This window comes from Neobacillus sp. BP17, assembly GCF_059579525.1.
In genome coordinates this window covers 3,821,334-3,879,004 of record NZ_CM184198.1, presented here as the reverse complement: position 1 = coordinate 3,879,004, position 57,671 = coordinate 3,821,334, and the positions used below count along the sequence as shown (strand labels likewise).

Genomic DNA, 57,671 nt, shown 5'->3' with positions numbered 1-57,671 from the left:
CAATTTATAAACAAGAAGGACCTGCAGTTGCAAAATGGAAGGCAATGGAAATTGTTTCGCCTAAAATTCCTGACCTATTGCACACGATAAAGAATACCATTTCCAATGATACCGAGCTGATTATCCATTGTTGGCGAGGTGGGATGAGAAGTAAAGCAGTGGTCACGTTTCTCGAGTTTGCAGGTATTTATGCTAGTAGGCTAGTAGGTGGATATAAAGAGTACCGCCACTATATTCTTGAACAGTTACCAACAATGCTTCCCCGAAAAGCTGTTGTCCTTCATGGACTAACAGGGGTTGGGAAAACAGAGGTCTTAAAAATCTTAAAAAAAAGAGGCTATCCAATTTTAGATCTTGAAGAGATGGCAGGGCATCGCGGTTCGATATTCGGAACAATTGGCCTGGGGGATGGTCATAATCAAAAAACATTTGACTCCTTACTATACAAAGGGCTTACCGAAATAAAGGGTGCAGAATACTTTCTCGTGGAAGCAGAAAGCAAAAGAATCGGAAAAGCAGTCCAAACCGAGGAACTAATGGATAAAAAAATGAGAGGTATTAATATCAACCTAAATACCTCGATTGAACAAAGGGTAGCACATCTTGTGGCGGAATATGTACATCCTTATCAGAATGAGCCATGGTATTTTGATAAGATTTCTGATGGGATTGAAAAAGTGTTAAGACGTATTAAAGCGATTGACATCAGAAATTCACTTATCCAAGCGTTATCTGATCGTAATTATCCTGATATGATTCGCAATTTACTTGAACACTATTATGATCCAAGGTATGACCATGCGAAACAAGAGTATAAAGGGGAATTCATTGAGATTTTTGCTGATAATCCAGTGGAGGCAGCGGAAAAGATTGCAGGAGTACTTAAAGAATTATCCTTTTATCCTAATGCGTTTACAAGTAATGAGGTGAAAATGAAAAACCGCTGAATCCTTTCAGCGGTTTTTTCGTGTTAACGATTTTTAAATGGTTTTAGGCCGCGGCGTTTGATTTCATCTTTTAAAATCTTAATCCATTCTTTTTCCTTGTCAGACTTTAATGCATCCCGATACGAAACAACTAATTGCTCATTACTCATAATTTTCATACTTATGAATGCCTCCTCAAGAAAATGGATTGAATATTCAGTTTTTATAATTGTAATGGTTTTTTGACCATTTGAGAACCCAAAATTAATAAAATTTTTAAATAGTTCACAATTTCTTAATGCATTGATTTTGTTGCGCACCACCAGCCATTTTGATTATACTAGGAGTGGGACAAAGAACGAAAGGAAGGGTGCAGCAATGATTCATCTATCATGGCGTGATCGTGAAACTATCAAAAAAATAAAATGCGTTCATACGGATGCCAAAAAATATCTTGTCAATAATGCTTTAACGGCTGGGAAAGTCTATGATGTAAAAAATGAGACTGAAGAATTTTATTACATTGTTGATAATACAGGAAAAGTAGGCGGCTTTTACAAGGAATATTTTCAAGATGCATAAAAGGAGGACTGTGGAGCAAAGCCCGCAGTCTTTTCTTATGAAAAAGGGGGAGAATGATTAATGGATAAATTATGGAGCGATCTATTTTCGTTACAAGGGGAAACGGTAAAATTAATTCCTGTCAGTATGGATCATTTAGACGGTTTGTGGGAAGCAGCGGAACCAGATGAAATCTGGACGTATATGGCGACAAAAATTCGCTCAAAAGAGGATATGGAACGAATGATAGACGCTGCCATAAAGGCACGTGAACATGGAACAGATTATACCTTTACGGTTGTAGACAACAATGAACATATCATTGGGAGCACACGATTCTTAGATATACTCCCAAACCATAATAGTGCGGAAATTGGCTCGACGTGGTATCACCCGAATGTATGGCGGACCAAAGTAAATACTGAATGTAAATTTCTTTTATTAAGACATGCATTTGATGTTTGGAACCTTACTCGTGTTCAATTAAAAACGGATTCTCGAAATATAAGATCCCAAAAGGCGATTGCAAGAATCGGTGCCGTGAGAGAAGGAGTATTACGGAAAGATCGGATTATATCAGATGGATATGTAAGGGATACAGTATTTTTTAGTATCCTTCATGATGAATGGGAAGACATAAGCACCCAATTAAAAGGCAGGTTGCAAAGGTAAGAAAACTGTCAAATTAATGGCAAATAACTACCCAAAAAAAGAAGCATCCAAGGACGCTTCTTTTTCAATCTGACTATTTTTGTTTGACTTGAACTTTTGGTGTCTTATTGGTTTGATAAAGACTTTTACTAATCATTGTTTGAATAATCAGGAACGTACCACCGACTACCCAATAAAGAGGAAGGGCTGCGGGTGCGTTAAATGAAAACATAACAATCATTAATGGGGAGAGTAAACCCATATATTTCATTTGGTCTGCCTGGGCGGAAGGCATATTTGACTGAGAAACTTTAAATTGGAAGTAGTAAATAACCCCGGCAATAATCGTAATAATGATGTCAGGATTTCCTAGGCTGAACCATAAAAACTCATGAGTTTTTATCTCTTCTGAACCACGAATCGCATAATAGAAACCAGTTAGAATAGGCATTTGGATTAGCAATGGAAGACAGCCCATATTTAATGGATTAACCCCATGCTTTTTATAAAGTCCCATCATTTCTGCTTGAAGTTCCTGCTTTTTCTTTGGATCCTTTTCGGTTTTCATTTTAGACTGAATGACATCCATTTCAGGCTTTAACACATCCATTTTTTCCTTCATCGCCATTTGATTTTTATACTGCCTTAACATAAGCGGCATTAGGGCAAGCCTTATAATCAGAGTAACAAGAATTATGGACAAACCATAATTTCCATTAAAAAGTTCCGCTAAATAATGGATAAAATTTGAAAAAGGTTCGACAAAGTAAGTATGGAAAAATCCACTATTGTTGTTTCCACTTTTTGTTTGGGACGAACATGCAGATAATAATAAAGTCGTTAAAGCTAACATTGTTACAAAAATAATAGAAGATCGTTTGTTTTTCATATTTCCTCCTAGAATGGTTTATTAATTTTTATGGACAAAAAAGGGAGGAAACAGGTTCTTCAGAATCATCCTGTGAATATTCTTTTCTACGAAAATATATAACAATTCTTTTCAGAATAAAGCTGCCATTTAAACAACTTTTCTTAAGATAAAGTACCAATGGGTGAATAATATTTGTCCTTGCTGGATCAGATAAGGAACCAACAAAAGAATATTCCACACTCCATGCCCATAATAACTTTAAAGCAATTCCTAAAAAAATACTTACATAAAGAGCGTTAAGGGCATTTATATCTGAACTGTCGATAAGCAATTGAAACAAATATTATCACCTCACTTAAATGTCAATGATATGAGTATATAGGAGATAAGGTAAAGAATCAATTTAATACTTGCCAAAATGCCAGATTATGAAGATATTTACTTATTGGCCAATAGGATAAGTATTAAAGTTTCCAAATTATGCACAGTATCTAAAAACACTGATTCAAACCGAATCAGTGTTTTTGGATTGGTGCATTCCAGTGTGCAGTTATTTTTTTATAGGCAAACTCCACATTTTCCTCTGTGGGCGGCTCAATAGAATGGAGTTGATATTCATGTCCGAGTGCTTCCCACTTATAAACACCGAGTTTGTGGTAGGGAAGAATTTCAATCTTTTGGACGTTATTAAGTGTCCCAATAAATTCACCAAGTTTTGTTAAATCATCAGGATCATCTGTTATCGTTGGAACGAGCACGTGGCGAACCCAGATAGGAACATGATGATTGGATAAGAATGTTGCGAATTCAAGAATATGGTCATTAGCCATTCCTGTTAATTGAATATGTTTTTTCCGGTTAATATGTTTCAGATCCAATAGGATTAAATCAGTATACTGGAGCAATTCCTCTAATTGGTCAACAAAAAGCTTTGAATGAGAGAAGCAGCCACCGGAAGAGTCAATGGTCGTATGAATCCCTTTCTTTTTACATTCCTTAAATAATTCTGTTAAGAAAGGGATTTGCAGCAAGGGTTCACCACCGCTCACTGTAATTCCACCACTAGAAGACTGAATAAAAGGCAGATAGGACATAAGATCATCCATGATATCGGAAACAGTCATTTCTTTGCCGCTGCCAATTTCCCACGTATCAGCATTATGGCAAAACTGGCACCGCAATAGGCAGCCTTGTGTAAAAATAACATAGCGGATACCTGGTCCGTCGACTGTACCTAATGTTTCGATTGAATGAATATTTCCGTTCATGATGATGATCCCCCTTAGTTTTCCAGGACCCCCGATTAAAGGGCCCTGAATGGTTAACAATATAATTAATTAATGAAGTTCTATGAATCCAGCTCCAGCGCCTAGGGGCTCGGGGTCATAAGCCAATCCGTCAAGAAGGTTAAAGAGCAACCTTCTCGCCGGCTCGTCTTATGCCTGTCGCCCCTGGACAAGGCGCTTCCGCTTTTTAAAGTGACTCATGGAATGTTCGATTAATAACGTCTAACTGTTGTTCTTTTGTTAATTTAATGAAGTTAACTGCATATCCAGAAACACGGATTGTTAATTGTGGGTAAAGCTCTGGGTGTTCCATTGCATCAATTAATGTTTCGCGATTAAAGACGTTAACGTTTAAGTGATGACCTGATTTAATAGCATATCCATCTAGGATTGATACAAGGTTACGGGTTTGGCTTTCTTCCTCTTTACCTAATGCTTTAGGCACGATTGAGAAGGTATTTGAAATTCCATCCATCGCATAGTTGTATGGAAGCTTCGCAACTGAAGATAGTGAAGCTAGTGTTCCTTTTGTGTCACGGCCGTGCATCGGGTTAGCACCTGGTGCAAATGGTTCTCCCATACGACGTCCATCAGGTGTATTACCGGTTTTCTTTCCGTAGACTACGTTAGATGTAATCGTTAAGATAGATAGTGTGTGAACAGAATCACGGTAAGTTTGGTGCTTACGAAGCTTTTTCATAAAGGTTTTAAGCACTTCTACAGCAATCGCATCGACTCGGTCATCGTTGTTTCCGTATTTAGGGAAGTCCCCAGTTGTTTCGAAATCAACCGCAAGACCATTTTCATCACGGATTACCTTGACTTCACCGTATTTAATCGCACTTAGTGAATCAGCGACAACGGAAAGACCAGCGATACCTGTTGCCATCGTACGAAGAATCTTAGTGTCGTGTAAGGCCATTTCAATTCTTTCATAACTGTATTTATCATGCATATAGTGAATGACATTTAAGGTGTTGATATAAAGACCAGCAAGCCATTCCATCACAAGATCGAATTTTTGCATGACTTCTTCATAGTTTAATACTTCGGATGTAATTGGCTGATATTGTGGTCCCACTTGAATTTTTAATTTTTCATCTACCCCGCCGTTAATAGCGTATAGGAGTGCTTTTGCAAGGTTAGCACGGGCACCAAAGAACTGCATTTGCTTACCAATTTCCATTGCTGAAACACAGCAAGCAATTCCGTAGTCATCCCCATATTCTGGGCGCATAATATCGTCGTTTTCATATTGAATCGAGCTAGTTTTGATGGACATTTTCGCACAATATTTCTTAAAGTTTTCGGGTAACTGCGGTGACCATAAAACTGTTAAGTTTGGTTCTGGTGCAGCACCTAAGTTGTCTAATGTATGCAGGAAGCGGAATGAGTTTTTCGTTACTAGGGAACGACCATCATTTGCCATACCGCCGATTGATTCTGTTACCCATGTAGGGTCTCCACTGAATAATTCATTATAATCTGGTGTGCGGGCAAATTTTACAAGACGAAGCTTCATAATAAAGTGGTCGACTATTTCTTGTACTTCTTCTTCGGTTACTGTTCCGTTTTTTAAATCTCTTTCTACGTAAATATCTAGAAATGTTGACACGCGGCCAAGGCTCATCGCGGCACCGTTTTGTTCCTTAATCGCTGCTAAGTACCCAAAGTACACAAATTGGAATGCTTCAGCCGTATTTTTAGCTGGTTGACTAATATCAAATCCATAGCTGTTTGCCATTTCCTTTAGTTCTTTTAAAGCACGAATTTGTTCAGCAAGTTCTTCACGAAGGCGCATATTATCTTCAGTCATTACTTTGCTAGTGTTCCTTTGGTCCTTTTGCTTTTCTTGGATTAAGAAATCAACACCGTAGAGAGCAACGCGGCGATAATCCCCAATAATGCGGCCGCGGCCATAAGCATCAGGAAGACCGGTAATAATTGCAGCTTTACGAGCAAGCATCATTTCATCTGTGTAGGCATCGAAAACACCTTGATTGTGAGTTTTACGGAACTCAGTAAAGATTTTTTCAATTTCAGGGTTTAATTGGTACCCATAAGCTTCACAAGCTGCTTTTGCCATACGGATCCCACCAAATGGCTGCATGGAACGATTAAACGGTTTATCGGTTTGTACACCAACAATTTTTTCAAGGTCTTCGTTAAGGTAACCAGGTCCATGGGAAGTTATTGTTGATACGGTTTCAGTGTCCATATCCAATACGCCGCCCTTTTCGCGCTCTTGTTTGGTTAATTCCATTACCTGTGCCCAAAGTTTAGTGGTAGCTTCTGTAGGACCTGCTAAAAATGAATCATCTCCTTCGAAAGGAGAAAAATTATTAAGGATAAAATCGCGAACGTTAACTTCTTTTGACCAAGCACCTTTTGTAAATCCAGTCCATTGTTCCATTAGTAATCACCTCATATTTTTTATAAAACAATATAACAGTTTGGTTGTTTCTTCTATAAATCGAGTATAACAGGTTTTTTGTGAAAAAAGGCACGTATATTAGTAACAATTGTTAACGTTTTGTGAAGTCTTATTTAAAGGGGATAATTAGTAATGTCTTCAGATTGTTAATATAGTTTTATAGAATCAATTTCCAAACTGTACTATAATTATTTTTGTAAATTTCAAAACTGTTATATATGAAGAAATTTATAAAAACAAGGTGTTAACATTAAAAAAGATTGAAACAGCAGTTCTTTTATCATGAAAAAAAACAGGAGAAGAATCCCCTGTTTTTAATCCACTACTATATAAGCAATCATTGGACCATTATGTGAGCGATCGGAATGGACTTCACAAATTAACCGATACGTACCTTCTTTTTCAAATTGTAAGGGAACAATTGTTTCTTCGCCCTTTTTGACGGTCCCTTTTATTTTAGTTCCTTCTATATAAAAGGGGTGCTCTTCACCGTTGATTCCGCTAATAAATAACCTTACTTTTTCACCTTTCTCTAAAAATACTGTCCCGGGATCCCATCGATAAGCCTCCATTTCTTTTCCATTTTTCATTTTCGTACTGAATTCTGCAGTAACCATGTGAATTTCACGGATATCTTTCGATTGCTGATTAAAAACAGTTATATCCCCGGCTTTTAACATGAACCAGGCTGACAGGGAGAAAAGTACAACCCCTATTGCAACAAAGAATAGAAGTGTTTCCTTTTTAAAGACTAAAAATTTCATTTCGTACCCCCTCATAAATTTGTCCTACTTTATACTTATGCTAAGTGGGGGAGAAAACTTGTCTATTATTTTGTGAGATTTGAGTTGTTTTGGTTAACACTTATACCTTCAAACATGGTTGAACATAAATAAAAATGTCTAGAATAAGAAGTAACACCCTATAGAGTGAGATAATTTTTCTTTGTTTTTCTATTAGAAAAGTTTATAGTAAAAACAGGAAATGTGTTTCTATGTAAATTAGATGTTGCTAATTAATTCGCAAATAATTAGGTGGTTAGCTTGTTGGGGATTAGAAAAGAAAGAATATTAAAGGCGCTAAAATTTATTTTTCCGTTGTTACTGTTAATCTTTGCAATTATCGAAATCAAAAAATTTACTCAAAACATAAATATGGACTTACTTAAGGAAGAACTAAGTCAACTTGATATGGGGCGCCTTCTATTTATAATATTTATCACTTTCATAGCTGTCTTACCCATGTTGCTTTACGATGTGGTTCTAGTACGAATATTAAAATTAAAAGTTCCAATCAGAGATTTATTAGAGCAATCATTTATTGCTAATTCGTTTTCAAATTTAATTGGCTTTGGTGGAATAATCGGGGCAATGTTACGGACGTATTTCTTTCATAAGCACGAACCGGACAAGCGCAAACTTTTAGGGGTTATTGCATCCGTATCATTATTTTATTTAACTGGTATTTCAGTGCTATCATGGATCGTCACAAACAATTTTCGTAACTTTCCGTTGTTTGTTGACACAAAATGGCTCTATTTTGCAGTGGTGGGAGTTGGTTTATATTTACCACTATTTTTATTTATACATATCTTAAAATCAAGAAAAGGAAGTCCATCTCTAGTTAGTGCCAATAGTACCTTGAAGCTAATTATGATATCCATTATCGAATGGTTTGCAGTATTTTTAGCCATTTGGATTTTATGCCGGACTCTAGGAATTTCTATCTCTGCAGCAAATCTTTTTCCTGTTTATATTGTAGCTGCATGTGCCGGTATTATTAGTATGATCCCCGGCGGCTTAGGTTCTTTTGATTTGGTATTTATTTGGGGGATGCAAGATTTACATTTCTCTGAAGAAAAGGTACTTGTATTATTATTATTTTATCGGGTTGGCTATTACTTTCTCCCATTTTTTATTAGCCTAGTTTTCTTTATTAAGCTTTATTGGAAAAAATGGAATCAAACTTGGAATGATCTTCCTAAAGCCGTGGTACAAAGATTAAGTCATGTCATTTTAACCATGCTGGTTTTCCTTTCTGGTCTAATCCTGCTGTTATCAGCTAGTGTGCCTGGAATTATGTCCCGGTTAAAGGTTGCACAAGAACTTTTATCCTTTCCAATTATTAATGTTTCGCACCAATTATCTGTTGCCGCTGGATTTTTACTATTAGGTTTATCTCGGGGAATTGAGTATAGTGTTAAGCGAGCGTACGAGCTAACGATGTTCGCTTTAATACTGGCCGCATTGTTCTCTATCTTTAAAGGAATTGATTATGAAGAAGCGATCTTTTTAATTATTGTCGCTTTGTTGCTCCGGATGTCAAAGGGTCAATTTTATCGAGAGAGTTATGTGTTAACTTGGGGTAAAACGATTTTTGATATAATGATTATTCTTGTAATTACTTCAATGTATCTCGTGATTGGTTATCTGAATTTACCGATTTCTAAAATAGAAATACCACCCAAACTTTTACCCTATGTAATAGTTGATTATCACGATTTATTTATGAGTGCGGCAATTGGGCTTGTTATCGCACTATTCATTCTTATGTTTGGATATTTAATCAGTTTGCCGAAAAGTTGGATTTTAGAGCGATCTGTAAACCGTGAAAAAGATATTGTTGACCATTTATCGAAGTATCAAGGGAAGGTGTTATCGCATTTAATCTTTTTACATGATAAATTCATATTTTGGAACAGTAAAAAGAATGTATTAATTTCCTTTCAGCAATTTGCAGACAAGCTGGTCATTCTTGGAGATCCCATAGGGGAAAAAGACGAAATATCAAATGCAATAGAGGAATTTCAGGAAATTGCTGATTTACATGGCTATACGCCTGTTTTTTATCAAGTTAGTGATGATATGCTTCCTTATCTGCATGGGCATGGTTTTGCTTTTTTTAAGTTAGGTGAAGAGGCATTTGTAGATTTGAAATACTTTTCTTTATCAGGATCCAAAATGAAAGGGTTGCGTGCATTACGAAATAAATTGGTTCGTGCTGATTATTCATACGAGATTATAACCCCTCCACATTCAATAGACCTTTTAGAAGAATTAAGAGAGATATCTAATGAATGGCTGCAAGGAAGAGAGGAAAAAGGTTTTTCACTAGGTTTCTTTTCTGAGGATTATTTAAATAAGGCACCAATTGCGATTGTAAGAAATGAACAAAAGCAGATTCTTGGTTTTATGAGCATTATGCATGTATATGATGATTATCAAACGATTTCTGTTGATTTAATGAGGTTTAAACCAGAAGCCGCATCAGGTGCAATTGATTTTCTTTTTTTGTGTTTATTTGATTGGGCAAAAGAACAAGGGTATGCTCGTTTCAATATGGGCATGGCACCATTGGCAAATGTAGGACTTTCAAGATTCTCATTTTTAAGCGAGAAAATTGCTGCACAAATTTTCCTGCATGGCCATTTTTTTTACCACTTCCAAGGTCTGCGTAAATTTAAAGAAAAATATACAAACATTTGGGAACCCAAATACTTGGCATACCGGAGAAAATCATCATTACCGATGATCATGGCGCAAATTACTATGCTTATATCAAAAAAAAGAAACTAGTCCAATTTTCGGTTGGTATGATACCAGCCGATTTTTCTATTTCTGTAATTGACTTCCCAATAGATATCCTAATTTAATCTATTATTTTGCAATACAATCTGTTAAGATTTAATAGGAAATAATGTAAAAGTTGGGTGTTATTTAATGAAAAAATTTGTATCCGTTATCTTTGTAATCCTTCTTGTTTGTTCGAACCATTTAAGCCCGATAGCTGCTAATAATGGACAACCTAACCTAAAAAGTAAAGGGGCTATACTTTTAGATTCTGATACGGGTGCCGTTCTGTATGCAAAAAATGCAGATAAAAAGATGTACCCTGCGAGTTTAACGAAAATAGCTACAGCCATTTATGCGATTGAAAAGGGCAATTTGAATAGCATGGTTACGGTTAGTGCCAATGCTGTGAGGCAAGATGGAACAAGGGTTTATTTAGAAGAAGGGGAAAAGATCACTTTAAAGCAATTGATCCAAGGAATGTTAGTTAATTCAGGTAATGATGCAGCTGTAGCCATTGCAGAACACATAGATGGAAATGTCGAACAGTTTGCAGTGCATTTGAATACCTATTTAAAAACAACTATAGGTGTTAACCACACCCATTTTATCAATCCCAATGGTTTGTTTGATAAGAACCATTATACCACTGCAAGGGATATGGGGATTATAACTAATTATGCGATCAAGAATCCTGTTTTTGCAGAAATCTTTGGAACGAAAGTACTTAAGTGGAACGGGAAATCATGGAAAACGAATATCCTGACCCACCATAAAATGCTGAAAGGGGAGTTTGCCTACTCAGGAGTAACTGGAGGGAAAACAGGATATACAGTTAAAGCAAAACAAACACTGGCTACCACGGCAGCTAATCCGAAAATAAGGCTGACTGTTGTGGTTCTAAACTCTGAACTGCCAAGAGATAAATATGATGATACGGCCAGCTTGTTTAATTATGGATTTAAAAACTTTCAACATGCAACACTATTGCAAAGTGATATTTATAAATTAGACAATAAAGAATACTTCCCGGAAAAAAATACCTTAATTACAGAACCCACCAAAGGAAGTACAAGGGTATTAAATAATCAGGGAGTACTTGCTATTAAAAGTAATATTAATGGACAAGTAGTTCAGTTCGTTCCACTTAAATTCAAAGAACCAGTTCCTGTTAAGGTTGAAGTGAAAAATGAAACATCCTCTAAAAAGAAACAAAAAGAAAAGCAGTTATCCAATATTAATCTCATATATGGTGTAATAATTATTGCATTAATAGGGATTATAATTGGTTTTAAAAATAAACTTACTAGGAAATTTTAGAAAAATGAAAAAGCTATGATAAGTGAGGCCTTATCATGGCTTATTTTTGTGTAATATTGTTGCGAATAGCATTATAGCAAATAGAATTATACATAAAAGGTGAAAACAAAAAAGACTAAAGTATATCCTTTAGTCTTTGAGATTTGGATAAATTATTGTAGTCTGCTTTCAACTTGTTGACATACTTCGTCAGCGGATAGTCCGTTTGCGTCGATAACAGAACCCTTTGTACTGGTATCCTGCATACCCATTACATTGGAATCTAGTCCTGTAACAACACAACAATCGCAATTCTGGGCGTCCGACTCCTGCTTTAATTCAACTACATCATGTCCCTTTTCACGCAGAACTTGTTGAACTTGTGTAAGAGATTGTTCTACACCAATTTTTGCCATACAAAACACCTCCTCTTCTAGTTTATCTTGCCTCAGTTTATCTGAATTATTCGGAATAACTAGCATTAATCCTCCAAAAACTAATAGGGGAGGTGTACAAATATGGGAAAACGTAAAAAGGATCCATCAACGATAGGCTTGGCTTCCTCTCAAGTGGAAGGACAAGGAACAACAACAACTGAGACAGGTTCTAGAACAGAACCTTCATCAAGAAGAAAACAAAAGAGAAGCTAATGAAAAAGGGTCACCTCAATCGAGGTGACCCTTTTATCCCTATTTATACATTTCAGCTACTTGTTTTTGAATTTCATCATTTTCTAAATATTCATCATAGCTCATTTGTTTATCCATTAAGCCATTTGGAGTTAATTCAAAAATTCGATTAGCAATTGTTTGAATAAACTGATGGTCATGAGAAGCGAAGAGCAATGAACCCTTAAAATTAATTAATCCGTTATTCAATGCTGTGATTGATTCTAAGTCTAAATGGTTGGTTGGTTCATCTAATAAAAGAACATTTGCGCCGTTTAACATCATTTTAGAAAGCATGCATCGAACCTTTTCTCCTCCGGAAAGGACACTTGCCTTTTTAAGCACCTCTTCACCAGAGAAAAGCATTCTACCTAAAAATCCACGTAAAAAGCTTTCACTGTCATCTTTAGGTGAGAATTGACGGAGCCAATCCACGAGATTTAAGTCGCTATTTTCAAAGTACTCAGAGTTATCCTTAGGGAAATAAGCTTGTGAAGTGGTAATTCCCCATTTAAAGGTACCACTGTCTGCTTCCATTTCCCCCATTAGAATTTTAAAAAGGGTTGTTTTTGCAAGTTCGTTTGTACCAACAAGAGCAATTTTATCCCCCTTATTTACAAAGAAACTGATATTATCAAGGACCTTAACCCCATCAATGGTTTTTGTTAATCCTTCGACATGTAATAAATCATTTCCGATTTCGCGGTCTGGTGTAAAGCCAACAAACGGGTACCGGCGCGAGGAAGGCCTGATATCATCGAGAGTGATTTTGTCCAGTAACTTTTTCCTTGAAGTTGCTTGTTTAGATTTAGATGCATTTGCACTAAATCGTGCGATGAAAGCTTGCAATTCTTTAATCTTTTCTTCTTTCTTCTTGTTAGCGTCGGAAGTTAACTTGGATGCTAATTGGCTTGATTCATACCAAAAATCGTAGTTACCCACGTAGATTTGAATTTTACCAAAGTCAAGATCAGCGATATGTGTACATACCTTATTTAAAAAATGACGATCATGGGAAACAACAATTACAGTATTTTCAAAGTTAATTAAGAATTCCTCAAGCCATTGGATTGCTTTAATGTCTAAGTGGTTTGTTGGTTCATCCAGTAGTAAAACGTCAGGTCTGCCGAATAAAGCCTGTGCAAGCAACACCTTCACTTTTTCAGAACCTGTCAATTCCGCCATTGTTTTATAATGAAGATCTTCACCAATACCAAGACCTTTTAAAAGGATGGCCGCTTCAGGTTCAGCTTCCCAGCCGTTTAATTCGGCGAATTCGCCTTCAAGTTCAGCGGCCTTCATACCGTCTTCATCTGTAAAGTTTTCCTTCATATAGATTGCGTCTTTTTCTTGCATGACTTCATACAGGCGCGTATGACCCATGATAACCGTCTTTAAGACCTCATACTCTTCATATTCGAAATGGTTTTGTTTTAACACAGCCATCCGTTCGTTAGGTCCGAGCTGAACAGTTCCTGATTGTGCTTCAATTTCACCAGATAGAATTTTTAAAAAGGTTGATTTTCCTGCACCATTGGCACCGATTAGTCCGTAGCAGTTCCCAGGTGTAAATTTAATATTTACATCTTCAAATAATTTTCGGTCTCCATATCGTAAACCTACGTTACTTACAGTAATCATATTTAAAACATCCTCCAAAACAAAATATCTACTGATTATACCATTAAAACAGAAGAAGAGCGAATTCTTTTCGTCAATAAAAAGTTTATAAGAAAAATTTTCTAAAAAAGTTTATCCGATTTCACACTTTATTCATATTTTTGTTGTAGAATTGGGTATAGAAGCAAGTAAAAGAAGGTGTGAGATGGATGACAAAAAATCAACTAACTGAACTTGTTAACAAGTTAAAAAAGGCTGGTATTAAAGCGAGCTTAACCAAACCAAAATCCAATTACCTCTTGTCACTGCAGAAAATAAAAAATTACCCTTCTTCTGTGAATTAAATAACAAACATAAGCAAGGGACAAAATCTAGAAATTAAAAAGCGATTAATCCAAACGGACTAATCGCTTTTTTGTTACTCTAATTCATCCATGACTTGATCGTAGACTTCTTGTTTGTCAAAGTCTTCTCCCATTGGAAACTTGTTAATAAATTTATTGTTCTCATCAATTAAAAAAGTAAAGGTGGAGTGCACGAATTGGCCGTTTCCAGGATCTTTAAACTGAAACTGCATGGCATCGGTCACTTTTTTGATCTCTGCGCGGTCTTTTTTAATGTTCTGTTTATCTCCTGTTAAGAATAACCAATCCTCATTATTTTCAATTTCAAATCCTTGCATATAATCGGCTAATATCTGTGGTGTATCTCGATAGGGATCGATAGTAATTGTCAAAAACTCAATATCCTTCCCAAAAACGCCAACCTTCTGAAAATCTTTTTTCAAGGCAATCATCTTTTGTGTTGTAGTTGGACAAATGTCAGGGCAATGGGTATAGATAAACTCTACAAGTTTTAGTTTGGTTTTATCCTTACCAAAATTATAAGAATCACCATTTTGGTTTATCAATGTAACCTCTGCAGGTATTTTAGCATTTGCATCACGTACGAGAAAGAAAGAAATTCCTGCTGCAATTCCGATAAGCACAGCAAGACTGCAAATTAAATAAATCTTTTTCATAAATATCCCTCCTACTTTTAAGATAAAGAAGTTAGCAGAAAAAAGATATGGATAATTTGTGAACAAACCCAAGGACCTGAGAAACTATATCATTTCATCCTTCTCTAAGGAGCAATGGATCTTTATTTGCATAATCTATAAAATGAAGCAAATACTAAATTGACAAGTGTTGCCAGTTATTGTATTCTTTATAAGAATTAAATTTTTCTAAAAACTTAGTGTTTAAAGGAGTATGTTTTATGTTAGGTGTCGTTCTTAACTAATCCAATCAATTGGATATGTTCATTCCTAGCTCCTCGTTCAATTTTTTCTTGAATGGAGGCTTATTTACGTATGTTTAGGAATGGAGTTAAGAACAATGGGCATCATTAGCATACATCTTCACCAATGTAGCTGTGTACCTCCGTGTAGACAGTTTTTATTTTGGGTAAATATTTTGTATGTAATATGAGTGAATGAGTTTTTTCATGTGGCCGCAATGACATTGTTCATTGCGGCTATTTTTATTTCAGTTTAACTAGGCTGTTGGTTTCCGCTTCAATCAACAAAGTGCCATTATCAACAATGATTAACATAGTCAATTATTTAGGAGGTAAAAAAGTGAATCAACATACTTTTACTACATTGGAATTTCAGCAAATCAAAGAGACTATTGCAAGTTTTGCCTTAACGCAAGAAGGGAAGGAAAAAATTGAGTGCATGACACCATCGACAAATTTAAAGCAAATTGAAGCATGGCTGGATGAAGTGTCTGAGGCTGTAGAGATTTTAAAAAAGAGTGCTAGTGTTCCTGTTCATGGTTTGGATGGGATGGATGCCTTGTTAAAAAATATGAATAAAGGAGTTGCACTAAGGGTTGACCAGTTGGCAAGGCTTTATGATTTTTTGGATTGTTGTAGAAAGATGCGCAAGTTTATGAAGGATAAAGAATATTATGCCCCAAGAGTATCATCCTACGTGAATGGAATTGATGAATTGCCGGAGCTTGCGAGTGAGATTATTCGCTGTATTCGAAATGGCCGCGTTGATGATTATGCTAGTAAAGAGTTATTAAAATTGAGGAAACAAATAGCGATTCAAGAGGAAAGGCTAAAAGAAAAAACACTTCAGTTGATTCGTTCCAATAAATATAAAAATTATTTACAGGAGAATGTTGTCAGTCAGCGAAATGGCCGCTATGTGATCCCTATTAAAAAAGAATATCGGAACAAAATAAAGGGAGTTGTCTTAGATACTTCTGCTTCTGGTTCAACTCTTTTTATGGAACCTGAAGAGGTTACGATGTTACAAGATCAATTAAATTGGTTATTCGGAGATGAAGAGGTCGAAGTTCAAAGGGTTTTAAATTATTTAACGGGATTGGTTGAAGAAAAAGAGCAGCAAATTCGTATGGCGATTGAAACGATGGTTCATTACGATGTTTTATTTGGAAAAGCAAAGTATGGCCGTTCAATTAATGGATCAAAGGTAAGTATAAACGAATCTGGTGAGTTGAAATTAATTTCTGCAAAACACCCGCTTTTAGGGGAAAAAGCTGTTCCTCTTTCCTTTACTTTAAGTAATGAACAACATGCATTAGTCATTACCGGACCAAATACAGGAGGGAAAACTGTAACGATAAAAACGGTGGGTCTCTTAACTTTAATGGTCCAATCCGGTCTTTTTATTCCGGCAGCACCAGAAAGTAGTCTGAATATATTTGAGAGTATTCTAGTCGATATTGGGGATGGGCAAAGTATTACTGAAAATTTAAGTACGTTTAGCTCACGGATGGTTAATATTATTGAAATTTTAAAAGAAACCCAGCATCGCACCTTGGTTTTATTAGATGAATTAGGTTCGGGCACTGATCCTGGTGAAGGAATGGGGCTCGCTACAGCGATTTTAGAAACCCTGTATGAAAAGGGGGCGACTATTCTGGCAACAACCCATTATAGTGAAATCAAAGTTCTTGCTGAAACACATCCTGGATTTATTAATGGATCAATGGAGTTTGATCTAACCACTTTAAGTCCGACATACCGCTTACACATCGGGAAAGGAGGAGAGAGTCAGGCCTTTGCAATCGCATTAAAACTGGGAATGCATCCGAGAATTCTTGAGAGGGCTCATACCATCACTTATAAAGAAGAAAAGCAATTTACAACTGATATTACAGATGCATGGAAGCTAAAGGAATTGGAAAAACAGGTAATTATTAATAAAAATAAGGACGTAAAGAAAAGAACGAAAATGGAGGTGAAAATCCCGCTCTTCCAACAGGGAGACAATGTAAAAATTTCACCTGCCAATGAGTTTGGGATTATCTATTCAGGTCCGGACCCTCTCGGAAATTACGTTGTACAAATAAAAGGGGAAAAGCAAGCAATCAACCACAAAAGAATCACTTTATATATCGCAGCAAAAGAGCTATACCCTGATGATTACGATTTTGATATTATTTTTCAATCCAAAGAAAACCGGAAAAAAGATAAACTGCTCTCAAAAGGACATCAGGAAAATATATCAATCGAACATAGAGAAGGAAATCATTAGGAAAAAAATCAAACCCTCAAGCCCAATTGCTTGAGGGTTAGTCATCCTCTATTCCTTTTTAATATCAAGATATCTTTCCGCAAGTAATCTCTTTACTTCATTATAACTCAAACCAGATTGGAGGTTTAACCGCTTTACTTCGTCAATATCGGTTCCTACTGTTGTATATCTTTTTTGATTGGTCATCTTTTTCACATCTCCTAAAGAATTCTGGAAATGAAAAGCCGCTTTTTTGTGCATACTAATAAAAAAGGAGGCGGTTCCCATTTTTTACGGTAAAAGAGCTAAAGAAGAAGAAGTTGAAACGATCTTAGTTAATACTGAGATCTATTCATGCATAGCCGAAGCCTGCATAGGGTGGATGAGAAAGGACTTCGTTGCAGATGATTTACTATGCCCAATGTGTGGCAATGAAATGCTTCAAGAAATGAGAGAACTTCCGCAAATTTAAGAAATCACTATTCACTAAAGACTGTCAAGGATGATTGACAGTCTTTTCTTCTCTTTCTACAGATTTTCATTTTGCTGTTGAATTTCATCACCGCTAATCAAGGTGTTTGCTTCTTCCAGGTTTCTAAGTTCATCTACAGAATCCCCCGAAACTGTTTTCGTATTATTGATAACAGTCTCTTTTATTGCGTTTCTATTTCGATAACTCTGGGAATCAGTCTTTATAGCCATGCATATCATCTCCTTATGTAAAGGTTTTGCATGAAGAAAAGGGATTATGCCTTCCTAAATCTCACCTAAAAGGTAAAAATTAATCATTACATGAAATTTGAAATAACAAAAAAACTCTCCAAAGTGGAGAGCTTTTCAAGCTATTCTTCTTTTTTTGCTAAACATTTTTCGCATTCCATGAAATAGCTTTCTGCTTGTTCCTCCATGTGCTGACCACATTCTGAACATTGCTTCTTTGGTAAAGTACGGAAAAACTCAACTGGACTGATTAACATAATAAAACTCCTCCTTTATTGATACAGTTTATTTATTTCGTTCTTGTTATAGTACAGTATAGACTAAATTTATTAAAATGTGTAGACTTTTTTTTGAAAAATCAGCCTTTTTTTTAAAAAAATCTTTTATCACATAAATGTTCATTCATCCATTTACTCATTCATGGATTGGAGATGTGTAGGTTAAAATAATAGGAAATTGAAGGTTCATGTGAATTTTGTACTTCCATAACAATTCTCATTCCATTACAATCATAGTAGAAAAGCTATAGATATGGAGGGATGCTCGTAAATGAATGCAGTGGTAGGGACTTTTCAACCGTATTTCATCATAATTGCCATTGGTTTAACCATCATGGCATCTTTTACAGCATTAGATATTTTTACTTTAATAAAGTCTACAGAAAAAAATCAGCCACATCTGTTCCTAGGTGGCACATTTTCAATAGGTATCGGGATTTGGATCATGAATTTTATTGGACTTATTTCCGAAGATACAAACAGGTTTGCCAGTTATCATATTCCACTAACGATTTTGTCAATAATCATCGGGTTAGCATTCACAGGCATGGCCTTCCTATCATTATTAGGAAAACGAATGATGTTTTATCATTTGATCTTAGGAAGTTTATTTCTAACGATGGCCGTAGTTGCAACCCATCTAATCGGTTTATATGCCATGAATGTTGTTATAAAATATCACGTAATATTGCTTCTTTTTTCAGGGCTTTTAATCTTTGCTTCTTTTTTATTCTCATTATGGATTATTTCTTCTTCGAAAAGTTTTACTCGAAATAACCAGGTTTGGTTAAAACCAATTAGTGCGATTATTATGTCGTTAGCTATTATTGAAGGTCATTTTCTATTGACTCGAGCTTTGAACACGTCAATAAGTGATAGGCTGAATGGGTCAAGTGCAGATAGTCCCTTTTTTATTTATTTGGTATTATTCTTGACTATTCTCATTATTGGAGGGCTAATTGCATCAAGTACATTAATTAGTAAACAACTTGTAACATCCGATGCAAACCTAAAGGACATTAAAGCTGCTCTCGATGCCTCGACCATTGTTGCAATAACAGACCCTCATGGAACGATTATCTTTGTAAATGATAAGTTTGAAGAGATTTCCAAGTATACAAAAGAAGAAATTCTGGGTCAGAATCACCGGATCTTAAATTCTGGTTACCATTCTAAAGAATTTTTTAAAGATTTATGGTCCACGATTCGGTCAGGAAAGATTTGGCGTGGAGAAATCCGTAATAAAGCCAAGGATGGGTCTTTTTATTGGGTTGATACCACGATTGTGCCTTTTTTGAATAAAAAAGGGAAACCTGTCCAATATGTTGCAATTCGCTCGGATATTTCGGACAGAAAAAGGGCTGAAGGCCATCTGAAAGAAACCGTTAAAGAGAATGTTGATATAAAATTTGCACTTGACCAATCCTCGATTGTTGCATTTACGGATGCAAAAGGAGTTATCACCAGTGTTAATGAAAAATTCTGTGAGATTTCGAAATACAAGCGGGAAGAAATAATTGGCAGAGACCATAATATTTTAAATTCAGGTTTCCATTCAAAAGAATTTTTCAAAGATCTTTGGAAGACCATTGGTTCTGGAGGAGTATGGAAGGGTGAAATAAGAAATAAAGCAAAGGATGGTACTTATTATTGGGTGGACACAACGATTGTGCCCTTTTTAAATGATCAAGGAAAGCCATATCAATATCTTGCCATCCGAAATGACATAACCGAACGGAAGAAATCTGAGGAAATCCTCCATCGGCAGGATAAATTGGCTGCGGTTGGTCAATTAGCTGCGGGTGTTGCCCACGAAATTCGTAATCCACTCACTTCAATGAAGGGATACGCGGAATTTTTACAGCTGGATGAAAAGGACCCCGAGCGAATTGAGTTTTTAAGCATTATTCTCGATGAAATTGAACGAGTTAATACTATAGTTGAGGACTTTATGGTATTAGCAAAGCCAAAAGCAGTGGAATTAGAAGAAAAGAATGTAGTTCCTGTAATTAAGAATGTTGTCTCATTGCTTGAATTTGAAGCAAGAAAGAAAAATGTCGGTTTAACATTTGATTGCAATCAGGAAATTATTCAAATTGAATGTGATGAGAATCGTTTAAAACAGGTATTTTTAAATTTCATCAAAAATGGAATTGAAGCTATGCCAGACGGCGGGGAACTACATGTAAAAACAATCATCCACGATAATAATGTTCAAATTTCTATTCAAGATACAGGTGTGGGCATTTCTAAGGAGAAATTAAAGAAACTTGGCGAGCCGTTTTATACAACGAAGAAGAACGGGAACGGTTTAGGATTAATGGTGAGCTTCAAAATCATTGAAAGTCATAATGGGAAGGTCTTTGTAGAAAGCGAACCTAATAAAGGGACCACCTTTAATATCTTACTGCCTGCCAAAACTGCTTAAAAAACGGGAGAACGATTCTCTCGTTTTTTTATTACTCAATTTTTCAAAAAATAGACACATATATTGCGAAAAAAGAATCTACAATTAAAATATATAGATTATTATTATTATATAGTTACAATGCTTTTTATAGAGGAGTGAACATGTTGGGAGATTCTAATTTAGTCAAAGCGATCTGCGGATATTGTGGAACGGGATGTGGCCTAGTCCTTGAAGTTCAAGACAACCGAATCATGAAAATTCGTGGTGATAAGGATGCACCTGTCAACAAAGGACAAACATGTGTAAAAGGTGCATTTGCCTATGAATATGTCCATGCTAAGAATAGATTAACAACCCCATTAATTCGTAAAGCTGGTAAGTTGGTTGAAACGACGTGGGATGAAGCCTATCAATACATTGCCACTAAATTATTAAGCATCAAAACATCATGGGGACCAAATGCAATATCTATGTTTGCTTGTGCACGGAGTACAAATGAATCCAATTATATAACACAAAAATTCATGAGAACGGTCATCCAGAGTAATAATATTGATGGCTGCAATCGAACCTGACACGCTCCTAGCGTTGCCGGTCTGGCAACTGTTTTTGGAAGCGGTTTCCCAACAAATACTCTGGAAGATTTTGAGCGGGCAGAGGTGCTGCTTTTAATGGGGTCGAATACAACAGAGGCACATCCAATTATCGCTAATCGCATTAAAAAGGCGGCAAAAGCCGGCCTGAAAATAATCGTTATTGATCCAAGAAGGATAGATATGGTGAAAGTTGCGCACCGTCATCTGCAAATTAATGTCGGTACAGATATTGCACTGATCAATGCATTTATTCGAATTATCCTGAAAGAAGGCTTATATAATCCTGAGTTTATTAAACAATTTACGGTCGACTTTGAGAAACTTGAAAAACAAGTTGAACCATATACTCCTGAATTTGCTGCAAGCATTACTGGTTTGCAATCAGAAGATATTGTCGCTACAGCTAGGGAGTATGCTTCAGCAAGCTGTTCAATGATAGCATATACACTTGGTATTACAGAGCATCACTGTGGTGTTAATAATGTATTTGATATCGCCAATCTTGCTTTATTAACCGGAAATATTGGAAAACCAGGAACTGGAATTATGCCATTAAGGGGCCAGAACAATGTCCAAGGTGCTGGGGATATGGGATGCCTGCCAAACCAATTAGCTGGAGCAATGAGTTTAGCAAATGACGAATTCCGTAGCCGATATGAAAAAGAATGGAGAGTCGAATTAAATCCGCAAGCAGGCGATACACAAACGCGTACATTTGACCGCTTAGAAATGGGTGAACTAAAGGCACTATATATTATTGGTGAAAATCCTCTACTTGCCGATGTTCATATGAACCATACGAAAAAATTGCTTGAGAAATTAGATTTGTTAGTTGTTCAAGATATTTTCATGACCGAAACAGCCAAAATGGCAGATGTTGTTTTACCAGCTCGTTCATGGGGAGAAGTAGACGGTACTTATACCAACACAGATCGAAGAATTCAAAGGGTTCGCAAAGCAATTGAGGCACATCCAAATGTGAAAGAGGATTGGGAAATCCTTTGTGAATTATCCACAATTATGGGTTATCCGATAACCTATAAAAATAGTGAAGAGATTTGGGATGAAGTAAGGAAACTTGCTTGGGAGATGTATGGTGGTATCTCTTACGAGAGGCTCGAAAAAGAGTATAGCATCCACTATCCATGTCCGGACGAAAGTCATCCTGGAACTTTTATCATGCATGAGAGGTTCCATCAGCATGAAGTGCCAACGAAAAAATCACCATTTGTTCCGGTAGATTACACAGCTCCGTTAGAGTTACCAGATCATGACTATCCATTTACACTAACGACAGGCCGTCGCTATGAATCTTATAATACCCATTCTCAGACTCGTCATTATGCTTCGGGTGTAAAGGTGAAACAAACGGAAGAGACCCTAGATATCTCTCCTTCTGATGCAGCAGCTCTAGGAATTATTGATGGAGAAGTGGTCAGGGTTCGTTCACGAAGAGGGGAACTTGAGGTAAAGGCAAAGGTTACAGAACAGGTGGTACCAGGCTTAGTCTTTATGAGTTTTCACTGGAGTGAGACACCAACAAATGTATTAACATTAAATGAATACGACCCTATTTCAGGAACCGCCGAATACAAAGCATGCGCAGTTGCAATTGAAAAAATCTAAATAAACTATTGTAGACGCAGTTTTGTAACTGCGTCTTTATTATATAAAAAACAAGCCGGGATTACCCGACTTGCTGTGTAAGAGCTTTAGCTGCAGTTGCTTTCCTTTGATAAAAATACCAGTTAAGCACAAAGGATATAACATAAAAACCGATAAAGAAGTAAAAAGCAGTAACTGGTGTGCCAGTAGCGTTAACTGACCATCCGAATAACTTTGGTATAAAGAATGATCCATAAGCTGCAAATGCTGCTGAAAAGCCAATAACTGGTGCGGCTTCTTTCGGAATAAACAGGTTAGGAATCATTTGGAACGTTGAACCTGAACCAATTCCAGAAGCAATGAAAAGTACTAAGAAAGCTACTAAGAATCCAGCAAACTGTTTGCCATTTAGGAAGTAAATAACCCCCGCTGCGCCAATTCCCATGATAACTAAAACATATGAGGTCACCTTTGCACCACCGAGTTTGTCAGCCAACCAGCCGCCTACAGGTCTTGCCGCCGCTGCTACTAAGGCTCCAAGGAAGGCAAGTGAAATATGCTCAGGAAATTGTGATCTTAAAAGGAGCGGGAAAGCCGCTGAATAGCCAATGAATGAACCAAATGTTGCTATATAAAGAGCTGTCATTATCCAAGTGTGTTTACGTTTTACGATGACAAATTGATCCGCTACAGATTGTTTTGCACCAGGAACATTATCCATTTTAAACATAGCTAGTATTGTTAAAATTACAATTGGAATAACCCAGATAAATGCTGCATTTTGTAACCAAACTTTCTCACCATTTGCTAACACTTGATTGCTGCCGACTAGTGCAAAAGTTCCTGAAGTAACAATTAACGGTGTAACAAATTGAACAACAGATACCCCCATGTTACCTAAACCACCATTAATACCAAGTGCTGTTCCTTTTTCTTTCTTGGGAAAGAAAAAGCTAATATTCGCTGAAGAGGATGAGAAATTTCCACCGCCAAGACCACAAAGAGCTGCTAGTAACAACATGATTGAAAATGGTGTCTCCGGATTCTGAACTGCAAAACCGATTCCAATCGCAGGAATGGCTAAGACAGCTGTTGAAATCACAGTCCAGTTCTTACCACCAATTGAGCCAACAGCGAATGTATAAACAAAACGAAGTGTTGCACCAACCAAACCAGGCACAGCTGCAAGTGTAAAGAGTTGTTCTTCAGTAAAATGGAAGCCAATGTCGTTAAGCCTAACAGCAACCACGGACCAAATTTGCCAGACAATAAATGCGATCATCAATGATGGTACGGAAATCCATAAATTTCGACGTGCATGTTTTTTTCCTTCTGCTTTCCAGAACTTTTCATCTTCTGGGTTCCAGTAATTAATTCGGGCCATTATTTATTCCCCCTAAAGTGCTTTAATTTTTATTTTCAAAGTATTTGTGTTTGTGTTATTAATATAAATCAGATGGTAACATGAAATTTGTGACGTACGTCACAAAAATGGTGAACGAACTGTGAACTCAAGGCGGATGACAAAAAGTTGTAATAATTTGATCCTAAGCATAACGAAAGGAGACCTTCCACACACGGAAGGTCTCCTTTTGTTATGCTTATTTAGGATTTTTCATTATCCTCATAAAACATACCTACATAGTTTTTTGTTTCTCCAACGTCATCTTTAATGGCCGTAATGGTAAGCCATTCTCTGTAAATTTCATTATTTTTACGTTTATTCCAAATGTACCCTTCCCAAACGCCATTGGTCTTTAGACTCTCCCACATTTGATTGTAAAATTCATGCCCATGTTCCCCGGATTGAAGTACACTTGGGGTTTTACCTACGACTTCGGCCTGACTATATCCGGTAATTTTCGTAAATGCAGGATTTACACTTTGAATGATTCCGTGAACATCGGTTACACAAATACCGTCTAAAGCATGATTAACAATCTTAGCAGAAATATCTAACTTATCTTGGTAATATAGCCAAACTACTATAACCAGACTTGCTAAAGAAAACTCCGAGAGGGACATGAACCCTATAGCATAATGTCCAGTCCAATTAAAAAGTATGGTAAGAATAACTGGAGGGAAAAAACCACCAAGTCCCCCCATGGCTGAAACAATACCATTCACAATTCCAGCTTGCTTTGAAAAATATAATGGGACTAATTTAAAGATCGCCCCATTTCCAATCCCTGCAAAGAAAGCAACTAATAAGCAGCCAAATGAATAAATTGGCAGCGAGGGAGTAAATGACAATAGAAATCCTGCAAAAGTTAGGCTAAAGAAAACAGCCATTAAAATAAGAAACGGATTAATTTTATCGCCTAACCATCCCCCTATTGGTCTAAAAATTGTGGCTAAGGCAATAAAACCGGCTGTTCGAAGTCCTGCATCCACTTTATCCAATTGAAAGTGATTGACTAAGAACGATGGTAAATAAATGGTGAAGGCTACGAAGGAACCAAACGTGATAAAATAAAATAAACTTAAAAACCATAGTTTAGGATTTTTATACACCTCTTTGATTTGGTCAGGTAAGGAAATGTTTACTTTTCGTTCCTTTCTATCCCCTAATATAAAATTTAAAAGGGCAAAGAGAAGCACGACGAGCAGATAGATTTTTATCGTATTTCTCCAACCATATGCGGTAGCAAGAACAGGTGCTGAAAAGGAAGTAATGGCGGTTCCAATATTACCTGCTCCGTATATTCCATTAATAAACCCATGCTTTGATTTCTCATAATATTTTGGAAGAGAAGTTACACCAACAGAAAAGACTGCACCTCCAATCCCAAGTAATAACCCGCCAATGATAAGCGTACTCAAGGAATTTGCATAGCTTAACAATGCAATAGGAATAAGTAGTATAATGAAACTAATTGTAAATAAAAGTCGAGCACCATAGCGATTTGTCCAATAGCCAATCGGCACACGGAGAAGTGAGCCAAGGATAACAGGGACAGCAGTTGCCCATGCAATTTGTGAGGAAGTAAGTTGAATATCTACTTTTATAAAAGGCATAAGTGATGATATAAGTACCCAAACCATAAAACCAGCTACAAGGCTTCCAGTTTGTATAAAAAGTTGTTTTGATCCTTGTTTCATAAAATCCTCCTTTAATTCCCATGCCATCTTATTATTTCCTCAATCTTACGTTATATATTAAGAAATATGTTCATAGGCATGGAAGATTTTTCTTCTTGTATTATAGAACAACGAGCATTTGACTTTCAGTGAGGTATGACACACATTTGACACAAATATTTTTAATGGGAGAGATAGATAATGAATTTTCTTGAAAAACGAACATTGGATGAACGAATTGAACTTATGAGTAGCCTTTCGAAACAGTTTAAAATGCGTGCACATCAAATAGACATTGAGGGCGCCTTTCCTTATGCAAATATTCTGGACCTTAAAAATTCTGGATACACTACATTAACTGTCCCCTCTAGGTATGGCGGACAGGAAATTGCACTTTACGAACTCATTCGACTCCAAGAAAAGATAGCCGAAGGTGATGGGGCAACTGCTCTTTCCATCGGATGGCATATGGGCATTATCATGAATCTCAATGAAAAAAACTCATGGAAGGAGCCTGTCTTTAAGGAAATTTGTGAACAGGTGAAGAAAGGTGCATTAATAAATAGTGCTCAAAGCGAACCGAAAACAGGTAGTCCTACTCGGGGTGGAAGACCGGAAACAACAGCGGAAAAGTGTAAGAGTGGCTGGAATATTAATGGAAGAAAAACGTTTACGACGATGTCTCCTGTCCTTGATTACTTTATCGTTAGTGCGACCATTAAAGATACAGATGAAGTGGCAAATTTTCTAATCCCTCGAACGTCAAAAGGGATAATGATTGAAGAAACATGGGACAGTATCTCTTTAAGAGGGACAGGCAGTCATGACTTAATTCTTGAGGATTGTTTTGTGGAAGCTGAAAATCTTGTCGAAGAGTTTAGTACCACAGGAAGAAAAGTGAATGGATGGCTCTTACATATACCAGCTTGTTATCTTGGTATAGCAAAAGCCGCCCAAACTTATGCTATTCAATTTGCAAAGGAGTATTCTCCTAATAGTATCGTAGGGCCGATCATCGATTTACCAAATGTACAACAAAAACTGGGTGAGATGGAACTAAAGGTCATGCAGTCCGAGTACTTTTTATATGGGGCGTCTAAACAGTGGGATTCTTCAAACACTGAGGATAGAGAAAAAATGGGCGCTCATTTAGGGGCAGCTAAATTAACTGTGACCAATCTAGCTATTGAAATTGTTGACTTAGCCATGCGTATCGTGGGAGCAAAAAGTCTTTCATTAAGTAATCCATTGCAAAGATATTATCGGGATGTAAGAGCCGGACTTCATAATCCTCCGATGGATGACATGACTCTACAATTATTAGCAAAGCATAGTATCCAAAACATGGAGTAAGGCAGGAATCCTATCCTGCCTTTTTATTGTGTATAAAAAAATCGTTATTTGATTTCACACCACTCACCAAAAAATTTATTCTTCTACTAACTCTCCAATGTCAACAGTTGATCGTTCTTCCAATGGACCGCGTAAATGAACTGTGGCAGTATGCCCGTCTTCATTTAATTGATCAATCCATACTGATGCACCATTATACTTGACTTCGATATCTGCTGAAGAAGACAAAATCTGCTTAACTCGGTTAATATGCATGTGATTCACTCCTAGTCATTTATTAGGTAATTCAAAAAGGTTTTCATTCGCATTCTTCTATTATTTAGTGGGCAATTTTTCATTCTAAGGGTAGTCAATATGTACACCATTGATCGTTCCTGGCTCATCAACCTCTTCCAGGCTATTTAGATAATGATTGAGTTCTATCTGCATTTCCTTCGGTGCACCAGGCTTTAAATGCCAATTTCCTGGTTCATCAACAAAATATGGGCTCTTTGTAAAGTCAGGCCTTATTCTGGGCATCGGATTCTCCTTCTAAATTTTCTTCTTTCCTCTGTGTATATACTTTCCAATGTTTACAAAGTTCATTCAAGTAAACATTGCTCCTTTTTTGTACAAGATAAGGCTAAATTCATATTGCTCCCAAATTCATTCAGGTTTAATATATGTAGAAATGGAAACTTAATGGAACGTATCACGTATTAAATAAAAATTTGAAACTAAAATAAGACTTATTCGTCTTATATAAATGAGGACCTGAAAATAGTCATGTCCAACAAATAAATAACATAGAAATAGAAATGACCAATTTAAAAATGGCTAAGGTATCAGCAAATAATGTAGATTTATGTTGATAAGAATTGGAAGATATAACATGATTTTTGTTTTTATTTTGAGAAGAAATGTGATATAGTAATTGAGGTTCGTTTACCGGAGCTTAATTGGTAAGTGAGGGGAGAAATTTTTAAATGAATAAAATTAGACTACCTAAAACATTAAAAAATAGTCATATTACATTTTTTGCGGCTGCAGTTGTTTTATTTTGGATCAAAACATATGCAGCATATCAAATTGAATTTAACTTAGGTATTGAAAATAATTTACAAAAGTTTCTACTTTTGATAAATCCTTTAAGTTCAGCACTTTTCTTCTTTGGTATAGCACTGCTGTTTAAGAAGCGTTCAAAGTTAATTATGATTTTAATTAACTTCCTTTTATCATTCTTATTGTATGCGAATATCGCCTATTATCGCTTCTTTAATGATTTCATTACGGTGCCAGTGTTGATGCAAACCAAAACGAATGCTGGTCAGCTTGGTGACAGTGCACTTTCGTTAATGTCTCCTTTTGATATTTTTTATTTTACAGACATGTTTATATTAATTGCATTAGCATTAACAGTCTTCAAAAAAGTAACGGTATCGAACAGAAAAACCTATAAAATTGTTCTATTATTTTCAATCACTACTTTTCTATTTAATTTAGGTTTAGCGGAAAAGGATCGTCCACAACTACTGTCACGATCTTTTGACCGAAATTATTTAGTAAAATACCTTGGGGCGTACAACTTTACTATCTATGATGTTATCCAAAATATTAAGTCCTCTAGTCAGCGTGCGTTGGCTGATAGCAGTGATATTACAGATGTGGAGAACTACCGTAAAGCAAATTATGCTGCCCCAAACCCAAAATACTTTGGTAAAGCTAAGGGTATGAATGTAATTTATATTTCTATGGAATCCTTTCAAAGTTTTATGATTAATTATAAAATGCCTAACGGACAAGAAGTAACACCATTTTTAAATTCATTGACACATGATAAAAATACCTTCTATTTTGATAATTTCTATCATCAAACAGGTCAAGGAAAAACATCGGATGCCGAATTCTTAATGGAAAACTCACTTTATCCAATGGCACAAGGTGCAGTTTTTGTTAACAAAGCCCAAAACACGTATCAAGCTATGCCATCGATTTTAAAAGGACAAGGATATAGTTCTGCAGTATTACATGGTAACTATAAAACATTCTGGAATCGAAATGTGATCTATAAAGCTTTTGGCTATGATAAATTCTTTGATGCAGAGTACTATAGCATGTCAGATGAAAATACAAAAAACTATGGAATGAAAGATAAGCCTTTCTTTAAGGAATCTATCCCATTACTTGAAAGCTTAAAGCAGCCGTTCTATACAAAGTTCATTTCATTGTCCAATCATTTTCCTTTTGAAATGGATCCAGAGGATACAAATTTTCCTGCTGGTGATTATGGAGATACGGTTGTAAACCAATATTTCCAATCGGCAAACTATATGGATCAGGCGTTCGAGCAATTCTTTAATGATTTAAAAGCAAACGGTTTGTATGATAATACCATTATTGTTATGTATGGTGACCATTACGGCATTTCTGAAAACCATAACGATGCAATGGCAAAGGTTATGGGTGTAGACGAAATCACTCCTGCAATTAATGCAAAATTACAGCGTGTTCCATTATTTATTCATGTACCTGGTGTGAAAGGCGGTATACAACACCAAGTTGGCGGGGAAGTCGACGTTCGTCCAACCGTTCTTCATTTATTAGGTATAGATACGAAAGATTATATGGAATTTGGTTCAGATTTACTTTCTAAACAACACCGTAATTGGGCATTATTTAGAAATGGTGATTTTGTAACTTCAAATGCCATCCAGATTAATGAGAAATGCTATTCTTCTGCAACGGGTGAATTATTAGAGGATAATACTACATGTAAGGATGTAGATAGCAAAGTCAATATGGAACTTAATATGTCTGATGAGATTGTTTACAAAGACTTACTACGTTTCTATAAGCCAGAAGGTTACACACCAATTAACCCTAACGATTATGAATATTTAGGTCCAAAAGGTGACACTGAGACATCAGGTGAATAACACTGTTAAAGAGAGAAGAAGCGATACTTCTCTCTTTTTCTTTTGCTGCAAAAATTATAGGAAATAACATTAAGGGGAACTTGCGATGTACAAGAAACTTTACCAATTAATCATTTCATTACTCGTCATTATCGCTATTATTCTCACTGGATGTAATGATAGCGAAACCTTAAAGGATAAGAATGACACAAAACCGACTTCTCCTATAAAGAATAAAGAAGTGAATACGAATGAAACGAGTGATTCTTCACCTTCTCAATTAGAAGTCCCAGAGCAGAAAACTGCTCATAAGAAATTGCTTCCTGCTACCATTGTAAAGAATGTCGATGGGGATACCGTTGAGATTAATCTTAATGGGACCGTCGAAAGGTCAGAATGCTCTGTGTGGATACACCAGAGACACACCACCCCCGATTAGGTGTTCAACCATTTGGACCGGAAGCGTCTGAGTATACTAAGAAGATTCTCGCTGTCGGTACAAAAGTCGAAATAGAACCTGGAATTGGTGAGGGACGGGATAAATATGGTCGGTTACTTGCTTATATTTATGTAAATGGAAAAATGTTTAATGAAATGCTGCTTGAGGAAGGACTTGCACGAGTAGCCTATATCTATGCACCCAATACTCAATATGTTGATGAATTTTATGCGATCCAAAAGAAAGCACAAAAAAAGGGTATAGGCATTTGGTCCATTGAAAATTATGCCCAAGAGGATGGTTATAGCACTGATAATACTAAGAGCGCTGATGAAAAAAAGTCAAATCCAAACACATCATCTGGAAAAAGTTATGAAAAAAACCCAAATGATGATCAAGAAACTAACTTGGATTGTAAAGGGAAAATTAAAGGGAATGCTAATTCCCATATTTATCATGTACCTGGTGGTAGTTTTTACGAATCCACCACAGACAATATCGTCTGGTTCTGTTCAGAAAAAGAAGCACAGGATCAAGGCTATCGGAAGTCCAAGCGTTAAAATAATTTGGTTATAGGCAGCAGCAGGCATTTACATGCTTGCTGCTTTTTAATAATAGGCTGTGTTAAAGAATAATGTAGATTTTGGTACTCTGTTGACCTTCGTTCCAGGCACGAAGACTCCTGCGGGAGTACGGGGCAGGGGAGACCCCGCAGGCGCTAAAAGCGCTGAGGAGGCTCCCCGGCACGCCCGCGGAAAGCGAAGTGCCTGGAACGGAAATCAACAGACTAGTTTAACACAGCCTAATAATAAAAAAATAGCCATGCACCAATTGTTAGCATATAATAAATAAAATATATTATTTTAAAAAAGTTAGGAGAGATCGCATGAGAGACGTTACCTTATTGAATATATTTGAACATCATATTGCCCAAAAATATTTGAATCGTTCAGGTCTTGCCCATGCGATTGCGGTTGCCTACCATGCTTTTCAACTTGGGAAGGATCATCAACTGGATGTGGACATTGCTGCAAAAGCAGGACTCCTTCATGACATGGGTCATTATACATGGTATAAAAATGGAAAATGGGATTATGACTTATACAAACAAAATGATATTCACCCAATCAAAGGGGCGGAAAGGGCTCATAAGCTCTTGATTCGCCTTGGGGAGAATCCAATCAAAGCCAAGACAATCGCACTTGCTATTTTGTTTCATACCGACTCATTTTTGCCATCCAACGATATTGTTCGAACGCCATTACAGCAAATTGTTAAATGGGCCGATGAAAAGGATGAAGAAGAGGGCGGAATGCATCATTATCGGACGATTGAATATGAACGAGCCAAACAAAGCATTATCCGCTTAGACGAATGGATCGACAATGAATGTATATAAAGTAATGGCGGTGCACATGCACCGCCATGTTTCATTCATTTACTGCCTTGAAAAACCTTCCTCTTTTAAAAACATCTCAGCTTCCTCATAGGTATCAAAGGTTGCATCCAGGTTTAACCCGTAATAGATATTCCAGGATTCATTTTCTTCCACTAGAATTAGCACACTATTTTCACTATCTACCCAACGCTCTTCGTTTGAATCTCCAATAATCGCTTCTTCTGCAGCTGTTTTTTCTACTGGAGATAGAGATTGAATCGATTGTTTTAACAATTTACGGAGTTGGTCTTCGGAGTAATCACGGATATTGACCATTCCTTTTTCATCCGAATCATAATTGTCCAACTGTCCAGCATAAATAAATCCATTCCCGTTTGGGTGTAAGTGATAAACAATGTTTTTCTTATCTGAGACACTGCCTTCGAACTGAAAATTGACTCGTCCTAGTGAAACATTTTTTCGTTCCAATTCAGGAAATGATTCGATAATCGCTAATTTTTCATTATATGTAAGCATAGTTTCCTCCGTCTATTTAAGTAAATCCTCTTACATCATACAGATATTTTACCCAAAGGTAAAATTTTTTACGAAAGGACGCGTATGAATACGTTTTTTTGAATATGTATTGGAAAATATTCATAAATGGTGTAAAATTACACCATGAAGAAAAAATGGTATAATTTACATTTTTGTATGATTGTGGGGAGATTTTATGGATTTGAATATACGAGAAGAGCATCGGAAAATTTTTAGAAAAGAGTTATACACATTAAAAGAGGAGGGATACCTTTCCAATGAAATAGTCGACATAGTTTCAAGAGCACATCACCAATATCATTTAGATTTAATTGAAATGGAGACAAAGCCTCCTATAAATGAAAAAAACTTACAAGTCCATTCGCAAGTGCCAAAAAAACCTGCGAAAGTGATGAAGACACGAACACCAGAAGAGATTCGTGAAAGAAATATTACGTGGTTATTAAACATCGGAGTAATCTTCTTACTTATCGGAGGATTGTTTGTTGCTACAAGTAATTGGGAATCTATGACAAATTTCATGAAAAGTGGGTCCATTGCAATTGTTGCTATCTTATTTTATGGAATTGCCTTTCTAACGAAAAAAATATTAAAAATAGAAAAAACTGCTTTTGCCTTTAGTGTCTTAGGTAGTTTGTTTTTACCAATATTTATTCTCTCTTTGGGATGGTTTGGTCTATTGGGATCCTATTTATCAATTTATGGGGAAGGGCGTTATTTACTCGGAATGCTGGGCAGCTGGCTGCCAGTTATTGTTTACTATTTTTTTGCAAAAAGCTTAGCATCAAGATTATTTGTTTGGTTCGCCTTTGTTTCGGTATCTCTAGGGATGGCCTTTCTTTTAGCTAGCTTCCATCTGAAAATTGATTTCTTCTACCTGGGTATGATGATTTTCAATGCCATCTTCATTTTTATTTATCATAAGTTAAAGAATAGGGAATCAATCAAACTTTTCACGAAGGAATTTATCCCGTATGTCCAAGTGAATCTCGTTTTGTGTACACTATTTATGCTTTTTCTCTATGATAACAAGGTTTTATACAGCTTCAATTTGCTATTAACAGCGATTATATATTTATCAATGATGTATGTGAGCGGCAGAAAGGAATATCATTTCATTTTTAGTATCATGATTGTTTACGGTGCTTATCAGTTAATTGAGCACAGTTTCCTGGATTCTTTTGGGGCGATCATTTATGCTCTGGTCGGATTTGGAATGGTCTTTGTTCCAAGGGCTTTGAATAACCAGTTTTCATTAAATAAAGTATTTCAATATACAAGTGCAATAATATCCGGAATGGCATTTATTTATATTAGTCTCGAAGGAATTCTCCTGCGTGCAGGTAATCCGTCGTTAGTTCTTATGCTCGCTTATTTTATCATTGCAGCTAACTTTGTTTATTTGTCCCAGCACGGTTCAAGAAGGTTATTTCCGTATTTAAGCGCTGTTTTTGCAGCCTCCAGCATTTATGAAATTATTGCATTACTAAGCCAGCCTTTTGATGCAATAAATTTAGCTCTTCAATTATCTATTACAGGGTTTATCCTATTTAGTATTTTAGGTATTGCGCAACTTTCAATGCACGTAAAGAACATTCAGACTGCCTCCAGAGATGTTGGGTTATCGGTCATGGTACTTGCTATAATGATGGCTATTTCGTTGTTATTATGGTGGGAATTAGGTGTTCTCTTATGCCTACTTATGGTTGCTTCCTATTTAGTTTATAAGAGAGAAGCAAGGATTTTCCTAAAGGAAGCTGCTGTATGGATTACTCCTAGTTTACTTGGTCTATCCATCGCTGCTTTTGGAGAAGAAATTAATAGTAATTTTTCTTTTTATCTTAGAGAATTTGGGTATGGAGTTAATTTTGCTATCGCAGCCATCCTTGTTTTATTATCTAGTTTTGTGTGGAGAGCTGTAGGGGAAAAGAGGTTGGATAAAATCTCTTTGTATACATCCCATGCACTTTATACTGTGGCCATCCTCCAAGCATTGTTTAATCACATAAACCATGTTTGGGTTCAACCGCTTATTTTGTTAGTTGGAATTGGAATGTATTATTATTTGTATAAAAAGCTTGGTACGAAGTGGGTTCCTTTTTTAGTAAGTATTATGGCACTGATTTCCTATTTTTCAATCATCCAGGCGATTATGCTATCCTTTACTTTAAGTCATACCATCCATTCTTTAATTACTTCTACTAGTGCAGTGATCATGCTGGTGATCGCCTATCTCTTACGGAAAAATGATTTGAACCTATCATTTGCGTTTGGTTGGGTAGGACACAGCATTTATCCACTGACGCTATTATTCACATGGTTCGCATTTCAGACAGACGCTATTTACAGCTTTATCTTGGCGTTGTTTGTCTATGCAATGAGCACAAAGTTGATGACTGTCGAATGGAAAATTAAAGCCTTTCTTTATGGGAGTTTTACTTCCGTATTCTTTATAGTTTCATCTGGCCAAGAGCTAATAATTAATCAATCTTTTGGAAACTATGAGTTTGTGTTTACTAGTGCGCTACTTCTCTTGTTTGTTTTCTTCACAAACGATGAATATAAAAAACGGACTGCTTACTATTTAGTCCCTTTTTCAATAATTGGAATTGTGTTAACGTTGATTACTTATCCGTTTGATTTGTTTCCATATCTTGTTACGCTTGCCTATGCTTTAGGAACAGTGGTTTATTTGCATAAAATCCACTGGGATGTTTTAGGAATTGTTCCATTATTTTTAGTATTTATTGCTACAGTAGAATTTATTTATATGGGGGACATAGGTGATATTGCTAGACTGCTTGTCACTGGAGTGGCAGGAATTGTTCTTTCGATAATAGGCCAATTGGTTTACAAACAGCTAGTTGAATATGGACAAAAAATTCAGCAAATAAAAATAGATGGTTTTACACTAGTTTCATTCATGTTTTTTAGTCTTATGTATATGTTCGAGGATCCATTCATCTGGAGTCGTGCAATACCGGGTGTTTTGATCGCCATTTCTTTTTTTCTGCAAAGAAAAAGAGTGCCTGAAAGGTTATCGGTCTTAATGACCATACTTGGAGGAGTCTATTTAATACAACCATATTATTCAATCATAGCTAAACTTAATATACCAGCATTATGGGAGCGGGAAGTAGTTGTTCTTCCCTTTATAATATTGATAATTTTCATTCGACGTTGTTTAAAGGGGCGATATGCGGAGATAACAAAAGCTGTTCAATGGGGGGTCCTGCTCGTCGTTTCATTATTATTAATTCAAGATGGTTTGGCGAGCAACACAATTTATGATGCAATCATTGTCGGAACACTTTCCTTGTTGTCGTTGATGGCAGGAATGTTCTTACAAATTAAATCATATTTCTTTGTAGGAGTTGGCGTTTTATTATTAAACGTATTCCTGCAAACAAGACCGTACTGGGGGAATATGCCGTGGTGGTTCTATTTATTAATTGCCGGCCTAATCTTAATTACGGTTGCCAGCTTTAATGAATGGAATAAACAAAAAGCGAATAAAGGAGAAACCACTTTTATTATGGTTCTCAAGGAGAAAGTAATTGGTACAATGAAAAAATGGGATTAAAAGGGATCTAACGTTCAATTCAATTTTAATTGATTGATAATATAAAAAATGTTATAATGAGTTTAATAAAATAATTGTTGTATCTGGAGGAGCCTGTCACCAAGGGATTACTATGTCCCGTGGTTGACGGGCTTTTTTGTATTCAAAAAGGGTCTGTTAAAACACAGACCCTTTTATTTTTTTAAGGAGGAGGATTGGATGGAATTAATTTTAGAATTAGCGATTATTTTATTTGCCTCAAAGATTGCTGGTGATATTAGTGTTAAATTAGGCCAGCCTTCAGTTTTAGGAAAGTTATTAATTGGGGTTATTATCGGACCTGCGGTCTTGGGGCTAATTTCAGAAACGAAAACCATTGCAGACCTAAGCCAAATTGGTGTGATCTTGTTAATGTTTATCGCCGGGCTGGAGACTGATATCCATGAATTTAGACGGACTTGGAAGGCATCAACCTTTGTAGGGATCAGCGGAATCATTGTTCCTTTATTGGCTGGTTATCTGACGGGGATTTTGCTGAATATGTCAACCATCGAAGCATTATTTTTAGGATTATTACTATCTGCAACTAGTGTAAGTATTTCTGTTCAAGCATTGAAAGAGTTAAATATGATTCAATCTAAAGAAGGGACAACAATTTTAGGTGCAGCAGTTATTGATGATGTTCTTGTGATCATTGCTTTAGCCTTCCTCATGAGTATGGCTGGAGACGAAGTGAATATAAATATGATGATTATGAAAAAGGTCCTCTTTTTCACGGTTGCTATTTTAGTAGCTTGGAAGATTGTACCATGGCTTTTAAAGAAATTTGCTCCACTAAAGGTTACAGAATCACTTGTCACAGGTGCATTAATTATATGTTTCCTGTTTTCTTTTGCTGCGGAATTAACAGGTGTTGCGGGCATAATTGGTGCCTATATCGCTGGGGTTGCGATTGGTCAGACAGATTATAAACATAAAATATTTAAGAAAGTGGAGACCATTAGTTATTCTATTTTCGTTCCAGTATTTTTCACTTCGATTGGTTTGTCAGTAAGTTTTGATGGAATCTCTCAACATTTAGGACTTATGTTGGGCCTTAGTATCCTTGCGATTTTAACCAAATTAATTGGTGCAGCAGCAGGTGCAAAAATGGCACGCTTTTCTTGGAAGAACTCCCTAGGAATTGGTGCAGCCATGGTTTCACGTGGAGAGGTTGCGTTAATTATTGCCACAATAGGTTTAGAAAGTAAATTAATCACAGAGGAACTTTTTGCTGTATTAGTAGTTGTTGTACTAGTGACAACCATTGTTACACCACCAATGATGAAGTTCTTTTTCAACCAAAGTAGTAAACGAACAACCATGAAAAACACCGCATAATATAAATAGAAACTTATTAATAGACTAATAAAATCCAGCCAAGATTGCTTTGGCTGGATTTTTACTTATGATACCGACTTTAATGAATTAGTCTCAGAGTTCTTACCTAAAGTTCTTAAACCAATAATAAATCTTATGGTAAAAATGACTGCAGCGATGATAATTAAGACCCCGCACAGTGCTCCAACTTGATCCGCTCCTGTCCACTCTGGTAAGTGTTCAGCCCAGCGACGCGGGGTACTTATTTTTCCAGCATAAAGGAATGAGCCTGCTAAACCCGTAAAGAAGAAAAAATAGGTAGAGATAGCCAAATTATCGATTCCCTTTTGCTTTTGTGTTCCTTCAGTTCTTGTGAAATAATACATAAAACCGAAGATCATCGCAATAACACCCATTCCCATGTACGTGTGGAAATGGCCTGGCACCCATTTCGTATTGTGCATCACATGGTTCACCACGATTGTAGCATCGATAATCGCAGGTACTGCACCTGCGACCCATCCGAACATTGCCAAAAACATCATACTTGAAGCAAAGTCCCATTTAACAGCCGAGCGGAACACAATCATCAATGCTCCATATGCAGTGACAACCATGACTGGTAAACCATTTGCATAAGAAAATATTTGACCGATAATTAACATCCATCTTGGGACTGCAAAATCCATTAACAAATGGTGTGTATAAATCATTAAAGTAAACAGAGTGGAAAAATTCCATGCAATTAGGAAGGCTTTATTGGATTTCCAGGGACGTCCAGTATATTCAGAGAGCACTTCATAGACAGCAATAACTGCCATATAAATGGTGCAATTAGCAAAAATATGGCCAAATGCATAGGTTAAGTGTTTTGCGAGCATTGGATCGAAGGTGAACTTTGGATTAAGTATATTAACAATTGATTCAACTATGACTGTAGCACCTGCTAAGATTCCAGTGGAGTTAGCGATAATGACCATCGTTGTGGCAACAACAGCAGCAGGTGGTCCATATCCCTTTTTGCCCCTGAAAATATAATCCCAGCCTAGTGATTTACCTAGACCGCCATATTCTTTGATCAGCCTTGCTGCTAAATAAAAATACATGACCAAATAGCCAATGCCTAACAGTAACAGCCCAAATAAAAAGAATAGTGCACCTGCTGATCCATTTAGTTTTGCTGAGGCAGATGGAAGGGGATAAAGGAATGTCCAACCATCAGAAAAATTAAAAACAAAAATAGCGGCAAGTATCATAACCACACCAATCAAAGATAAGATGAGGTTGGTAAAGAAAACCTTTGGATTCAAATGAATATATTTCGATAAATAATACCACATGATGGCGCTTCCGCCCAGTGCGGCGATACCGATCATTCCTGTTCCGTGAATGGTCATTACTTTATAAAACAATTGAGGAGAAATTTTTACGACATTTCCTTGATTTAATAACATCATCACTCCGAAAACCATCATGAAAACCAGAACCACAGAGGTAACCATCAATGAAAATGCAACGCCTTTTTTAATCTGTTTCCGAGCTTTACTTTCCATATTAATTACCTCCCTTTGGCTTGACAACAATGTCTTTAATCATGACATGGTGGCCAGTGCTGCAATATTCTAAACACATAATTTTATATGTTCCCGGTTTTTTAAATGTAATAGAAATAATATTTGTATAGTCGGGCATCGCTTGAGTTTGTGCGATTAAATGCAGTTTTTCATCATACAGCCCAAACCCATGGGTGACATCTTTACTTGTAACACGAAACTGGACAGGCTCCCCCACAGTAAAGTTTTCATTACTTAATTCCCAGGCAAACTGTATCCCACTAACCTCAACAACCTTGCCATTTTCTTTTGCCTGTACGTGCTGGTCGTGGTAAGGAAGTTTGCTTAGTGAAATTGCAGAAGCAAATCCCATAATGGCTAGTAATCCAAGAAAATAGAATTTACGAATTTTATAGCCTTTTTCCTGAATAGATCCATACTCTTTTAGTTTTCTCGATTCCCCGTACACAAACGAAAATGCTAGTGCGATAAGGAACACGAAAAATAATGTAGCGTACCACGCAATAGATTGGTACATAGTAAACCCTCCCATAAAAAAATAATCAAACAAGCAGTCCCCCAACCGCTTGTTTCATTTCATTTTCCATTGTAAACACCTTTTTATGAGAAATTAGTGAAAAATATCATACTTTCACTAGGGTATCTATCATAAGTATTAGCTCTTTTTTATTTTTTTTGAGATTAATTGAAAAAGTACCCCCATTATTTTCATTGAGGTTGTCGAATGATTTATCAAATAATAACAAACTAACATTCAGGAGGTTAGAAATGGGTACTGTACTAATCGATATAGACAAATTACTAGAAGCAACGTCAAATCTAACATCTGAGAAAAATAATAATATTGTTAAAAAAGTTGAAATCGACCTTTTACTTGAAAATACCCGAGATTGGTAAAAATAATATTTTTCAAAAGATAATTTTTAAAATGCCTTCATTTAACATGGAGGCATTTTATTTTTTGCAGAAAGAAATCTGTTATTAATAATAGGAAAGAATAGAATTCCATTTATGTTGCTTTAAAGCGAAAAAATATTTTTGCGATATCTATTGATTTTCCTTCAAAAAGATACTAGAATAATTTTTAATATATTCAATTTTTTGAAAATTAATATTTTAGTATTTGAGGGGGACTTAGCTAGTGAAGAAAAAAGGAAAAGTATTTTCAATTGCTTTAGCAGGAATGATGCTGCTTGCAGGGTGTGGAAGTAAAGAATCCGCAGGCGGAACTGAAAAAGGGGGAGCAGATAAGGAATTCAAAGTAGGTATTACCCAATTTGCACCACACCCATCTTTAGATGCAGCGACAGAGGGTTTTAAAAAGGCTCTAAAAGATAAAGGAATTAAAGTTAGCTTTGATGAACAAAACGCTCAAGCAGACATGAACAACACGCAAACAATTGCGAATAATTTTGTCGGAGACAAAGTAGATTTAATCTTTGCTAATGCTACGCCTAGTGCAACGGCTGCATTGAATGCTACCAAAGATATTCCGATTATCTTCACTTCAGTAACAGACCCAGTGGGTGCTGGATTGGTAGAGGCTTTTGATAAACCAGGCAAAAACATTACTGGAACAACAGATAACCATCCAGAAGCAACGAAAAAGACAATCAGCTTTATTACTGACGAAGTGAAAGCGAAAAATGTTGGGGTCATCTATAACTCAGGGGAACAAAATTCAGTTGTTCAGGTGGAAGAAGTTGAAAAGATTGTTAAAGAGAAGGGTGCTAAGCTAGTAAAAGTATCTGTTTCTACTACAGCAGAAGTGAAGCAAGCCTCAGAATCATTAGTTGGACGCGTTGATGCCATCTACATTCCTACTGATAATACTGTTGTTACTGCACTTGACTCAGTTATCGCCGTTGCAAACAGTAAGAAAATCCCATTGTTCGTTGGTGAACTAGATTCTATGAAAAAAGGCGCGGTTGCTGCGAGTGGATTTAGTTATTACGATCTTGGCTATCAATCTGGGATTATGGCAGCTGACATTTTAAGCGGCAAAAAGAAAGCATCTGAAATTCCTGTTGAACTTCCTAATAGCTTAAAGCTTGTAATTAACAAGAAGGCTGCTGAAGCTCAAGGTTTAAAAGTCAATGATGCTTGGAGTAGTTTAGGTGAGTTCTACGAAGGTAAATAAATAATATTTTTCAATGAGGAGCCTTCATTTAGAAGGCTGCCTCTTTGTCACTACATAAAATTTTGCATCTAAGACGGATGCTTAATGATTAAAGAAAGGATGATCTCAATGTTTACAGCCATATTTGGATCATTTGAAGCAGGTATCATCTACGCGATTATGGCACTGGGCGTATATCTTTCCTTTCGTATTCTGGATTTTCCAGATTTAACGGTTGATGGGAGTTTTGTCACTGGGGCAGCAATTTCAGCGGTAATGATTGCGAATGGTACCGATCCATTTTTAGCTACAATTATGGCACTATTTGCAGGTTTCGCAGCAGGATGTTTGACAGGACTTCTGCACACATTTGGAAAGATTAACAACTTGCTTTCCGGTATTTTAATGATGATTGCACTTTATTCAATAAATCTGAGAATTATGGGACGTTCCAATATCCCTTTATTAAATACAGATACAGCTTTTACGAAAATCAGTGGATTTTTTGAAAAGACAGGAATTGATTCATTCTTCAATAATATTCTTTCCTTGGTCGGTCTCGGTGACAGCCTGCCGGAAACATGGGGAATTCTTCTTTTTATGATTATCGTTACATTTGTGATTAAATTCCTGACGGATTTGTTCCTAAGGACGGAAATTGGTCTTGCTGTTAGAGCAACTGGAGATAATAAACGTATGATTCGCAGCCTTTCTGCTAATACCAATCTTCTTGTTGTGTTTGGCTTAGGTTTATCTAATGCATTAGTAGCATTTTCAGGTGCTCTGATTGCCCAACAAGGTGGATTTGCAGACGTAGGTATGGGAATCGGGATGATTGTGATTGGCCTAGCTTCCGTTATTATTGGTGAAGCCCTTTTTGGTACAAAAACAATCGCTCGGACAACACTTGCTGTGATTGGCGGTTCCATTATTTATCGAATTGTTGTAACGTTAGCCTTGCGTGTAGATTTCTTAGACCCAGGTGATATGAAGCTGATTACTGCACTTATTGTTATTATTGCACTTACTGCTCCAAAAATCATTGAAGGTTCTAAGGAGAAAAAGCGTAAAGCCCGACGTAGATCAGAGCGAAGGAATATCATCCAGGCAAATGCTTCAGCGAAGGGGGACAATCATGCTACACTTAAATGAAATTCATAAGATTTTTAATGAAGGGACTCCGGATGAAAAAATCGCCATCGATCATGTGAATCTGAACCTTCAGCCTGGTGATTTTGTCACTGTTATTGGAAGTAACGGTGCGGGGAAATCTACACTAATGAATATCATTTCCGGTGTATTGATCCCAGATGTCGGTGAGGTTCAAATAAACGGGAAAAATGTTACCAATATGTCAGAGTACAAACGTTCAAAAATGATTGGCCGTGTCTTTCAGGACCCAATGGCAGGAACGGCTCCAAGTATGACAATTGAGGAAAATCTTGCGATGGCGTACTCACGTAACAAAATGAGAACCCTTCGCCAAGGGGTAACTAAAAAGCGCCGTGATTATTTTCGTGAGGTATTGGAATCATTGCATTTAGGACTCGAAAACCGGCTTAGTGCCAAGGTGGGGCTATTATCAGGTGGAGAACGCCAAGCATTATCTTTATTGATGGCAACTTTCACAGAACCATCCATCCTCCTTCTTGATGAACACACAGCGGCACTTGATCCGTCAAGAGCGGAATTAATTACAAATTTGACGAGAGAAATCGTCGACAAATACAAACTGACTACCTTAATGGTGACACATAATATGCAGCAAGCGATTGATTTAGGAAATCGTTTAATTATGATGGACAAGGGTCAGATTATTTTAGAGGTCAGTGAGGAAAATAAGAAGCAGCTGACAATTGAAAGTTTGTTAACAGAGTTTAAACGGATCCGCGGTGAACATATGGCAAGTGATCGGGCGATTCTTTCCTAATCGAAAAAAATTTTTTGAATGTCTATTCTACTAGTGAACAATATTTCCACTATGATTAAATTAGAAACTTCCCGAAACGGGTAAGTTTCTTTTTGCATTTTCGGGAAATAACGCAAAAATTATCCTGATTTCTTTAGCACCAAAAAGCGTTATTGCTTTACACCCTATCCTTGATAGGACAAGATTCTTTGAATTAGAATTAATTCTGAATATTATTACATTTGGTTAATGGGGGTTTCTAAATGAAAGAAAATAGAGTAAGAGCAGACCAATTAGCTAATGACTTCTTTCCGGTTCGAGACGTGGATTATATTGAGATTTACACAGGTAATGCCAAACAAGCATGTCACTTTTTCTGTACAGCATTTGGTTTTGAACCAGTAGCATATTCGGGTCTTGAAACGGGCAATCGTGAAACCGCTTCCTACTGCTTAAAGCAGCGGAATATTCGTCTCCTGCTTACAGGTTCTTATAGTGAGGATGGGTCAGTAGCCCAATTTGTTAAGAAACATGGAGACGGTGTGAAGGATATAGCACTCTTAGTTGATAATGTTGAAAAAGCTTTTGAAGAGGCTGTGAATCGAGGCGCGATTGCCATTGCGGCCCCATTTGAAATGAGCGATGAATCAGGGGTGGTTAAAAAAGCTGTTCTAGGTACATATGGGGACACAATCCATACGTTAATAGAACGCAAAAATTATCAGGGTGTGTTCTTACCTGGATTCGAACCATATTCAGCGGAATTACCGGTGAAAGATGCGGGTTTAATTGGGATTGACCATGTCGTTGGGAATGTTGAGCGCATGGAGGAATGGGTAGAGTATTATGCTAAGGTAATGGGCTTTAAAGAAATGAAACATTTCTCTGACAAGGACATTACCACAGAATACTCTGCACTTATGTCAAAAGTTATGCATAACGGAGGACGGATCAAGTTTCCAATCAATGAACCTGCGGTAGGGAAACGAAAATCACAAATTCAGGAATTTCTAGAATTTTATAATGGGCCTGGTGTACAGCATTTAGCAATCCTAACTGAAGATATTGTCTCAACAGTAGCTATATTAAAGCAAAATGGAGTGGAATTCCTAAAAACCCCTGATACTTATTATGAATCCTTAGGTGAACGGATTGGAAAAATTGATGAAGAAATAGAAAAGTTGCGTGAGTTAAATATTTTAGTAGACAGGGATGATGAGGGGTATTTACTGCAGATTTTCTCGAAACCAATTGTTGACCGTCCAACATTATTTATTGAAGTTATTCAACGAAAAGGGGCACGTGGTTTTGGGGAAGGAAACTTTAAGGCATTATTTGAGTCGATTGAGCGGGAGCAGGAAAGACGAGGAAATTTATAATGAATAGAGACTAATAGTTTAGAAGGGCTAAAGGGAGAGTGATCTCTCCCTTATTTAAAGCTCTACTAAGTGAGGTGATAAATGTAATGGAGATTTCCCCGAAAACACTGGAATGGAGAGAGGCGTATAAATTATTAGTTGGGTCCATTCTCCCCCGTCCAATAGCTTTTGTTTCTACAGTGGATGAGAAGGGGACTGCTAATGCGGCACCATTTAGTTTTTTTACGGCCATTTGTGCGGACCCTATGCTCATTTGTTTTTCACCAATGAGAAGAGGAACAGATGGAGCTAAAAAAGATACGCTTGTAAACATTGAAAGCACAGGTCAATTTGTCATTAATATTGTTAGTAACAGTTTGGCGGAGCAAATGAATGATTGTGCGATTGAATTTAGTCCGGATGTCGACGAAATGATGGAAGTGGGTTTAACGAAAGAACCTAGTATCAAGGTCAAGGTGCCGCGCATTAAAGAATCCCTTGTCCACCTAGAATGTGAACTAGAACAAGTATTGCATTTTGGTGAAAAGCCTGGGGCAGGAAGTCTAGTAATTGGAAAAGTAGTGCATGTCCATGTAACCGATGAACTGTTTGATAAGGGACGGATTGACTCTGCGAAACTAATGCCGATAGGAAGAATGGCAGGAAACATCTTTACAGACCCCTTAGCAAAAATGTTTGAAATGAAGAGAAAAACCTAGAAAAAAGGTGAATGTTGTGAAATTCGTAACCTTCGAAAAAAAGGATGGGACATATAGGGCAGGATGGTTATTGGATCAGGAACATGTGGTTGATATGCATGAAGCATCAGGTGGAATGCTGCCTAGTAATCTCTTGGATTTTCTAGAAAATAGTATGGCAAATCTAGAAAAAGTGTCCAGTTTCTCATTTACAAAGGAGCAAAAAGGAGTGTATCCATTAAGAGAGTTTCGTTTAAAGGCGCCGCTGCCATACCCAAGGAGCTTTCGTGATTTTTATGCATTTGAACAGCATGTAAAACAAGCAAGGGAAAATAGGGGTCTTGGAATGATTCCAGAATGGTACGAAATCCCTGTCTTTTATTTCTCTAATCATCTTGCTATTAAAGGACCAGGAGACGCTATTGTTAAGCCAAAAGAGTGTAACTGGCTTGATTATGAGCTTGAGATTGCCTGCATTATTGGTAAAGAAGGCAGAAATATTTCTGCAGAACAAGCGGATGAGCATATTTTTGGCTACTGTATATTAAATGATTGGAGCGCAAGAGACCTGCAAAGGAAAGAAATGAAAGTTGGCCTTGGTCCTGCTAAGGGGAAGGATTTCTCCACTTCAATAGGACCATGGATTGTTACAAAGGATGAGTTTGAACCATTAAAAGCAGGAAAAGGCTTTGATCTTACAATGAAAGCTACTGTAAATGGATGCCTTCTTTCCGAAGGAAACATGAAAGACTTATTTTATTCATTTGGAGAGATGATTGAGAGGGCTTCTGCGGGTGTTACCTTATACCCTGGTGAGATGATTGGTTCAGGAACTGTCGGATCTGGATGTATTCTTGAACTTGGTGAACAAGTGCATCGTTGGTTAAAACCTGGTGATCGAGTTAAATTAGAAATTGATCATCTTGGCGTGTTACAGAATGAGATAATCGCTGAAGAGAGGTGAAAACATGTATTACCGGCAAATGGGGAAGATACCGCACAAACGGCATACGATGTTTAAAAAGGCGGATGGGAGCCTATTCCGAGAGCAGGTAATGGGGACACGGGGGTTTTCTGGAACCCAATCGATTTTGTATCATCAATATATGCCAACAGAAGTGGTGAGAGCGGAATTAGTTAGAGATTATTTGCCAGAATATGAGAACCAGCAGGCACTCAAACACCGTCATTTTTTTACCAGTAAAGTTTCAACCAAAGGTGATGGCCTCCATGCTAGGGAGTATATTTTGGGGAATCAGGATTTATTAATTGGAACAGCCCATGTAACTGCACCGATGACAAGCTTTTATCGGAATGGTGATGGAGATGAAATGCTCTATGTCCATTATGGGACGGGAAAACTGGAAACGATGTTCGGGACCCTTTCATACCAGCCGGGAGATTATCTAATTATTCCGATTGGGACCATATACCGTGTTATACCAAACGAAAATGAAGAGACAAAAATGCTGTTTGTTGAATCCTTCAGCCAAATCACCACACCAAGACGGTACCGAAATGAATATGGCCAGCTATTAGAACATAGCCCATTTTGTGAAAGGGACCTTCGTGGCCCGGAAGAACTGACGGCATTTGATAAAAAGGGTGAATTTGAGGTCTTAACAAAATCAAGAGGGAAGATAACCTCGCATATTTTAGGACATCATCCCCTTGACGTAGTGGGCTGGGATGGATATTTATATCCTTGGGCTTTTAATATCAAAGATTTTGAACCAATCACCGGGAGAGTCCACCAGCCGCCGCCAGTCCATCAAACTTTTGAAGGGAATAATTTTGTTGTCTGTTCATTTGTTCCGAGACTCTATGACTACCATCCAGAGTCCATACCGGCGCCATATTATCATAGCAATGTGAACAGCGACGAACTTCTCTATTATGTGGAGGGTAATTTTATGAGTCGTAAAGGAGTACAGGAAGGTTCCATTACGCTCCATCCAGGCGGTATCCCACATGGGCCGCATCCTGGGAAAACAGAAGCAAGTATTGGAAAAAAGGGAACGTTAGAACTTGCCGTTATGATTGACACCTTCCATCCTTTAAAAATCGTAAAAACCGCACAAGAAATTGAGGATGTTAATTATATGTATTCATGGTATGAGAAATAGGAATAAATTAATTAGCGAACAATCCAATAAATTAAATTGGATTGTTTTTTATCTTCAGGTAAAAAGTGGTATTGTAATAATAAGATATTTGAAAATGAAATGAGGTGAAGTCATGGAGTTGGAACCAATACTATCTAAATTAAAAAACCACACACCAAAGATTCTTGGCAGTGAAAAGTTTTCAAAATATGCTGTTATGGTCCCACTCATTGAAAAAGAAGACGGGGTCCACGTTTTGTTAGAAGTTCGTTCCCTGGAACTTAGAAGGCAGCCCGGTGAAATTTGTTTTCCAGGGGGGAGGATTGATGCCCAGGATTCCGACGAAAAAGCAGCCGCTATCCGTGAAACCGTTGAAGAATTATGTGTCAGCAAGGAGAGTATATCAAATGTACTCCCATTGGATTTTATGATTTCACCTTTTGGAATGATAATCTATCCTTTTGTTGGCTACATTAAAACACCTAATCCAATTGTTCCTAACCCTTCAGAAGTTGGTGAGATTTTTACCGTGCCGCTATCATTTTTAATAAAAAATGAACCAGAGATTTATCGTATAGAATTTAAGGCAGAACCCGAGGTGAATTTTCCCTTTGACCTTATTGTTGGGGGAGAAAAATATAAATGGCGGACACGTGGGGTTGATGAGTATTTCTACCGTTATGATGGAAAAGTGATTTGGGGGCTTACGGCCAAGATTCTTGCCCATTTTATTGATTTACTTCGTTAGTTTTAGTTCCGAAAAAAAGAGTGGATTTCTAGCCAAGATCCACTCTTGTTTTTGGTTGTACGCCAGGGGTGAACAAATGTCTTTCTATAAAAGAAAAAGCTTGATTATTTTCTGAATATGATTAAAATTAAGATTATATTTTTAGAATTAGGGAGATGTAGGGATGAAGGTCGTAAAGTTTGGTGGGTCCTCACTAGCATCAGGAAAACAACTGGAGAAGGTATTTAAAATTGTAGTTTCAGACCCCGAAAGAAAAGTGGTTGTCGTTTCTGCCCCCGGGAAAAGGTTTGCAGAGGATGATAAGGTAACAGATTTATTGATTGAATGTGGAGAACTTTGTTTACAAAATAAAGACCCAAGAGAACCATTTGAGGCAGTCCTTGAAAGATACTGCTCAATCGCAGAAGAATTATCACTGTCACATGACATTATTATCGAAATTCAAGAAGATTTAGCAAATCGGCTGAGTGCAGATAAAACAAAACCTGATCGTTTTCTGGATTTGTTAAAAGCAAGTGGTGAGGATAACAACGCCAAATTGGTGGCTGCCTATTTCCGTAAGCAGGGCGTAGAAGCTTCTTACATAGACCCGAAAGAAGCGGGGCTGCTTGTCAGTGATGAGCCTGGTAACGCTCAGGTGCTGCCAGAAGCTTATAATCAATTATATTTGTTGAACGAACGAAAGGGGATCCTAATATTTCCAGGTTTCTTTGGTTATAGCAGGCAAGGTGAGGTGTTTACCTTTTCACGGAGCGGATCCGACATTACTGGATCCATCTTAGCCAATGCCCTTAAAGCTGACATTTATGAGAATTTTACTGATGTCGATGCAGTGTATTCCGTCAATCCCTTCATTGTAAAAAGTCCGAAAGAAATAAAAGAACTGACTTACCGGGAAATGCGTGAACTTTCATATGCGGGATTTACTGTATTGCATGATGAAGCACTTGTTCCGGCGTTCAGAGCAGGAATTCCTGTTCAAATCAAAAATACAAATAATCCAAGTGCACCTGGAACAAAGATTGTCTATGAACGAGACAACACAAATGGACCAGTGATTGGTATTGCCAGTGACCAAGGATTTTGTAGTATATACGTAAGCAAATACCTAATGAATAGAGAGATAGGCTTTGGACGGAAGCTGTTAAGTATCTTAGAAGACTTCGGATTATCTTATGAGCATACCCCTTCAGGCATTGATGATGTTTCAGTCATCCTTCGAGAAAATCAAATGGATGCGGAAATGGAGAAGGCGATTAAGGAACGGATTGAAACAGAACTTCATACTGATCAAGTAAAGATTGAGCATAGTCTTGCACTTATAATGGTGGTTGGCGAGGGAATGCGCCATAATGTTGGGACCATGTCAAGAGCTTCCAAGGCACTGGCGAAAGCTCATATCAATATTGAAATGATTAACCAAGGGTCGTCAGAAGTTAGTATGATGTTCGGGGTAAAAGAAGTAGATGAAAAGAGAGCGGTTCAAGCACTTTATGAGGAATTTTTTGTGGCAGTTACGGTTTAATATCAATATTTTAAAAGGTACGTCCAACGACGTACCTTTTTATTACAGGTTTTTTAACTTTTTCCGAGTACGGATTCCGGCAAGTACTGCAATAATCAACCCCCCAATTGTATCAGCAATTAAATCGGTCATTGTATCTTTATTTCCTCCACCTTGTAAGGTCATATCGAAAAATTGGTCGGAGCTAAATTCATAAATTTCCCATAATACACCACCGAGTGCTGCAAAGGATAGCGTAAATAAAAACACAAACCATGGCGAAATCTTATCCCCAGCATTTCGATGAATCAATCGTTCATATAAAGTAATCCCAGAAAATGCGAGAATCGCTCCACTGACCAAATGCATAAAAGTATCCCACCAACCAAGACCATACCAGCCTAGGATAGAACCTAAATATTGAGAGCCAACTAAGAAAATTAAATAGGAAATGACAATTGGTAAATTGAATTGTAGTTTGGTGAATAATGCCAATAATAACGGAATCGCACCGCATACAATACCGCCAATTGCGACTGAGCCTTCAAAGGATTCTCCCTTTGTATAGTAATAGACCGCTAAGACTGCCATGAAAAGGACATAAATGGCACTTAAAGTGATGACAAGTTTTCGATTCAACAAAATGCACCTCTTTAAACTTTTGGTTTTCGAAAATAGGCGTAAATGGCAATTAAGAGTCCTCCGGAAAACCCACACAACAGGTCATACATCGTATCTTTATTTCCACCAAGCTGCATGATGTGTGTGAAGGTCAAATCCCCAATAAACTCATAAATCTCCCAAAGTACACTTGCTAGGACAGAAAGGGATAGAACGAAAATTGAAATAATCCAACGTGAGGTATCCTTTCTTACTTGTTCAGGTATCATTAATTTATATAATGTTATGCCAACACAAGCGACATATACACCTTTATAAAAATGTATGGTCGAATCCCACCATCTATATTTAAGATAAAAATCCCCTATAGTCCCTAAATACGTGGTACAAAAGATAAATAGATAAAACCCAACGATGCTTGGCAGGTTAAATGGTATGTTTTTCTTAAAAATCAGCAGCATGGGCAACGCGCACACGATTATCCCTCCGAGGGCTACTTGCCATTTTGAAGGCTGCCCTTTAACAAGGAAAAAAATAAATAAGACAATCATTAATAACACAAATATACTACCTAGAAGAATAAGTATTTTCCGTTTCAATGACTCACCTCATTAATCATCGTTCATTACAATTATATCCAATAAAAATAATTGAAATCACTCCGATAATTTTGTATTGAAAACTCGCATAGGCACATACAAAAGAGTATATTGGAGAGGTAGCACATTGTAGGAATAGACCAAGATAAAGATGGTTGCGGAGGATATTATGCAAAAGGCACAAATACCAACTTACGAGCGAATTGCGATAGATTTAGCAAATAGAATATATGATGGGAAATTTAAGGTGGGAGAAAAAATTCACGGGAGATCAACCTTAGCCAGTGAATATAAGGTTTCTCCTGAAACTATTCGAAGAGCTATAAAAATTTTGGAAGATGTTGAGATAGTCCACTCTACAAAAGGCAGTGGAATTGTTATTTCTTCTCGGGAGAATGCTTATAAATATATTCAACGGTTTTCAAATCTTGCAAGCATCAAAGATCTTGAGAAGCAAATGAACTCCCTCATTTCCAAAAGAGACAAGCTCGATGAACAGCTCTTTGATACGCTCCGAAAAATTATGGACTATTCAGGAAAGCTTCGTCATACGAACCCACTTGCACCCATCGAAGTAGAGGTAGTTTCGGATTGTATACATATTGGCAAAACTATTTCGGAATTGAAGTTTTGGCAAAATACTGGGGGAACTGTTATCGGGATGAAACGAAAGGGAGAATTAATTATTTCACCAGGCCCCTATGCCGTAATACAAGAAGGGGATGTCCTCCTTGTTATAGGTGCTGAAGAAACATATGACCGAGTCCTTCATTTTATGGCAGAGTAAGAAGGGATTTAAAGATGCAAAAAAGCCGGCTTTTTAGGTAAAGGGTTCCGTTTTGTAGTGCCTTATGACTCGTTCTAAATAGAGTAACCAGCATAGGAAAAATAAGAGGAGATTTTCCGGTTAAATGCAGAATGGCGCTCATTTCGGGGGAAATAAGGGGAGATTTTCCGTTTATGCAAAGCAAAATCTCCCATTTTCACGTTTTTCGAGTAAATAGGCGGAATTTCTCCGTCTATTTACCCCCTTTTTTAATAATAATTACGAATTAAGCGGAAAATTTCCGTCTATTTATCAGCTCGGGTACTTAACCCGATGCCCAAACAGATAAGTGCGGACCCTCAATAATGATGTCAAATGCTATTTCAAATTTAAGAAAGCTTTAGTAGTAGGAACTTCATAAATAAAGAAAAAGACGTATGCTAATGCATACGTCAATTCTTGTGTCTTTTTATTAAGAAAGCACCCGTAAACGGAACCTTTTATTTTTGAGGACCAGCTTTTTCTTAAATGCACTATTTTTCTAATAATCCTTCACTTTCTAAAAATTCCTTTGCGACTTTGGCTGGTGACTGCTTAAGGCTGTCGACCTTATAGTTCAGTTTTCGCATTTTTTCATCAGTTAACTTACCAGCCAAGGAATTTATCACTTTTCTAAGTTCTGGATGTTCCTTTAACGTTTCTTCTTTTAACATCGGTACCGCATAATAAGGAGGGAAAAAGTTCTTATCATCCTTTAATACCTTTAAGTGGAACGCTTCAAGTAAACCATCCGTTGAAAAGGCATCGATGACATCACTCTTATGGTTGGCTAATGCCGTGTAGCGCAATCCTCCGTCAACGGGTTTTACCTCTTTAAATTTCATATTATACGTTTTTGTCAGTCCGATTAATCCATCCTCACGATTAGGGAATTCGATGGTTGGACCCATGGTTAATCCATTGCTGATTTTGGTTAAATCAGATATCGTCTTTAAGTTAAATTCCTTTGCAGTATCTTGACGAACAGCTAAGGCGTAAGTGTTATTAAATCCAATCGGTTTTAACAATTCAAAACCATATTTTTGCTTGAATTCCTTCTGGACAATATTGTAGACTTTGTCCGGATTACTTTGGGGCGGCTGATTTAAAATATTCACTAACCCTGTCCCGGTATACTCAACATACATATCAATATCCCCATTTTTAAGGGCGCTGAAGGCCACCTGACTGCCGCCAAGATTTAGTTTTCTTTCTACTTGAATATCAGTCTTATTTTCTATTAGATCTGCAAGCATATTTCCTAATATTAATTGTTCACTGAAATTTTTAGAACCGATCACAATCTTATCCTCTGCGTTTACTTTTGAATAAACAGTAAATGCACCGGCAATGATGATGACAATACTCGCAAAACTAATCATCATTTTTTTAGTGGTTTTCCCGGTCTTTTTTGCTGAAGATTGTTTGCTAGTATAGGAAAGTGAGGATTCTAGTTTTCCTACGATAAAATCGATAACTAGGGCAAGAATACAGGCGGGAATCGCTCCTGCTAAAATCATATAATTATCGACCGTTTGTACACCTGAGAAAACGAGATATCCTAGTCCGCCAGCACCAATGAAGGCAGCGATTGTCATTAATCCAACAGCGGTAACCGCTGAAATTCTGATACCCGCCATAATCATCGGGAAGGCTAGTGGTAACTGAACCTTTCTCATCGTTTGACTCTTGGTCAGACCGATACCTCTGGCGGCTTCCAGAATATCTCCATCAATATTCGTTAAACCTGTATACGTGTTTTTGACAATAGGAAGCAATGAATAAAGAACGACCATAATAATCGCAGGAGTACTGCCAATCCCAACGAATGGAATAAGAAATCCAAGTAAGGCCAAACTAGGTACTGCTTGAATCACATTGGTTGTTCCTATTATCGGTTTTGCAAGTTTTTGCTCTCTAGAGATTAATATACCGAGTGGGATCCCGATAATAATTGCTACTAGGACAGATATTACGCTTAAGTAAAGATGCTGGCCCAGTAGACTGAATACTTGCTCATAGTTAGTGGTTAAATAGTTCATAAATCCACTCATTAAAAGGCCACCTCCAAATCAATTAACTGGCTGCTTAGTGCAGAAAGAATACTACTTCTAGTTATAAGTCCAATCAGCTGTTTATGACTGTTCACAACCGGCACATAACCAATTTTATGTTCATTCATTGTTGCTAAAACTGATATCAAATTGGCATCCTGTGAAACCGAAAGGACATTTTGTTCCATTACCTTTTCAATTGAGGTTGTGCGATTGAGCAATTGAATGCTCTTTAACGTCACTAAACCTTTAAGGACATTACTTTTATCTGTAACCATAAGACTATCGACTTTTTGGTCCTTCATTATTTCAATCGCCTGTAGCACTGTGCGCATAGAGGTGATCTTCACAGGATTAGGAATCATAATATCCTCAGCCATTAATAATTCAGGATTGTTCCAAACTCTTCTTTTACCAATAAAGTCTTCAACAAAGTCATTGGCAGGATTCTTTAAAATATTTTCAGGGGTATCATATTGAAGTATATCCCCGTCTTTTAAAATACAAATCTTATCTGCTATTTTAATAGCTTCGTCCATATCATGGGTAACAAAGATAATCGTTTTGTTAAGTTCCTTTTGCATTTGGAAGAGTTCATCTTGAAGCGAACTTCTTGTGACAGGATCTAACGCACTAAATGGTTCATCCATTAAAATGATATCGGAGTTGGTTGAAAAAGCTCTTGCTACCCCAATTCTTTGCTGCTGACCACCACTTAATTCCTTTGGAAAGCGATGTAAGAATTCTTTCGGGTCTAATCCAACCAATTCAAGCAGTTCTCCAGTTTTCTTTGCTATGGAATCAGGATCTTCTCCTTTAAGTTTGGGAATCAACTCTAAATTTTCTTTAATAGACATATGAGGAAACAATCCCGTATTTTGAATCACATAACCAATATTCCTACGCAGCTCAATCGGATTCATGGTCGAAATATCCGCCCCATCTACAAAAATTTGCCCCGACGTTGGCTGAATCAATTTATTAATCATTTTCAACAATGTCGTTTTTCCGCATCCACTTGGTCCAATAAAAACAACCAGCTGGCCAGCTTCGATATCTAACGAAAAAGGTTTAATAATTGTCTTTGATCGATATTTTTTAACAATATTCTTAAACTCTATCAATTTTTCTTCCTCCTTTGACAATAAAAATGAACCGGTCGTCAATGTGACAACTTAATACTAACATATAAGTTGTTACTTTGTCTAATTCATCACAATTTTGCTTCTTTCCAATTAATGAGCCATTAAGTACAATGAGGTGAGGAATATAGCGCTATGGAGTAAGCAGGTGATGAGATGAAAACAATTTTAATTGTTGATGATGATGAATATATCCGCAATCTTGTAATAAGTTTGCTGATGAGAGAAGGATTTAAAACAATTGCAGCGGAAAATGGGGAAGCTGCACTTGGATTATTAAATATAGAGGATTGTGATTTAGCAATCGTAGATATCATGATGCCAGTCATGAATGGATACCTTTTAACAACTGAAATCCGAAAAGTGTATGACATTCCGATTATCTTATTAACGGCCAAAAGCCAAATTGAAGATAAGGAAAAGGGATTTGAATCAGGCACGGATGATTACTTAATTAAACCGTTTGAACCCAAAGAATTAATATTTAGAGTCAATGCCCTTTTAAGAAGATATGGAAAATCTGGGGTAGCAAATATTAAGGTTGGAAACTTATACATAAACAAAAAAAGCTATGAAGTTAAAATCAATAACAAGACCTTTATGCTCCCGTTAAAGGAATTTGATCTTTTATCTTTTCTTGCTACCCATCCTAATCAAGTGTTTAGCCGTGGTCACTTGATTGAAAAAATATGGGGTCTTCATTTTGAAGGAGATGAAAGAACCGTGGATGTCCATATCAAACGGTTACGCGAAAGGTTTGCGAATATTGCCGAGGATTTTACCATCAAAACGATTAGAGGGGTAGGATATTCCCTGGAGGTTCTTTAACTAATGATCATGAAATCTTTGTATAGTAAATTCGCCTTTATTACGATCATGATTATGGTTGTCAGCGGAATTATTTCTTTTTTTCTTTCGAATGCTTATTATCAGCTAAAATTGAAAGAGCAAAATGATGAGAAAATCATGAATATTGCCTATGAAATAGCGGAATTTGCTAGTAAGCACCCTTTGATTAGTCTCCAGGACTATTTTGACCATCTCGGTACGATTGGTTACCAAATACTTTTGGTCAATAATGAAGGAAACAAGCATTATTTTGGCTCGTCATTTAGAGAAAAGAATTTACCAGCAAATATTCCAGAAAAAGTTTTAGATGGTGAGGTTTATCATGGGGTTCGAAATTTTCCTCATAAAACCTTTGTAACCGGATTTTTTGCCAACGAATTAAAAAACTCAGTTGGTGTCCCTTTTGAGTATAAAGGAGAAGTACATGCCATTTTTATCAGGCCAGATATTAAGCTTATGTTTAACGAGATGCATATTCTTTTTGGCTGGCTGCTAATCATTTCAATTTTATTAAGCGTTATATTGGTTCTAATTAGTACCAAATATTTAGTCAAGCCGATAAGAAAGCTTAATATCGCTACGAAAGCAATTGCCGGAGGAAATTTTTCCATCAAGTTGGATATTACCCGAAGCGATGAACTTGGAAATTTAGCAGTCAGCTTTACGAGGATGACAGAAAAATTAGCACAAGTAGATTCGTTAAGAAAAGAACTAATTTCTGATATATCTCATGATATCCAATCACCACTTACCAATATAAAAGGGTATTTAAACTTATTGGAAAATAGCGGCAAAAGTAAGCAAGAAGAGCAACAATATATACGCGTGGTTCAATTCGAGGTAGACAGAATCTCCAGAATGACCAAGCAGCTATTACTTCTATCCACTATTGAAAGTAAAAAGGATTTAATGGAAGTTAGTAGCGTAGATATAGCTGAACAGCTCAAAGCTGTTATTCACCAATACGAATGGAGCACCCTGGAAAAAGGAATAATGATGAGTTACTCACTCTCTGATGCCAGGGTTAAAGGGGACCCAGCATTACTATATTCTGTCTGGGAAAATCTGCTGACGAATGCGATTAAGTATAATCGTGAAAATGGTACGATTGATATCGAATTGACTGAAGCGGATAAAGAAGTTTTAGTAGTTATTAAAGATTCTGGTGTGGGATTAAGTCAGAAGGATCTCAGCAGAATCTTTGACCGTTTTTACCGGGCGGATGCCTCTAGAGCACGTTCAGTTGAGGGAACAGGTTTAGGCCTGTCAATCGTCAAATCCATCGTTGATTTGCACCATGGAAAAATCGATATAGAAAGCATAGAGGGAAAAGGTACTACTATTACTGTGCTGCTTCCCAAATTGTAAAGTCATGTTCATCTTCCGTTCATGTTCGAACAGTATTCTGTTTGTGAAATGAAAGGGAAGGTGAATTTTTTATGTATTCATTACCGTTTAAGGAAATGACATTTTTTAAAGTGAGATATTTGTTAATCAGCTTTATTCTCTTTTTTGTAGCGATACTTGTTTTTGTCATTAGTGGACTTGCCAATGGCTTGTCGATGAATAATGCTTCTTCGATTATTAACATGCCGGCACATTCTTTGTACCTGCAAAAAAGTGCAGAGGGGCGCATTGATCGCTCGCATTTAACGGTGGATATAGAAAAATTGACAGCAAAAAGTGAGGCTCAGCCAATTGGTATTCAAATGGGGGCCATTTCTAAAGTGAATTCTGAAGATAAATTAGATATTACATTTATGGCTGTACAGCCAGGAAGTTTTTTAGATCCAGATGGTAAGAGTTTAGAATCAAACGGGGAGAATTCTGTCATACTAGACCGCTCGCTATCGGGAACTCTTAAGAAAGGAATGATTGTGAAAGATGCGCGGAGCGGGGTCAGTTTAAGGGTTGCGGGCTTCCTTGATGACAA

55 protein-coding genes (2 of these 55 cut by a window edge) are annotated in these 57,671 nt (G+C 36.9%); 32 read left to right on the top strand and 23 right to left on the bottom strand.

What is annotated here, in order from left to right:
* Positions 1-947: the 3' portion of a tRNA 2-selenouridine(34) synthase MnmH gene (gene mnmH / locus AC4QJR_RS18770; protein ID WP_496523847.1), read on the top strand. 148 nt of this gene lie to the left of the window's left edge; only the last 947 of its 1,095 coding nucleotides appear in the window; the start codon falls outside the window, past its left edge; its stop codon occupies positions 945-947.
* A gap of 23 nt (positions 948-970) precedes the next feature.
* Here mnmH and sda read toward each other — a convergent pair whose 3' ends face one another.
* The gene (sda, locus tag AC4QJR_RS18765; RefSeq protein ID WP_088088631.1) at positions 971-1,105 is read right to left on the bottom strand and encodes a sporulation histidine kinase inhibitor Sda; all 135 of its coding nucleotides are present in this window, start codon (positions 1,103-1,105) and stop codon (positions 971-973) included.
* A 199-nt stretch (positions 1,106-1,304) separates the two neighbouring features.
* Between sda and AC4QJR_RS18760 the strand changes: the two genes are divergently transcribed.
* The gene (locus tag AC4QJR_RS18760; RefSeq protein WP_026563761.1) at positions 1,305-1,508 is read left to right on the top strand and encodes a DUF6501 family protein; all 204 of its coding nucleotides are present in this window, start codon (positions 1,305-1,307) and stop codon (positions 1,506-1,508) included.
* Positions 1,509-1,568: 60 nt separating this feature from the next.
* Positions 1,569-2,159: a GNAT family N-acetyltransferase gene (locus AC4QJR_RS18755; protein ID WP_496523846.1), complete on the top strand. Its 591-nt coding sequence runs from the start codon at positions 1,569-1,571 to the stop codon at positions 2,157-2,159.
* A gap of 73 nt (positions 2,160-2,232) precedes the next feature.
* On the opposite strand, the gene yidC is transcribed toward AC4QJR_RS18755, so the two are convergent.
* From yidC to AC4QJR_RS18730, 5 genes are all read right to left on the bottom strand, one after another.
* Positions 2,233-3,027: a membrane protein insertase YidC gene (gene yidC, locus AC4QJR_RS18750; RefSeq protein ID WP_496523845.1), complete on the bottom strand. Its 795-nt coding sequence runs from the start codon at positions 3,025-3,027 to the stop codon at positions 2,233-2,235.
* Between the two features lie 28 nt (positions 3,028-3,055).
* Positions 3,056-3,349 carry a hypothetical protein gene (locus AC4QJR_RS18745; RefSeq protein ID WP_251462249.1) on the bottom strand — a complete coding sequence of 98 codons (294 nt, stop codon included), beginning with the start codon at positions 3,347-3,349 and terminating at the stop codon, positions 3,056-3,058.
* Positions 3,350-3,524: 175 nt separating this feature from the next.
* Entirely contained in the window at positions 3,525-4,277 is a 753-nt protein-coding gene (gene pflA, locus AC4QJR_RS18740; protein WP_496523844.1) for a pyruvate formate-lyase-activating protein, read from the bottom strand.
* Positions 4,278-4,482: 205 nt separating this feature from the next.
* A complete protein-coding gene (gene pflB, locus AC4QJR_RS18735; RefSeq protein ID WP_496523843.1) occupies positions 4,483-6,708 on the bottom strand; it encodes a formate C-acetyltransferase in 2,226 nt (741 codons plus the stop codon).
* Between the two features lie 335 nt (positions 6,709-7,043).
* Positions 7,044-7,493: a cupredoxin domain-containing protein gene (locus AC4QJR_RS18730; RefSeq protein ID WP_098574994.1), complete on the bottom strand. Its 450-nt coding sequence runs from the start codon at positions 7,491-7,493 to the stop codon at positions 7,044-7,046.
* 282 nt (positions 7,494-7,775) lie between these two features.
* Here AC4QJR_RS18730 and mprF point away from each other — a divergent pair, with 282 nt between their 5' ends.
* Both mprF and AC4QJR_RS18720 read left to right on the top strand, forming a co-directional pair.
* Positions 7,776-10,304 (top strand): bifunctional lysylphosphatidylglycerol flippase/synthetase MprF, encoded by a 2,529-nt coding sequence (gene mprF / locus AC4QJR_RS18725; protein WP_496523842.1) that lies wholly within the window; start codon positions 7,776-7,778, stop codon positions 10,302-10,304.
* A 144-nt stretch (positions 10,305-10,448) separates the two neighbouring features.
* Positions 10,449-11,618, top strand: coding sequence for a D-alanyl-D-alanine carboxypeptidase family protein (locus AC4QJR_RS18720; protein ID WP_496523841.1), 1,170 nt, complete (start codon positions 10,449-10,451; stop codon positions 11,616-11,618).
* A 152-nt stretch (positions 11,619-11,770) separates the two neighbouring features.
* Here the strand turns inward: AC4QJR_RS18720 and AC4QJR_RS18715 are convergent, their stop codons facing one another.
* The gene (locus tag AC4QJR_RS18715; protein ID WP_098575037.1) at positions 11,771-12,013 is read right to left on the bottom strand and encodes a YkuS family protein; all 243 of its coding nucleotides are present in this window, start codon (positions 12,011-12,013) and stop codon (positions 11,771-11,773) included.
* A gap of 102 nt (positions 12,014-12,115) precedes the next feature.
* Between AC4QJR_RS18715 and AC4QJR_RS18710 the strand changes: the two genes are divergently transcribed.
* Positions 12,116-12,247 (top strand): YuzL family protein, encoded by a 132-nt coding sequence (locus AC4QJR_RS18710; protein ID WP_098574991.1) that lies wholly within the window; start codon positions 12,116-12,118, stop codon positions 12,245-12,247.
* 39 nt (positions 12,248-12,286) lie between these two features.
* On the opposite strand, the gene AC4QJR_RS18705 is transcribed toward AC4QJR_RS18710, so the two are convergent.
* The gene (locus AC4QJR_RS18705) at positions 12,287-13,906 is read right to left on the bottom strand and encodes an ABC-F family ATP-binding cassette domain-containing protein (RefSeq protein WP_098574990.1); all 1,620 of its coding nucleotides are present in this window, start codon (positions 13,904-13,906) and stop codon (positions 12,287-12,289) included.
* Positions 13,907-14,094: 188 nt separating this feature from the next.
* Between AC4QJR_RS18705 and AC4QJR_RS18700 the strand changes: the two genes are divergently transcribed.
* Positions 14,095-14,229: a hypothetical protein gene (locus tag AC4QJR_RS18700; RefSeq protein WP_257148543.1), complete on the top strand. Its 135-nt coding sequence runs from the start codon at positions 14,095-14,097 to the stop codon at positions 14,227-14,229.
* 74 nt (positions 14,230-14,303) lie between these two features.
* On the opposite strand, the gene AC4QJR_RS18695 is transcribed toward AC4QJR_RS18700, so the two are convergent.
* Positions 14,304-14,906 carry an SCO family protein gene (locus tag AC4QJR_RS18695; protein WP_496523840.1) on the bottom strand — a complete coding sequence of 201 codons (603 nt, stop codon included), beginning with the start codon at positions 14,904-14,906 and terminating at the stop codon, positions 14,304-14,306.
* A 600-nt stretch (positions 14,907-15,506) separates the two neighbouring features.
* Between AC4QJR_RS18695 and AC4QJR_RS18690 the strand changes: the two genes are divergently transcribed.
* Complete coding sequence (locus AC4QJR_RS18690; RefSeq protein WP_496523839.1) at positions 15,507-17,441, top strand: endonuclease MutS2; 1,935 nt, start codon at positions 15,507-15,509, stop codon at positions 17,439-17,441.
* Between the two features lie 48 nt (positions 17,442-17,489).
* On the opposite strand, the gene AC4QJR_RS18685 is transcribed toward AC4QJR_RS18690, so the two are convergent.
* Positions 17,490-17,627 carry a hypothetical protein gene (locus AC4QJR_RS18685; RefSeq protein WP_098574987.1) on the bottom strand — a complete coding sequence of 46 codons (138 nt, stop codon included), beginning with the start codon at positions 17,625-17,627 and terminating at the stop codon, positions 17,490-17,492.
* 46 nt (positions 17,628-17,673) lie between these two features.
* Here AC4QJR_RS18685 and AC4QJR_RS18680 point away from each other — a divergent pair, with 46 nt between their 5' ends.
* The gene (locus AC4QJR_RS18680) at positions 17,674-17,892 is read left to right on the top strand and encodes a cold-inducible protein YdjO-related protein (protein ID WP_251462270.1); all 219 of its coding nucleotides are present in this window, start codon (positions 17,674-17,676) and stop codon (positions 17,890-17,892) included.
* A 56-nt stretch (positions 17,893-17,948) separates the two neighbouring features.
* Here AC4QJR_RS18680 and AC4QJR_RS18675 read toward each other — a convergent pair whose 3' ends face one another.
* On the bottom strand, positions 17,949-18,122 hold the full coding sequence (locus tag AC4QJR_RS18675; protein WP_496523838.1) for a hypothetical protein: 174 nt from the start codon (positions 18,120-18,122) through the stop codon (positions 17,949-17,951).
* 140 nt (positions 18,123-18,262) lie between these two features.
* On the bottom strand, positions 18,263-18,397 hold the full coding sequence (gene yhfH / locus AC4QJR_RS18670; RefSeq protein ID WP_081825336.1) for a protein YhfH: 135 nt from the start codon (positions 18,395-18,397) through the stop codon (positions 18,263-18,265).
* A gap of 292 nt (positions 18,398-18,689) precedes the next feature.
* Between yhfH and AC4QJR_RS18665 the strand changes: the two genes are divergently transcribed.
* Positions 18,690-20,846 (top strand): PAS domain S-box protein, encoded by a 2,157-nt coding sequence (locus tag AC4QJR_RS18665; RefSeq protein ID WP_496523837.1) that lies wholly within the window; start codon positions 18,690-18,692, stop codon positions 20,844-20,846.
* A gap of 143 nt (positions 20,847-20,989) precedes the next feature.
* The gene (gene fdhF / locus AC4QJR_RS18660) at positions 20,990-23,050 is read left to right on the top strand and encodes a formate dehydrogenase subunit alpha (protein WP_496523836.1); all 2,061 of its coding nucleotides are present in this window, start codon (positions 20,990-20,992) and stop codon (positions 23,048-23,050) included.
* Positions 23,051-23,111: 61 nt separating this feature from the next.
* On the opposite strand, the gene AC4QJR_RS18655 is transcribed toward fdhF, so the two are convergent.
* Both AC4QJR_RS18655 and AC4QJR_RS18650 read right to left on the bottom strand, forming a co-directional pair.
* Entirely contained in the window at positions 23,112-24,413 is a 1,302-nt protein-coding gene (locus AC4QJR_RS18655) for a NarK family nitrate/nitrite MFS transporter (RefSeq protein ID WP_496523835.1), read from the bottom strand.
* Positions 24,414-24,634: 221 nt separating this feature from the next.
* Entirely contained in the window at positions 24,635-26,131 is a 1,497-nt protein-coding gene (locus AC4QJR_RS18650; RefSeq protein WP_251462279.1) for a nitrate/nitrite transporter, read from the bottom strand.
* 180 nt (positions 26,132-26,311) lie between these two features.
* Between AC4QJR_RS18650 and AC4QJR_RS18645 the strand changes: the two genes are divergently transcribed.
* The gene (locus AC4QJR_RS18645; protein WP_251462282.1) at positions 26,312-27,463 is read left to right on the top strand and encodes an acyl-CoA dehydrogenase family protein; all 1,152 of its coding nucleotides are present in this window, start codon (positions 26,312-26,314) and stop codon (positions 27,461-27,463) included.
* A 75-nt stretch (positions 27,464-27,538) separates the two neighbouring features.
* Here the strand turns inward: AC4QJR_RS18645 and AC4QJR_RS18640 are convergent, their stop codons facing one another.
* Both AC4QJR_RS18640 and AC4QJR_RS18635 read right to left on the bottom strand, forming a co-directional pair.
* On the bottom strand, positions 27,539-27,718 hold the full coding sequence (locus AC4QJR_RS18640) for an H-type small acid-soluble spore protein (protein WP_098574980.1): 180 nt from the start codon (positions 27,716-27,718) through the stop codon (positions 27,539-27,541).
* A gap of 84 nt (positions 27,719-27,802) precedes the next feature.
* Complete coding sequence (locus AC4QJR_RS18635; protein WP_098574979.1) at positions 27,803-27,982, bottom strand: hypothetical protein; 180 nt, start codon at positions 27,980-27,982, stop codon at positions 27,803-27,805.
* 446 nt (positions 27,983-28,428) lie between these two features.
* Between AC4QJR_RS18635 and ltaS the strand changes: the two genes are divergently transcribed.
* The 4 genes from ltaS (at position 28,429) to AC4QJR_RS18615 (ending at position 32,195) form a co-directional block, all read left to right on the top strand.
* A complete protein-coding gene (ltaS, locus tag AC4QJR_RS18630) occupies positions 28,429-30,378 on the top strand; it encodes a lipoteichoic acid synthase (RefSeq protein WP_496523834.1) in 1,950 nt (649 codons plus the stop codon).
* Between the two features lie 85 nt (positions 30,379-30,463).
* Complete coding sequence (locus tag AC4QJR_RS18625; protein WP_496523833.1) at positions 30,464-30,796, top strand: hypothetical protein; 333 nt, start codon at positions 30,464-30,466, stop codon at positions 30,794-30,796.
* A complete protein-coding gene (locus tag AC4QJR_RS18620) occupies positions 30,763-31,356 on the top strand; it encodes a thermonuclease family protein (protein WP_496523832.1) in 594 nt (197 codons plus the stop codon). Before AC4QJR_RS18625 ends, AC4QJR_RS18620 begins: the two co-directional genes overlap by 34 nt.
* 326 nt (positions 31,357-31,682) lie before the next feature.
* Positions 31,683-32,195 (top strand): HD domain-containing protein, encoded by a 513-nt coding sequence (locus AC4QJR_RS18615; RefSeq protein WP_496523831.1) that lies wholly within the window; start codon positions 31,683-31,685, stop codon positions 32,193-32,195.
* Between the two features lie 39 nt (positions 32,196-32,234).
* On the opposite strand, the gene AC4QJR_RS18610 is transcribed toward AC4QJR_RS18615, so the two are convergent.
* Positions 32,235-32,711: a hypothetical protein gene (locus AC4QJR_RS18610; RefSeq protein WP_098574976.1), complete on the bottom strand. Its 477-nt coding sequence runs from the start codon at positions 32,709-32,711 to the stop codon at positions 32,235-32,237.
* A gap of 196 nt (positions 32,712-32,907) precedes the next feature.
* On the opposite strand from AC4QJR_RS18610, the gene AC4QJR_RS18605 reads away from it, so the two are divergent.
* Both AC4QJR_RS18605 and AC4QJR_RS18600 read left to right on the top strand, forming a co-directional pair.
* A complete protein-coding gene (locus AC4QJR_RS18605) occupies positions 32,908-36,315 on the top strand; it encodes a hypothetical protein (protein ID WP_496523830.1) in 3,408 nt (1,135 codons plus the stop codon).
* A gap of 198 nt (positions 36,316-36,513) precedes the next feature.
* Entirely contained in the window at positions 36,514-37,674 is a 1,161-nt protein-coding gene (locus AC4QJR_RS18600) for a cation:proton antiporter (protein ID WP_496523829.1), read from the top strand.
* Between the two features lie 65 nt (positions 37,675-37,739).
* On the opposite strand, the gene AC4QJR_RS18595 is transcribed toward AC4QJR_RS18600, so the two are convergent.
* Positions 37,740-39,206 (bottom strand): cbb3-type cytochrome c oxidase subunit I, encoded by a 1,467-nt coding sequence (locus tag AC4QJR_RS18595; protein WP_496523828.1) that lies wholly within the window; start codon positions 39,204-39,206, stop codon positions 37,740-37,742.
* A 1-nt stretch (position 39,207) separates the two neighbouring features.
* Positions 39,208-39,744, bottom strand: a complete 537-nt coding sequence (locus AC4QJR_RS18590; protein ID WP_496523827.1) for a cytochrome c oxidase subunit II — start codon at positions 39,742-39,744, stop codon at positions 39,208-39,210.
* Between the two features lie 251 nt (positions 39,745-39,995).
* On the opposite strand from AC4QJR_RS18590, the gene AC4QJR_RS18585 reads away from it, so the two are divergent.
* The 10 genes from AC4QJR_RS18585 (at position 39,996) to AC4QJR_RS18540 (ending at position 49,689) form a co-directional block, all read left to right on the top strand.
* Positions 39,996-40,124 carry a hypothetical protein gene (locus AC4QJR_RS18585; RefSeq protein ID WP_269320597.1) on the top strand — a complete coding sequence of 43 codons (129 nt, stop codon included), beginning with the start codon at positions 39,996-39,998 and terminating at the stop codon, positions 40,122-40,124.
* A 244-nt stretch (positions 40,125-40,368) separates the two neighbouring features.
* The gene (locus tag AC4QJR_RS18580) at positions 40,369-41,367 is read left to right on the top strand and encodes an ABC transporter substrate-binding protein (protein ID WP_098574972.1); all 999 of its coding nucleotides are present in this window, start codon (positions 40,369-40,371) and stop codon (positions 41,365-41,367) included.
* Between the two features lie 108 nt (positions 41,368-41,475).
* Positions 41,476-42,498, top strand: a complete 1,023-nt coding sequence (locus AC4QJR_RS18575; protein ID WP_496523826.1) for an ABC transporter permease — start codon at positions 41,476-41,478, stop codon at positions 42,496-42,498.
* Complete coding sequence (locus tag AC4QJR_RS18570) at positions 42,482-43,276, top strand: ABC transporter ATP-binding protein (protein WP_098574970.1); 795 nt, start codon at positions 42,482-42,484, stop codon at positions 43,274-43,276. The genes AC4QJR_RS18575 and AC4QJR_RS18570 overlap by 17 nt, the downstream gene beginning before the upstream one ends.
* Positions 43,277-43,518: 242 nt before the next feature.
* Positions 43,519-44,634 (top strand): 4-hydroxyphenylpyruvate dioxygenase, encoded by a 1,116-nt coding sequence (gene hppD, locus AC4QJR_RS18565; protein ID WP_098574969.1) that lies wholly within the window; start codon positions 43,519-43,521, stop codon positions 44,632-44,634.
* An 86-nt stretch (positions 44,635-44,720) separates the two neighbouring features.
* A complete protein-coding gene (locus tag AC4QJR_RS18560) occupies positions 44,721-45,332 on the top strand; it encodes a flavin reductase family protein (RefSeq protein ID WP_098574968.1) in 612 nt (203 codons plus the stop codon).
* A gap of 16 nt (positions 45,333-45,348) precedes the next feature.
* The gene (locus AC4QJR_RS18555) at positions 45,349-46,275 is read left to right on the top strand and encodes a fumarylacetoacetate hydrolase family protein (RefSeq protein WP_496523825.1); all 927 of its coding nucleotides are present in this window, start codon (positions 45,349-45,351) and stop codon (positions 46,273-46,275) included.
* A 4-nt stretch (positions 46,276-46,279) separates the two neighbouring features.
* Positions 46,280-47,437: a homogentisate 1,2-dioxygenase gene (locus AC4QJR_RS18550; RefSeq protein WP_496523824.1), complete on the top strand. Its 1,158-nt coding sequence runs from the start codon at positions 46,280-46,282 to the stop codon at positions 47,435-47,437.
* 112 nt (positions 47,438-47,549) lie between these two features.
* Positions 47,550-48,164, top strand: coding sequence for an NUDIX hydrolase (locus tag AC4QJR_RS18545; protein ID WP_496523823.1), 615 nt, complete (start codon positions 47,550-47,552; stop codon positions 48,162-48,164).
* Positions 48,165-48,327: 163 nt separating this feature from the next.
* A complete protein-coding gene (locus AC4QJR_RS18540) occupies positions 48,328-49,689 on the top strand; it encodes an aspartate kinase (protein ID WP_496523822.1) in 1,362 nt (453 codons plus the stop codon).
* 42 nt (positions 49,690-49,731) lie between these two features.
* Here the strand turns inward: AC4QJR_RS18540 and AC4QJR_RS18535 are convergent, their stop codons facing one another.
* Positions 49,732-50,307, bottom strand: a complete 576-nt coding sequence (locus tag AC4QJR_RS18535) for a DUF2238 domain-containing protein (RefSeq protein ID WP_496526709.1) — start codon at positions 50,305-50,307, stop codon at positions 49,732-49,734.
* A 14-nt stretch (positions 50,308-50,321) separates the two neighbouring features.
* The gene (locus AC4QJR_RS18530; RefSeq protein ID WP_496523821.1) at positions 50,322-50,888 is read right to left on the bottom strand and encodes a DUF2238 domain-containing protein; all 567 of its coding nucleotides are present in this window, start codon (positions 50,886-50,888) and stop codon (positions 50,322-50,324) included.
* Positions 50,889-51,057: 169 nt separating this feature from the next.
* On the opposite strand from AC4QJR_RS18530, the gene AC4QJR_RS18525 reads away from it, so the two are divergent.
* A complete protein-coding gene (locus tag AC4QJR_RS18525; RefSeq protein ID WP_496523820.1) occupies positions 51,058-51,675 on the top strand; it encodes a GntR family transcriptional regulator in 618 nt (205 codons plus the stop codon).
* 512 nt (positions 51,676-52,187) lie between these two features.
* Here AC4QJR_RS18525 and AC4QJR_RS18520 read toward each other — a convergent pair.
* On the bottom strand, positions 52,188-53,747 hold the full coding sequence (locus AC4QJR_RS18520) for an ABC transporter permease/substrate-binding protein (protein WP_375374909.1): 1,560 nt from the start codon (positions 53,745-53,747) through the stop codon (positions 52,188-52,190).
* Positions 53,747-54,871 (bottom strand): ABC transporter ATP-binding protein, encoded by a 1,125-nt coding sequence (locus AC4QJR_RS18515; protein WP_496523819.1) that lies wholly within the window; start codon positions 54,869-54,871, stop codon positions 53,747-53,749. Before AC4QJR_RS18515 ends, AC4QJR_RS18520 begins: the two co-directional genes overlap by 1 nt.
* 174 nt (positions 54,872-55,045) lie before the next feature.
* On the opposite strand from AC4QJR_RS18515, the gene AC4QJR_RS18510 reads away from it, so the two are divergent.
* The 3 genes from AC4QJR_RS18510 to AC4QJR_RS18500 form a co-directional block, all read left to right on the top strand.
* Positions 55,046-55,717 (top strand): response regulator transcription factor, encoded by a 672-nt coding sequence (locus tag AC4QJR_RS18510; protein ID WP_496523818.1) that lies wholly within the window; start codon positions 55,046-55,048, stop codon positions 55,715-55,717.
* Positions 55,718-55,720: 3 nt separating this feature from the next.
* Positions 55,721-57,106: a sensor histidine kinase gene (locus AC4QJR_RS18505; RefSeq protein WP_496523817.1), complete on the top strand. Its 1,386-nt coding sequence runs from the start codon at positions 55,721-55,723 to the stop codon at positions 57,104-57,106.
* Between the two features lie 71 nt (positions 57,107-57,177).
* A protein-coding gene (locus AC4QJR_RS18500; RefSeq protein WP_496523816.1) for an ABC transporter permease crosses the window boundary here: on the top strand, positions 57,178-57,671 show its 5' end (the start). 583 nt of this gene lie beyond the right edge of the window; the window shows 494 of its 1,077 coding nt (coding positions 1-494); the start codon lies at positions 57,178-57,180; its stop codon lies off the right edge, out of view.

Coding starts and splice junctions, on each gene's coding strand:
- sda (WP_088088631.1), bottom strand. CDS start 1,105: ATGAAAATTATGAGTAATGAGCAATTAGTTGTTTCGTATCGGGATGCA.
- AC4QJR_RS18760 (WP_026563761.1), top strand. CDS start 1,305: ATGATTCATCTATCATGGCGTGATCGTGAAACTATCAAAAAAATAAAA.
- AC4QJR_RS18755 (WP_496523846.1), top strand. CDS start 1,569: ATGGATAAATTATGGAGCGATCTATTTTCGTTACAAGGGGAAACGGTA.
- yidC (WP_496523845.1), bottom strand. CDS start 3,027: ATGAAAAACAAACGATCTTCTATTATTTTTGTAACAATGTTAGCTTTA.
- pflA (WP_496523844.1), bottom strand. CDS start 4,277: ATGAACGGAAATATTCATTCAATCGAAACATTAGGTACAGTCGACGGA.
- pflB (WP_496523843.1), bottom strand. CDS start 6,708: ATGGAACAATGGACTGGATTTACAAAAGGTGCTTGGTCAAAAGAAGTT.
- AC4QJR_RS18730 (WP_098574994.1), bottom strand. CDS start 7,493: ATGAAATTTTTAGTCTTTAAAAAGGAAACACTTCTATTCTTTGTTGCA.
- AC4QJR_RS18720 (WP_496523841.1), top strand. CDS start 10,449: ATGAAAAAATTTGTATCCGTTATCTTTGTAATCCTTCTTGTTTGTTCG.
- AC4QJR_RS18715 (WP_098575037.1), bottom strand. CDS start 12,013: ATGGCAAAAATTGGTGTAGAACAATCTCTTACACAAGTTCAACAAGTT.
- AC4QJR_RS18710 (WP_098574991.1), top strand. CDS start 12,116: ATGGGAAAACGTAAAAAGGATCCATCAACGATAGGCTTGGCTTCCTCT.
- AC4QJR_RS18705 (WP_098574990.1), bottom strand. CDS start 13,906: ATGATTACTGTAAGTAACGTAGGTTTACGATATGGAGACCGAAAATTA.
- AC4QJR_RS18700 (WP_257148543.1), top strand. CDS start 14,095: ATGACAAAAAATCAACTAACTGAACTTGTTAACAAGTTAAAAAAGGCT.
- AC4QJR_RS18695 (WP_496523840.1), bottom strand. CDS start 14,906: ATGAAAAAGATTTATTTAATTTGCAGTCTTGCTGTGCTTATCGGAATT.
- AC4QJR_RS18685 (WP_098574987.1), bottom strand. CDS start 17,627: ATGACCAATCAAAAAAGATATACAACAGTAGGAACCGATATTGACGAA.
- AC4QJR_RS18675 (WP_496523838.1), bottom strand. CDS start 18,122: ATGGCTATAAAGACTGATTCCCAGAGTTATCGAAATAGAAACGCAATA.
- yhfH (WP_081825336.1), bottom strand. CDS start 18,397: ATGTTAATCAGTCCAGTTGAGTTTTTCCGTACTTTACCAAAGAAGCAA.
- AC4QJR_RS18665 (WP_496523837.1), top strand. CDS start 18,690: ATGAATGCAGTGGTAGGGACTTTTCAACCGTATTTCATCATAATTGCC.
- AC4QJR_RS18655 (WP_496523835.1), bottom strand. CDS start 24,413: ATGGCCCGAATTAATTACTGGAACCCAGAAGATGAAAAGTTCTGGAAA.
- AC4QJR_RS18650 (WP_251462279.1), bottom strand. CDS start 26,131: ATGAAACAAGGATCAAAACAACTTTTTATACAAACTGGAAGCCTTGTA.
- AC4QJR_RS18645 (WP_251462282.1), top strand. CDS start 26,312: ATGAATTTTCTTGAAAAACGAACATTGGATGAACGAATTGAACTTATG.
- AC4QJR_RS18640 (WP_098574980.1), bottom strand. CDS start 27,718: ATGCATATTAACCGAGTTAAGCAGATTTTGTCTTCTTCAGCAGATATC.
- AC4QJR_RS18635 (WP_098574979.1), bottom strand. CDS start 27,982: ATGCCCAGAATAAGGCCTGACTTTACAAAGAGCCCATATTTTGTTGAT.
- ltaS (WP_496523834.1), top strand. CDS start 28,429: ATGAATAAAATTAGACTACCTAAAACATTAAAAAATAGTCATATTACA.
- AC4QJR_RS18625 (WP_496523833.1), top strand. CDS start 30,464: ATGTACAAGAAACTTTACCAATTAATCATTTCATTACTCGTCATTATC.
- AC4QJR_RS18615 (WP_496523831.1), top strand. CDS start 31,683: ATGAGAGACGTTACCTTATTGAATATATTTGAACATCATATTGCCCAA.
- AC4QJR_RS18610 (WP_098574976.1), bottom strand. CDS start 32,711: ATGCTTACATATAATGAAAAATTAGCGATTATCGAATCATTTCCTGAA.
- AC4QJR_RS18605 (WP_496523830.1), top strand. CDS start 32,908: ATGGATTTGAATATACGAGAAGAGCATCGGAAAATTTTTAGAAAAGAG.
- AC4QJR_RS18600 (WP_496523829.1), top strand. CDS start 36,514: ATGGAATTAATTTTAGAATTAGCGATTATTTTATTTGCCTCAAAGATT.
- AC4QJR_RS18595 (WP_496523828.1), bottom strand. CDS start 39,206: ATGGAAAGTAAAGCTCGGAAACAGATTAAAAAAGGCGTTGCATTTTCA.
- AC4QJR_RS18590 (WP_496523827.1), bottom strand. CDS start 39,744: ATGTACCAATCTATTGCGTGGTACGCTACATTATTTTTCGTGTTCCTT.
- AC4QJR_RS18585 (WP_269320597.1), top strand. CDS start 39,996: ATGGGTACTGTACTAATCGATATAGACAAATTACTAGAAGCAACGTCA.
- AC4QJR_RS18575 (WP_496523826.1), top strand. CDS start 41,476: ATGTTTACAGCCATATTTGGATCATTTGAAGCAGGTATCATCTACGCG.
- AC4QJR_RS18570 (WP_098574970.1), top strand. CDS start 42,482: ATGCTACACTTAAATGAAATTCATAAGATTTTTAATGAAGGGACTCCG.
- hppD (WP_098574969.1), top strand. CDS start 43,519: ATGAAAGAAAATAGAGTAAGAGCAGACCAATTAGCTAATGACTTCTTT.
- AC4QJR_RS18560 (WP_098574968.1), top strand. CDS start 44,721: ATGGAGATTTCCCCGAAAACACTGGAATGGAGAGAGGCGTATAAATTA.
- AC4QJR_RS18550 (WP_496523824.1), top strand. CDS start 46,280: ATGTATTACCGGCAAATGGGGAAGATACCGCACAAACGGCATACGATG.
- AC4QJR_RS18545 (WP_496523823.1), top strand. CDS start 47,550: ATGGAGTTGGAACCAATACTATCTAAATTAAAAAACCACACACCAAAG.
- AC4QJR_RS18540 (WP_496523822.1), top strand. CDS start 48,328: ATGAAGGTCGTAAAGTTTGGTGGGTCCTCACTAGCATCAGGAAAACAA.
- AC4QJR_RS18525 (WP_496523820.1), top strand. CDS start 51,058: ATGCAAAAGGCACAAATACCAACTTACGAGCGAATTGCGATAGATTTA.
- AC4QJR_RS18520 (WP_375374909.1), bottom strand. CDS start 53,747: ATGAGTGGATTTATGAACTATTTAACCACTAACTATGAGCAAGTATTC.
- AC4QJR_RS18510 (WP_496523818.1), top strand. CDS start 55,046: ATGAAAACAATTTTAATTGTTGATGATGATGAATATATCCGCAATCTT.
- AC4QJR_RS18505 (WP_496523817.1), top strand. CDS start 55,721: ATGATCATGAAATCTTTGTATAGTAAATTCGCCTTTATTACGATCATG.